Origin of the sequence: Pseudomonas sp. KCJK9111, assembly GCF_046231935.1 — a bacterium.
Classification (GTDB): domain Bacteria; phylum Pseudomonadota; class Gammaproteobacteria; order Pseudomonadales; family Pseudomonadaceae; genus Aquipseudomonas; species Aquipseudomonas parafulva_B.
The window spans coordinates 1-47693 of the sequence record NZ_JBJJMO010000034.1; the positions used below are offsets into that span (position 1 = coordinate 1).

Annotated in this window: 39 protein-coding genes and 2 tRNA genes; 9 read left to right on the forward strand and 32 right to left on the reverse strand. The window is 62.8% G+C overall.

The window, feature by feature from the left end:
* Nucleotides 1-54: 54 nt before the first annotated feature.
* From pnp to rlmE, 15 genes are all read right to left on the reverse strand, one after another.
* A complete protein-coding gene (gene pnp, locus ACK59L_RS12985; RefSeq protein WP_023533183.1) occupies nt 55-2160 on the reverse strand; it encodes a polyribonucleotide nucleotidyltransferase in 2106 nt (701 codons plus the stop codon).
* Between the two features lie 248 nt (nt 2161-2408).
* Nucleotides 2409-2678, reverse strand: a complete 270-nt coding sequence (rpsO, locus tag ACK59L_RS12990; RefSeq protein WP_023533188.1) for a 30S ribosomal protein S15 — start codon at nt 2676-2678, stop codon at nt 2409-2411.
* 150 nt (nt 2679-2828) lie between these two features.
* Nucleotides 2829-3746 carry a tRNA pseudouridine(55) synthase TruB gene (truB, locus tag ACK59L_RS12995; protein WP_058604757.1) on the reverse strand — a complete coding sequence of 306 codons (918 nt, stop codon included), beginning with the start codon at nt 3744-3746 and terminating at the stop codon, nt 2829-2831.
* A 3-nt stretch (nt 3747-3749) separates the two neighbouring features.
* A complete protein-coding gene (gene rbfA, locus ACK59L_RS13000) occupies nt 3750-4148 on the reverse strand; it encodes a 30S ribosome-binding factor RbfA (RefSeq protein WP_012274243.1) in 399 nt (132 codons plus the stop codon).
* Between the two features lie 114 nt (nt 4149-4262).
* Nucleotides 4263-6791, reverse strand: a complete 2529-nt coding sequence (infB, locus tag ACK59L_RS13005) for a translation initiation factor IF-2 (RefSeq protein WP_409274029.1) — start codon at nt 6789-6791, stop codon at nt 4263-4265.
* A gap of 27 nt (nt 6792-6818) precedes the next feature.
* Entirely contained in the window at nt 6819-8300 is a 1482-nt protein-coding gene (nusA, locus tag ACK59L_RS13010; protein WP_023533184.1) for a transcription termination factor NusA, read from the reverse strand.
* Nucleotides 8301-8359: 59 nt separating this feature from the next.
* A complete protein-coding gene (gene rimP / locus ACK59L_RS13015) occupies nt 8360-8818 on the reverse strand; it encodes a ribosome maturation factor RimP (protein ID WP_009685348.1) in 459 nt (152 codons plus the stop codon).
* A 129-nt stretch (nt 8819-8947) separates the two neighbouring features.
* Nucleotides 8948-9024, reverse strand: a tRNA-Met gene (locus ACK59L_RS13020).
* Between the two features lie 100 nt (nt 9025-9124).
* A tRNA-Leu gene (locus tag ACK59L_RS13025) sits at nt 9125-9210 on the reverse strand.
* Between the two features lie 19 nt (nt 9211-9229).
* A complete protein-coding gene (gene secG / locus ACK59L_RS13030; protein ID WP_058604759.1) occupies nt 9230-9628 on the reverse strand; it encodes a preprotein translocase subunit SecG in 399 nt (132 codons plus the stop codon).
* A gap of 4 nt (nt 9629-9632) precedes the next feature.
* The gene (tpiA, locus tag ACK59L_RS13035) at nt 9633-10388 is read right to left on the reverse strand and encodes a triose-phosphate isomerase (RefSeq protein WP_409274032.1); all 756 of its coding nucleotides are present in this window, start codon (nt 10386-10388) and stop codon (nt 9633-9635) included.
* Nucleotides 10389-10453: 65 nt separating this feature from the next.
* Nucleotides 10454-11794, reverse strand: a complete 1341-nt coding sequence (gene glmM, locus ACK59L_RS13040; RefSeq protein WP_058604761.1) for a phosphoglucosamine mutase — start codon at nt 11792-11794, stop codon at nt 10454-10456.
* A 16-nt stretch (nt 11795-11810) separates the two neighbouring features.
* On the reverse strand, nt 11811-12662 hold the full coding sequence (gene folP, locus ACK59L_RS13045; RefSeq protein ID WP_145253499.1) for a dihydropteroate synthase: 852 nt from the start codon (nt 12660-12662) through the stop codon (nt 11811-11813).
* Between the two features lie 8 nt (nt 12663-12670).
* Complete coding sequence (gene ftsH / locus ACK59L_RS13050) at nt 12671-14575, reverse strand: ATP-dependent zinc metalloprotease FtsH (protein WP_058604763.1); 1905 nt, start codon at nt 14573-14575, stop codon at nt 12671-12673.
* A 203-nt stretch (nt 14576-14778) separates the two neighbouring features.
* Nucleotides 14779-15405, reverse strand: a complete 627-nt coding sequence (gene rlmE, locus ACK59L_RS13055; protein WP_027915415.1) for a 23S rRNA (uridine(2552)-2'-O)-methyltransferase RlmE — start codon at nt 15403-15405, stop codon at nt 14779-14781.
* 102 nt (nt 15406-15507) lie between these two features.
* On the opposite strand from rlmE, the gene yhbY reads away from it, so the two are divergent.
* On the forward strand, nt 15508-15816 hold the full coding sequence (gene yhbY, locus ACK59L_RS13060; protein ID WP_023533185.1) for a ribosome assembly RNA-binding protein YhbY: 309 nt from the start codon (nt 15508-15510) through the stop codon (nt 15814-15816).
* Nucleotides 15817-15828: 12 nt separating this feature from the next.
* Here yhbY and ACK59L_RS13065 read toward each other — a convergent pair whose 3' ends face one another.
* The 8 genes from ACK59L_RS13065 to grpE all read right to left on the reverse strand — a co-directional run bounded on the left by ACK59L_RS13065 (nt 15829) and on the right by grpE (nt 26215).
* Nucleotides 15829-16278, reverse strand: coding sequence for an MFS transporter (locus ACK59L_RS13065; RefSeq protein ID WP_196135815.1), 450 nt, complete (start codon nt 16276-16278; stop codon nt 15829-15831).
* Nucleotides 16256-16738 carry a transcription elongation factor GreA gene (gene greA, locus ACK59L_RS13070; RefSeq protein WP_173645884.1) on the reverse strand — a complete coding sequence of 161 codons (483 nt, stop codon included), beginning with the start codon at nt 16736-16738 and terminating at the stop codon, nt 16256-16258. The genes ACK59L_RS13065 and greA overlap by 23 nt, the downstream gene beginning before the upstream one ends.
* Nucleotides 16735-19956 carry a carbamoyl-phosphate synthase large subunit gene (gene carB, locus ACK59L_RS13075; RefSeq protein WP_058604764.1) on the reverse strand — a complete coding sequence of 1074 codons (3222 nt, stop codon included), beginning with the start codon at nt 19954-19956 and terminating at the stop codon, nt 16735-16737. Before carB ends, greA begins: the two co-directional genes overlap by 4 nt.
* Nucleotides 19957-20061: 105 nt before the next feature.
* The gene (gene carA / locus ACK59L_RS13080; protein ID WP_144966608.1) at nt 20062-21198 is read right to left on the reverse strand and encodes a glutamine-hydrolyzing carbamoyl-phosphate synthase small subunit; all 1137 of its coding nucleotides are present in this window, start codon (nt 21196-21198) and stop codon (nt 20062-20064) included.
* 299 nt (nt 21199-21497) lie between these two features.
* Complete coding sequence (gene dapB, locus ACK59L_RS13085) at nt 21498-22301, reverse strand: 4-hydroxy-tetrahydrodipicolinate reductase (protein WP_058604766.1); 804 nt, start codon at nt 22299-22301, stop codon at nt 21498-21500.
* Nucleotides 22302-22314: 13 nt separating this feature from the next.
* On the reverse strand, nt 22315-23439 hold the full coding sequence (gene dnaJ, locus ACK59L_RS13090) for a molecular chaperone DnaJ (RefSeq protein WP_023533145.1): 1125 nt from the start codon (nt 23437-23439) through the stop codon (nt 22315-22317).
* Nucleotides 23440-23630: 191 nt separating this feature from the next.
* Nucleotides 23631-25556 carry a molecular chaperone DnaK gene (dnaK, locus tag ACK59L_RS13095; protein ID WP_409274038.1) on the reverse strand — a complete coding sequence of 642 codons (1926 nt, stop codon included), beginning with the start codon at nt 25554-25556 and terminating at the stop codon, nt 23631-23633.
* A 101-nt stretch (nt 25557-25657) separates the two neighbouring features.
* Nucleotides 25658-26215: a nucleotide exchange factor GrpE gene (gene grpE / locus ACK59L_RS13100; protein ID WP_027915422.1), complete on the reverse strand. Its 558-nt coding sequence runs from the start codon at nt 26213-26215 to the stop codon at nt 25658-25660.
* A 193-nt stretch (nt 26216-26408) separates the two neighbouring features.
* Between grpE and recN the strand changes: the two genes are divergently transcribed.
* Nucleotides 26409-28082 (forward strand): DNA repair protein RecN, encoded by a 1674-nt coding sequence (recN, locus tag ACK59L_RS13105; RefSeq protein WP_409274041.1) that lies wholly within the window; start codon nt 26409-26411, stop codon nt 28080-28082.
* 101 nt (nt 28083-28183) lie between these two features.
* On the opposite strand, the gene fur is transcribed toward recN, so the two are convergent.
* Complete coding sequence (gene fur / locus ACK59L_RS13110; protein ID WP_023533128.1) at nt 28184-28588, reverse strand: ferric iron uptake transcriptional regulator; 405 nt, start codon at nt 28586-28588, stop codon at nt 28184-28186.
* 97 nt (nt 28589-28685) lie between these two features.
* Here fur and ACK59L_RS13115 point away from each other — a divergent pair, with 97 nt between their 5' ends.
* The gene (locus ACK59L_RS13115) at nt 28686-29213 is read left to right on the forward strand and encodes an outer membrane protein assembly factor BamE (RefSeq protein WP_023533140.1); all 528 of its coding nucleotides are present in this window, start codon (nt 28686-28688) and stop codon (nt 29211-29213) included.
* Nucleotides 29214-29334: 121 nt separating this feature from the next.
* Here ACK59L_RS13115 and ACK59L_RS13120 read toward each other — a convergent pair whose 3' ends face one another.
* On the reverse strand, nt 29335-29775 hold the full coding sequence (locus ACK59L_RS13120; RefSeq protein ID WP_023533169.1) for a type II toxin-antitoxin system RatA family toxin: 441 nt from the start codon (nt 29773-29775) through the stop codon (nt 29335-29337).
* Nucleotides 29776-29938: 163 nt separating this feature from the next.
* On the opposite strand from ACK59L_RS13120, the gene smpB reads away from it, so the two are divergent.
* Nucleotides 29939-30421, forward strand: coding sequence for an SsrA-binding protein SmpB (gene smpB, locus ACK59L_RS13125; protein WP_023533119.1), 483 nt, complete (start codon nt 29939-29941; stop codon nt 30419-30421).
* Between the two features lie 142 nt (nt 30422-30563).
* Here the strand turns inward: smpB and ACK59L_RS13130 are convergent, their stop codons facing one another.
* The gene (locus tag ACK59L_RS13130) at nt 30564-31331 is read right to left on the reverse strand and encodes an FCD domain-containing protein (protein ID WP_409274044.1); all 768 of its coding nucleotides are present in this window, start codon (nt 31329-31331) and stop codon (nt 30564-30566) included.
* Nucleotides 31332-31585: 254 nt separating this feature from the next.
* Between ACK59L_RS13130 and ACK59L_RS13135 the strand changes: the two genes are divergently transcribed.
* The 3 genes from ACK59L_RS13135 to ACK59L_RS13145 all read left to right on the forward strand — a co-directional run bounded on the left by ACK59L_RS13135 (nt 31586) and on the right by ACK59L_RS13145 (nt 37344).
* Nucleotides 31586-33256 (forward strand): lactate permease LctP family transporter, encoded by a 1671-nt coding sequence (locus ACK59L_RS13135; RefSeq protein WP_058604770.1) that lies wholly within the window; start codon nt 31586-31588, stop codon nt 33254-33256.
* Between the two features lie 63 nt (nt 33257-33319).
* On the forward strand, nt 33320-34465 hold the full coding sequence (gene lldD, locus ACK59L_RS13140; RefSeq protein WP_100850852.1) for an FMN-dependent L-lactate dehydrogenase LldD: 1146 nt from the start codon (nt 33320-33322) through the stop codon (nt 34463-34465).
* A gap of 74 nt (nt 34466-34539) precedes the next feature.
* Nucleotides 34540-37344, forward strand: a complete 2805-nt coding sequence (locus tag ACK59L_RS13145; protein ID WP_409274047.1) for an FAD-binding and (Fe-S)-binding domain-containing protein — start codon at nt 34540-34542, stop codon at nt 37342-37344.
* Between the two features lie 181 nt (nt 37345-37525).
* Here the strand turns inward: ACK59L_RS13145 and glyA are convergent, their stop codons facing one another.
* From glyA to serC, 5 genes are all read right to left on the reverse strand, one after another.
* Complete coding sequence (glyA, locus tag ACK59L_RS13150) at nt 37526-38791, reverse strand: serine hydroxymethyltransferase (RefSeq protein WP_409274049.1); 1266 nt, start codon at nt 38789-38791, stop codon at nt 37526-37528.
* Between the two features lie 23 nt (nt 38792-38814).
* Complete coding sequence (locus ACK59L_RS13155; protein ID WP_409274051.1) at nt 38815-39996, reverse strand: aspartate aminotransferase family protein; 1182 nt, start codon at nt 39994-39996, stop codon at nt 38815-38817.
* 24 nt (nt 39997-40020) lie between these two features.
* On the reverse strand, nt 40021-40863 hold the full coding sequence (locus ACK59L_RS13160; RefSeq protein WP_409274053.1) for a YggS family pyridoxal phosphate-dependent enzyme: 843 nt from the start codon (nt 40861-40863) through the stop codon (nt 40021-40023).
* The gene (locus tag ACK59L_RS13165; protein ID WP_144966622.1) at nt 40863-42110 is read right to left on the reverse strand and encodes a benzoate/H(+) symporter BenE family transporter; all 1248 of its coding nucleotides are present in this window, start codon (nt 42108-42110) and stop codon (nt 40863-40865) included. The genes ACK59L_RS13160 and ACK59L_RS13165 overlap by 1 nt, the downstream gene beginning before the upstream one ends.
* 119 nt (nt 42111-42229) lie before the next feature.
* Complete coding sequence (serC, locus tag ACK59L_RS13170; RefSeq protein WP_409274056.1) at nt 42230-43312, reverse strand: 3-phosphoserine/phosphohydroxythreonine transaminase; 1083 nt, start codon at nt 43310-43312, stop codon at nt 42230-42232.
* Nucleotides 43313-43443: 131 nt separating this feature from the next.
* Here serC and ACK59L_RS13175 point away from each other — a divergent pair, with 131 nt between their 5' ends.
* Entirely contained in the window at nt 43444-44940 is a 1497-nt protein-coding gene (locus ACK59L_RS13175) for a PLP-dependent aminotransferase family protein (RefSeq protein ID WP_409274058.1), read from the forward strand.
* A 9-nt stretch (nt 44941-44949) separates the two neighbouring features.
* Here ACK59L_RS13175 and ACK59L_RS13180 read toward each other — a convergent pair whose 3' ends face one another.
* On the reverse strand, nt 44950-46248 hold the full coding sequence (locus ACK59L_RS13180) for a serine hydroxymethyltransferase (protein ID WP_058604779.1): 1299 nt from the start codon (nt 46246-46248) through the stop codon (nt 44950-44952).
* Between the two features lie 256 nt (nt 46249-46504).
* Between ACK59L_RS13180 and ACK59L_RS13185 the strand changes: the two genes are divergently transcribed.
* Nucleotides 46505-47692 carry an MFS transporter gene (locus ACK59L_RS13185; protein WP_409274060.1) on the forward strand — a complete coding sequence of 396 codons (1188 nt, stop codon included), beginning with the start codon at nt 46505-46507 and terminating at the stop codon, nt 47690-47692.
* Nucleotide 47693 lies beyond the last annotated feature (1 nt).

Here is a 47693-nt window from a genome sequence, read left to right on the forward strand (position 1 = left end):
AATTGAGCCAAAAAAAAGAGCTCCCGAGGGAGCCCTTTATGAAGCACTAGGCTATTAGACGCCAGACGCCTTGGCTGCCGCGACGTCCTTGATGGACAGCTTGATACGGCCGCGGTTATCCACGTCCAGTACCAATACTTCGACTTCCTGACCTTCCTTGAGGATGTCGGTGACTTTCTCGACGCGCGCATCGCTCAGCATGGAGATGTGCACCAGGCCATCCTTGCCCGGCAGGATGTTGACGAAGGCGCCGAAGTCGACGATACGCTCGACCTTGCCCACGTAGATCTTGCCAATCTCGGCCTCGGCAGTGATGCCCAGGATGCGCTGCTTGGCGGCATCTGCCGCTTCCTTGGTCTCGCCGAAGATCTTGATCGAGCCGTCGTCTTCGATATCGATCGAAGCCTTGGTCTCTTCGCAGATGGCGCGAATGGTGGCGCCGCCCTTGCCGATCACGTCGCGGATCTTGTCCGAGTCGATCTTCATGGCGATCATGGTCGGCGCGTTGGCCGACAGTTCGGTACGCGACTGGGCAATGATCTGGTTCATCTGGCCGAGGATGTTCAGGCGCGCTTCCAGGGCTTGGCCCAGGGCGATTTCCATGATCTCTTCGGTGATGCCGTTGATCTTGATGTCCATCTGCAGCGCGGTGACGCCCTTGGCGGTACCGGCTACCTTGAAGTCCATGTCGCCAAGGTGGTCTTCGTCACCCAGGATGTCGGTCAGAACGGCAAACTTCTCGCCTTCCTTGACCAGGCCCATGGCGATACCGGCAACCGGTGCTTTCATCGGCACACCGGCATCCATCAGGGCCAGCGAGGCACCGCAGACCGAAGCCATGGAGCTCGAACCGTTGGACTCGGTGATTTCCGAGACGACACGGATGGTGTACGGGAATTCGCTGTCGCTTGGCAGCATCGCCTGCACGCCGCGACGCGCTAAACGACCGTGGCCGATTTCACGACGGCCAGCACCGCCCATGCGACCACACTCACCGACCGAGAACGGTGGGAAGTTGTAGTGCAGCATGAAGGGGTCTTTCTTCTCGCCTTCCAGGGTGTCCAGCAACTGTGCGTCGCGGGCAGTACCGAGGGTGGCAACGACCAGCGCCTGGGTCTCGCCACGGGTGAACAGTGCCGAGCCGTGGGTTTTGGGCAGAACACCGACTTCGATGTTCAGCGGACGCACGGTGCGGGTGTCACGGCCGTCGATGCGCGGCTTGCCGTTCACGATGTTCTCGCGCACGGTGCGGTATTCGAGCTCGCCGAAGATTTCCTTGATCTGGCCGGCGGTCGGGCCAGCTTCTTCGTTGCTCAGGCGGGCAATGGCTTCATCGCGCAGCTGGCCCAGGCGGGTGTAGCGGTCCGCTTTCTGGGTGATGGTGTAGGCCTGCGACACCTGCTCGCCAAATTCGGCGCGTACCAGGTTCATCAGTTCGGTGTTGGCGGCAGCAGGCTGCCAGTCCCACGTCGGCTTGCCGGCTTCGGCAGCCAGCTCCTTGACAGCCTGGATGACGGCCTGGAACTCGTCGTGGGCGAACAGCACGGCGCCCAGCATCTGGTCTTCGGTGAGCTCTTTGGCTTCCGATTCAACCATCAACACGGCGGTTTCGGTACCGGCGACGACCATGTCCAGGCTCGAGGCAGCCAGTTGCTCATAAGTCGGGTTCAGCAGGTAGCCGGTGCTCTCGTGGAAGGCAACGCGCGCCGCGCCAATCGGGCCTTCGAATGGGATGCCGGAGATGGCCAGAGCCGCCGAGGTACCGATCATCGCGGCAACATCGGGGTCGGTCTTCTTGCTGGTGGAAACCACGGTGCAGACGACCTGCACTTCGTTCATGAACCCTTCAGGGAACAGCGGACGGATCGGACGGTCGATCAGGCGCGAGGTCAGGGTTTCTTTCTCGGAAGGACGGCCTTCACGCTTGAAGAAACCACCAGGGATCTTGCCGGCAGCGTAGGTCTTTTCCTGGTAGTGAACCGACAGCGGGAAGAAGCCCTTGCCTGGATCAGCTTGCTTGGCACCGACCACGGTCACCAGCACGGTGACGTCGTTGTCGACGGTGACCAGCACGGCGCCGGTGGCCTGACGGGCAATGCGGCCCGTTTCGAGAGTAACGGTCGATTGACCGAACTGGAATGTCTTGATTACCGGGTTCACGGTTTCCTACCTTCTTCAGTGGCTCTTGGGGGAACTGTTTTCTTGCGAATGCTTGGGCAGTGCAGGGAATCGGCCCTGTCTACCGTCCAGATACAACTCGAGGCCGGGAGCCTGGAACCGAGCAAAAAATCGCTCGAATTACCAGGCTGCCAGCCTCGAAGTCATGCGTGGCGTGCCCCACGACAAGGCTGTAAAACAGCCCTGTCGAAACCAGCGGCACGCCATGCACACCACCAACCAGGCCGCTATTAGCGACGCAGGCCCAGGCGAGCGATCAGCGCGCTGTAACGGGTGGTGTCTTTGCCCTTCAGGTAGTCCAGCAGCTTACGACGCTGGTTGACCATGCGAATCAGACCACGACGGGAGTGGTGGTCTTTGTCGTTGGCCTTGAAGTGGCCTTGCAGCTTGTTGATGTTGGCGGTCAGCAGAGCAACCTGTACTTCCGGGCTACCGGTGTCGCCGGCGGCTTGCTGGTGTTCGGCAACGATCTTAGCTTTTTCTTCAACGCTGAGGGCCATGAGGCTTCTCCTGATTAAACGGACCCCGCGAACGGGTTCCAATAGGCCAGGGACTTATCCCTGTATCAATAGAAAGAGGTGTGACCGTGCCTACTGACAGCCACCCTCTGCTCCACGGACCTCGGCAAATGCCCAGGCCCATGGTTTCGGTCATTCCGACCGAATCAATCGACGTGGCGCGATCCGCCCGTCTTCGCTCACTTCACCGATACCGATGAAGCGTGCATTGTGATCCTGTACACGAACCATGCCGAATTGCGGCGCGTCCGGTGCGCGCACTGCCTGCCCATGCAGCCAGTAGAAGGCGCTATGCTCGGACAGGCTCACCATCGGCCAGTCCTGCAGCCCGCTGTCCGACGGCATGAGGAAGCGATCAAGCGCTTCGTTGCCGCCTTCGGCGTGGGCCTGCTCAAGCTCCTCGAGCGTGACCGTCTGCGCCAGCGCGAAGGGCCCGGCCTGCGTTCTGCGCAGCTCTGCGACATACGCACCACAGCCCAGCACTTCACCGATATCTTCCACCAGGGTACGAATATAGGTGCCTTTGCTGCAGCCGACGCTCAAGCGTGCACGGGTGCCTTCGCACTCGAGCAGTTCAAGACGGCTAATAGTAACAGAACGCGCCTCGCGCTCCACTACCTCTCCTGCACGCGCCAGCTTGTACAACGGCTGACCGTCACGCTTGAGGGCCGAGTACATGGGCGGTACCTGGCTGATCGGGCCACGAAAACCGGGTAGCGCGGCTTCCAGCTCGGCGCGACCAACGGTCACTTCGCGAGTGCGCAGCACCTCGCCCTCGGCGTCGCCGGTGTTGGTCGTCTGGCCCAGCTGCATGACCGTCTCGTAGCCCTTGTCGGAGTCGAGCAGGTACTGCGAAAACTTGGTGGCCTCGCCGAAGCACAGCGGCAAGACACCGGTGGCCAGCGGGTCGAGGCTACCGGTATGACCGGCCTTCTCGGCATTGAGCAACCAGCGCACCTTTTGCAAGGCAGCGTTGGAGGTGAAGCCCAAGGGCTTGTCCAGCAGGATGATGCCGCTGACGTTGCGGCGGATACGTTTGACCTGGGCCACCGATTACTCCTTGGTGCCAGACTCGTCGGCATCCTTGTGCAGGCGGTCTTCAGCCACTGCACGCTCGATCAATGCCGACAGATGCACGCCACGGCTGACGCTCTCGTCGAAGTGGAAGTGCAATTGCGGCACGCTGCGCAGCTGCATGGAGCGACCCAAGTGCAGGCGCAGGAAGCTGGCAGCGCTGTTCAGGGCCTTGAGCGACTGCTGCACGGCATCGGGGGTCTCTTCACCCATCACGGTGATGAACACCTTGGCATGGCCCAGGTCGCGGCTCACATCCACGGCAGTGATGGTGACCAGACCGACACGCGGATCCTTGACTTCACGACGGATCAGCTCAGCCAGTTCGCGCTGCATCTGATCGCCAATGCGTTGGGTACGGCTATATTCTTTGGCCATTCTTGTTACCTGTAACGTAAAGCGGCAAACGCCCGGTCAGAACGATGCCTGACCGGGCGCTACCTGAAGAGGTGCTGCAAAGCGCCCGCCAAGGCGCTTGCAGCCTGCTCACCCTTAGAGGGTACGAGCCACCTGGACTTTCTCGAACACTTCGATCTTGTCGCCGACCTTGACGTCGTTGTAGCTCTTCACGCCGATACCACACTCCATGCCGTTACGCACTTCGGCGGCATCGTCCTTGAAGCGACGCAGCGATTCCAGCTCGCCCTCGAAGATAACCACGTCGTCGCGCAGAACGCGGATCGGGCGGTTACGGTAGACGGTACCTTCGATGACCATACAGCCAGCGATGGCGCCGAACTTCGGCGAACGGAACACGTCACGCACTTCGGCAACGCCCAGGATGTTCTCGCGAACATCGCTGCCGAGCATGCCGGTCAGGGCTTTCTTGACGTCTTCGATGATGTCGTAGATCACGTTGTAGTAACGCATATCCAGACCTTCCTGCTCGACGATCTTGCGCGCACCGGCATCGGCACGCACGTTGAAGCCGAACAGTACTGCGTTCGAAGCCAGCGCCAGGTTGGCATCGCTTTCGGTGATACCACCTACGCCGCCACCAATGACACGAACCTGCACTTCGTCGTTGCCCAGGCCGCCGAGCGAGCCCTGCAGCGCCTCGAGAGAACCGCGCACATCGGTCTTGAGGACGATGTTGAGCGTCTTCTTCTCTTCCTGACCCATGGTCTCGAAGATGTTTTCCAGCTTGCCTGCGTGAGCACGGGCCAGCTTGACCTCGCGGTACTTGCCTTGGCGGAACATGGCAACTTCGCGGGCTTTCTTCTCGTCAGCCACTACCGACAGCTCGTCACCGGCTTCCGGCGTGCCGTCCAGGCCAAGGATTTCGACCGGGATGGACGGCCCAGCTTCCTTCACAGGCTTGCCGTTCTCGTCCAGCATGGCGCGAACGCGGCCATAGTTGGAGCCGCACAGCACCATGTCGCCCTGACGCAGCGTACCGTCCTGAACCAGGATGGTAGCGACTGGGCCGCGGCCCTTGTCCAGGCGCGATTCGACGACCACACCGCGCCCTGGGGCGGTCGGCGTAGCGGTCAACTCGAGGATCTCGGCCTGCAGCAGTACCGCTTCGAGCAGTTCGTCCACGCCGGTACCCATCTTGGCCGAAACCTTGACGAATGGCGTGTCACCACCCCAGTCCTCGGAGGTCACGCCTTCAACGGACAGCTCGTTGCGGATGCGATCGAGGTCAGCACCAGGCTTGTCGATCTTGTTGACCGCCACCACCAGCGGTACGCCAGCCGCCTTGGCATGCTGAACGGCTTCGCGGGTTTGTGGCATCACGCCGTCGTCCGCCGCCACCACCAGGATGACGATGTCGGTCGCCTTGGCACCACGGGCACGCATCTGGGTAAACGCAGCGTGGCCTGGGGTGTCGAGGAAGGTGACCATGCCGCGGTCGGTTTCCACATGGTAGGCACCGATGTGCTGGGTGATACCACCGGCTTCGCCAGCAGCAACCTTGGCACGACGGATGTAGTCGAGCAGCGAGGTCTTACCGTGGTCAACGTGACCCATGACGGTCACGACCGGCGCACGGGACTCGGTCTGGCCTTCGAACTTCAGGGATTCGGCCAGGGAGTCTTCCAGGGCGGAATCGCTGATCAGCGTGACCTTGTGGCCCAGCTCTTCGGCGATCAGCTGCGCGGTTTCCTGATCGAGCACCTGGTTGATGGTCACCGGGGTGCCCATCTTGAACATGAACTTGACCACTTCAGCGCCCTTGACGGACATCTGGTTGGCAAGCTCGGAGACGGTGATGGTCTCGCCGATGGTCACGTCACGAATGACAGGACCAGTCGGGTTCTGGAAGCCGTGCTGGTTACGCTTCTTCAGCTTGCTCTTGCCACCACGACCACGACGAGCGCCATCGCTCTCTTCGTCGGTGGTGCGCGGCGCGGCACGAGGCGTCGGAGCCTTTTCCTTTTCCTTGACCTTGACCTTGATCGACACACGCGGCGCTTCGCCACGACGACGGTCGTCATCACGGGTGCGGTTCTCGTTGCGACGGGTCTCGTCTTTCTTGCGCTCGGCAGCACGGGCGGCAGCGTCTTCCGACGTCGGCGCATTGGCCACTACCGGCGCTGCGGCAGGGGCCGAAGCCTGTTCTGCCTTGGCAGCAGGGGCCGGAGCGGCGGCAGCGGCTTCAGCAGCCTGGCGACGCGCCTGCTCTTCGTTGCGCTGACGTACTTCGGCGTCAACCTTGTCGCGGGCAGCGTTTTCAGCTGCACGGCGCTCTTCGAGCTCACGCTTCTGCTCAGCCTGGATTTCTTCAGGGCTGCGCTGCACGAATACTTTCTTCTTGCGTACTTCTACGCTGATGCTCTTGCTACCGGCGACACGCAGGGTGCTGGTGGTTTTGCGCTGCAAGGTAATCTTGCGCGGTTCTTCCGCCTTGCTCTTGTGGCTGCTCTTCAAATGAGTCAGCAACGTCTGCTTCTCATTGTCGGTCACTACCTGACCGGCGTCGGTGTGCGGCAGACCTGCCTCACGCATCTGCTGCAGCAGGCGCTCTACCGGTGCCTCGACCTCTTGGGCCAGTTCTTTCACCGTGACTTGCGTCATGCACTTCTCTCCTCAGGCCGCGCCTAATTACTCGAACCAGTGGGCTCGGGCGGCCATGATCAACTTGCCGGCACGCTCTTCGTCGATGCCGTCGATGTCGAGCAGGTCGTCGATCGACTGCTCGGCCAGGTCTTCGCGGTTAACCACGCCGCGCACCGCCAGTTCCGCCGCCAGGTCCTTGTCCATGCCCTCAAGGGAGAGCAGGTCTTCGGCCGGATGGGCGTCTGCCAGTTTTTCTTCGGTAGCGATGGCCTTGGTCAACAAACGGTCCTTGGCTCGAGCGCGGAGCTCATTGACGATATCTTCGTCAAAGCCATCGATGTTGAGCATTTCTTCCAACGGTACGTAGGCAATCTCTTCAAGGCTGGTGAAGCCTTCGTCGACCAGCACTTGGGCCAGCTCCTCGTCGACTTCCAGTTCATCGATGAAATTGCGCAGGATGTCGCCAGTTTCGGCTTGCTGCTTGGCCTGGATGTCCTTCTCGGTCATCACGTTCAGGGTCCAGCCAGTCAACTGACTGGCCAGGCGAACGTTCTGACCGCCACGGCCAATGGCTTGGGCCAGGTTGTCTTCGGCGACGGCGATGTCCATGGCATGGGCATCTTCATCAACGATGATCGCCGCGACTTCAGCCGGCGACATGGCGTTGATGACGAACTGCGCCGGGTTATCGTCCCAGAGAACGATATCCACACGCTCACCACCCAACTCTCCGGATACGGCCTGGACGCGCGACCCACGCATGCCGATGCAGGCGCCTTGCGGGTCGATGCGCTTGTCCTTGGAGCGGACGGCGATCTTGGCTCGCGAACCCGGATCACGGGAGGCGGCCATGACTTCGATGAGGCCTTCAGCGATTTCCGGCACTTCGATGCGGAAAAGCTCGATCAGCATCTGCGGCGCGGTGCGCGACAGGATCAGCTGAGGACCACGGTTTTCGGTGCGAATTTCCTTGAGCAGTGCACGCAGGCGCACACCGACACGGAAAGTTTCGCGGGCAATGATGTCTTCGCGGGCCAGCAACGCCTCGGCGTTGTTGCCCAGGTCGACGATGACGTTGTCGCGGGTGACCTTCTTGACGGTACCGGAGATGATTTCGCCCACACGCTCACGGTAGGCATCGACCACCTGCGCACGCTCGGCCTCACGGACCTTCTGCACGATGACCTGCTTGGCGGTCTGCGCGGCGATACGGCCGAACTCGATGGACTCGATCTTTTCTTCGATCACGTCGCCAATCTTGGCTTCGGGATGCGTGTCCTTGATCTTGTCCAGCCAGGTTTCGATGGCCGGATCATCGAGGTCGGCTTCATCGACCACGGTCCAACGACGGAAGGTCTCGTAGCTACCGGTGTGGCGGTTGATTTCCACACGCAGGTCGACTTCGTCTTCAAAACGTTTTTTGGTTGCGGTGGCCAGGGCCACCTCCAGCGCTTCGAAAATGACGCCGGGCGGTACACCTTTTTCGTTGGATACCGATTCAACAACCAGCAGTACTTCTTTGCTCATCGTACGCCTCGCCTTGCGCAAGCCATTGGGCCCGGATAATCCGTCGGACCCGGCACGTCTCAGTCAAAACTGGGAATAATATTGGCCTTGTCGATCGAATCGATCGGCAGTAGGAACTCCTGGTTGTCCACCTGGACCACCACATCCTGCTCCTCCACACCGCGGAGAAGGCCCTGGAAGTTACGACGACCCTCGAAGGGTGAGCGCAGCTTGATCTTCACTTGTTCGCCGGCATGCGAGGCAAACTGTTCCAGTGTGAACAGTGGGCGATCCATGCCTGGAGAAGACACCTCGAGGGTGTACTCGCTGCTGATCGGATCCTCGACATCCAGGATGGCGCTGGCTTGACGGCTGACAGCTTCGCAGTCGTCCACCAGAATGCCGCCTTCCTTGTCGATGTAGATACGCAATACCGAATGCTTGCCCTGGGAAACGAATTCGATCCCCCAGCATTGATAGCCCAGACCCTCGACAACCGGGGCCAACAAGGCCTGCAACTGTTCTAGCTTGCTCGACACCTGAACCCCCTCGTGCATGCTGTGCAAATAAAAAATGGGCGAAGCGCCCATCCCTGAAAGCGCCGTTGGACAACGACGCCTGAACTGTTCGGTTAGCAAAAAGCCCCTGAAAAGGGGCTTCGCTGAAGCTGGTTGCGGGGGCTGGATTTGAACCAACGACCTTCGGGTTATGAGCCCGACGAGCTACCAAGCTGCTCCACCCCGCGACAAAGCTGGGGCGAAAGTATAAGACCGAACCCACTTGAGGGTCAAATCCAAACCTTCACCTGCAAGAAAGCCCGCCAAGGCGGGCTCTCAAGCTTTAAATGGTACCGAGAAGGGGACTCGAACCCCTACACCCTATGGGCACAACCACCTCAAGGTTGCGTGTCTACCAATTCCACCACCTCGGCAATACTACTTTGAAACCCGTTACTTCTGCTCTTCTGCCGGAGGAGGTACATCACTCGAATTAGGAGTGGCTTCGCTCTTCTGTTCTTGGAGCACCGGTACATCATCATTGATGGCCGGTTTTGGCTGCTCTTTCACTTCTAGTACTGCTGGATCTGGAAGACCTGCTTGGCTAAGCTGGTGAGCTTGTTGCTTCGCGAAGTATCCTAACCCAAGTGCTGTCAAAAAGAAAGTGGCAGCGAGTATTGCAGTGAATTTACTTAGGAAGGTGGCAGAGCCCTGACTTCCGAAGACGGTATTGGAAGCACCCGCACCAAAAGATGCACCGGCTTCCGCCCCCTTACCCTGTTGCAACAGTACCAGCACTACCAGCGACAGCGCTGCCAACAGATGAAAAACAACGATGACTGTTTCCAGCATTTGTTCAGTTTCCTGCGGCGCGACAAATTGCACCGAATTCGTCTGCGTTCAGGGAAGCCCCACCAATGAGGCCCCCATCGATATCCGGCATGCCGAACAGTTCGGCCGCATTGGCCGCCTTCACGCTGCCGCCGTAGAGCAACTGCACCTTCGCAGCCACTTCAGCATCTTTCGCCGCAAGCTGGCTGCGGATGGCGGCATGCACATCCTGGGCCTGCTGAGGCGTGGCCGTTAGGCCGGTGCCGATGGCCCATACAGGCTCATAGGCAATTACCGCATTGGCAAACACACTAACACCGAAGGCTTCGATGATACTGTTCAGTTGACGCCCAACAACTTCGAGCGTTTTGCCTGCCTCGCGCTCTTCAAGGGTTTCCCCGATACAGAGCACTGGCTTCAAACCTTTGGCCTGAGCCGCTGCAAACTTGCGATTCAACACTTCGTCATCTTCGCCGATTACCTGGCGACGCTCCGAATGGCCAATCAACACCAACTTGCAACCTGCTTCAGCCAGCTGATCCGGAGCAACTTCCCCGGTCAGCGCGCCCTGTTCGGGCAATACTGCAGAATTCTGTGCGCCGACGATAATACCCTTGCCATCGAGTTCAGCAACCACCTGGTTGATGAACAAAGTTGGCGGGAATACCGCGACTTCCACTCCGCTCGGCAGAGCAAGATTACGCAAGCCCTCGGTCAGCTCAGCGACGCTGGCGCGGGTACCGTGCATCTTCCAGTTACCAGCAACCATAGGGCGACGCATGCTTTACCTCGTCGGTCAAAGTGGGCGCAGATCTTACCCAACCAGATTCGCGCTGGCAAGCGGCTTCAGGCACAAACTTCTGCGACGCGCTTTGCCAGTGCTTCGGCGTGCAGACGCACCTGGTGTTCATCCTCACCTTCGACCATGACGCGCAACAGCGGCTCGGTCCCGGATTTACGCAGCAATACCCGCCCACGGCCTGCCAGGGCCTCTGTGACCTGCGCGCTGGCTTGCTTGACGTCCGGATGCTCGAGCGGGTCCACGTCGCTTGCAGCGAAGCGTACATTGATCAGCACTTGCGGGCATTTGCGCAATGCCTGGCGCGCCTGGGCCAAGGTCTCGCCACGGCGCTTGAGCGCCATCAGCACCTGCAGCGCGGCGATGATCGCATCCCCGGTGGTGGTGTAGTTGCAGCACACCACATGACCGGAATTTTCCCCCCCTATCAGCCACTCGCGCTCGAGCAGCTCAGCCATGACGTAGCGGTCACCGACCTTGGCACGCACGAACGGAATATCCAGGTCTTTGAGCGCCAGCTCCAGCCCCAGGTTGCTCATGAGCGTACCCACCACGCCGCCTTGCAGCTTGCCGCGGTCATGCAGGTCGCGCGCGATGATGAACAGCAGCTCGTCACCGTCGACGATCGCGCCGGTGTGATCGACCATCAACACACGGTCGCCATCACCGTCGAAGGCGATGCCCAGGTCCGCATGCCCGACCAGCACGGCGGCCTGCAGCGATTCGATGTGGGTCGAACCACAGCCTTCGTTGATGTTCAGGCCATCTGGCTGGGCGTGCAGCACAGTGACATCGGCACCCAGCTCACGGAACACGCTGGGCGCGACCTTGTACGTGGCGCCATGGGCGCAGTCGACCACCAGCTTGAGGCCGGCGAAGCTGGTGCTGCTGGGCACACTGCTCTTGCAGAACTCGATGTAGCGGCCGGCTGCGTCGTTGATGCGCGAGACCTTGCCCAGCTTGCTCGATTCCACAACGGTCATGGGCTGGTCGAGCAGCTCCTCGATCATCAGCTCCACTTCGTCCGGCAGCTTGGTGCCCTGCCCCGAGAAGAACTTGATGCCATTGTCATCGTGCGGGTTGTGCGAGGCACTGATGACGATACCGGCTTCGGCATGGAAGGTGCGGGTCAAGTAGGCAATGGCAGGCGTGGGCATCGGGCCCAGCAGCATCACATCGGCCCCGGCGGCTGAAAGGCCAGCTTCGAGCGCAGATTCGAACATGTAGCCGGAGATCCGCGTGTCCTTGCCTACCAGCACGCGGCAATGGCCTTGCTTGCGAAACGCCATGCCGGCTGCCCAGCCGAGCTTGAGCATGAACTCCGGGGTGATCGGGTATTCGCCGACGCGGCCACGAATGCCGTCGGTACCAAAATATTTTCTGCTCATAGGGACTCCAATGTTCTTATTCGGCGTGCTGAACGGCCGCGATCATGCGAACGACGTCAACGGTTTGTGCCACGTCATGCACGCGCAGGATACTTGCACCCTTGGTCATGGCCAGCGCCGCCAGCGCCAGGCTGCCATAGAGACGCTCAGCGACAGGACGCTCGAGCGTCAGGCCGATCATGCTTTTACGGGAAACGCCCACCAGAAGCGGACGCCCCAGACGATGGAGCGCTTCGAGGTGTTTGAACAGGCTGAGGTTGTGGGCCAGGGTCTTGGCGAAACCGAAGCCTGGATCGAGCACGATGCGGTCGGCCTCTATGCCGGCGTCCGCACAGGCCATCATGCGCTGCTGAAGGTAGCGCGCCACGTCCTCGGTGACATCGTCATAATGCGGGTCGTCCTGCATGGTGCCGGGCTCGCCGCGCATGTGCATCAGGCACACCGGCAGCCCGGTGGCAGCCGCGGCATCCAGCGCACCATCGCGCTCGAGGGCGCGCACATCGTTGATCAGGCCAGCGCCCAGGCGGGCGGCTTCGCGCATGACGGCAGGCGTGGACGTATCGACCGACACCACGACATCAAGATGACGGTGGATGGCTTCGACCATCGGCGCCACGCGCTCCAGCTCTTCGGTGACCGAAACGGGCCGCGCACCCGGGCGGGTGGACTCCCCGCCTACATCGATCAGCGTGGCACCGGCGGCCACCATCGCTTCGGCGTGGCGCAAGGCCTCGTCGCGCTGACTGAAGCGGCCGCCGTCGGAAAAGGAATCGGGCGTGACATTGAGGATACCCATGACATGGGTACGCGACAAATCAAGAACCCGATTGCCGCAAGGCAATCGGGTCGGGTGCTGCACTGAGCTCATAGATGCCCTTAGTGTTGAGCCGCTGGACCACCGATTGGCGATTCCGGGCGATCACCCTGGGCAGCCGGAGTACCGGAAGCCGAATCATCATCCCAATCGCGAGGTTCGCGAGGCGTACGGCCCGCCATGATATCGTCGATCTGCTCGGCGTCGATGGTTTCGTACTTCATCAAGGCCTCGGCCATCGCATCGAGCTTGTCGCGGTTTTCGGTCAACAGCTGCTTGGCGGTCGCGTAGCACTGGTCGATGATGCTGCGCACTTCGGAGTCGATCAGCTTGGCCGTCTCACCGGAGACGCTGGTCTGCTGGCCACCTGCGCTACGACCCAGGAACACTTCGCCGTCTTCCTCGGCGTACATCAGCGGGCCCAGCTTCTCGGACAAGCCCCACTTGGTGACCATGTTTCGCGCAATCTGGCTGGCACGCATGATGTCGTTGGAAGCGCCGGTGGTGACGCCATCGAAGCCCAGGGTCATCTCCTCGGCAATACGACCGCCATACAGGGAGCAGATCTGGCTGATCAGCGCGCGCTTGGACAGGCTGTAGCGATCTTCTTCGGGCAGGAACATGGTCACACCCAGCGCACGACCCCGCGGGATGATCGACACCTTGTAGACCGGATCGTGCTCGGGTACCAGGCGACCTACGATCGCATGGCCGGCTTCGTGGTAGGCGGTGTTCTGTTTTTCCTTCTCGGACATGACCATGGTTTTGCGCTCGGCGCCCATCATGATCTTGTCCTTGGCCAGCTCGAACTCCTTCATGTCGACCAGGCGCTTGTTGGAGCGGGCGGCAAACAGAGCGGCTTCGTTGACCAGGTTGGCAAGGTCGGCACCGGAGAAGCCAGGCGTACCACGGGCAATGACGGCCGGGTTGACGTTGTCGCCAATCGGCGCCTTGCGCATGTGCACCTTGAGGATCTGCTCACGACCACGGATGTCCGGCAGGCCTACAACAACCTGACGGTCGAAGCGCCCGGGACGCAGCAGCGCGGGGTCGAGCACGTCAGGGCGGTTGGTCGCGGCAATGACGATGATGCCATCGTTCATCTCGAAGCCGTCCATCTCTACCAGCAACTGATTGAGGGTCTGCTCACGCTCGTCGTGGCCCCCGCCCATGCCAGCACCACGGTGACGGCCGACGGCGTCGATCTCGTCGATGAAGATGATGCACGGGGCGTGCTTCTTGGCCTGTTCGAACATGTCGCGCACACGGCTGGCACCGACACCGACGAACATTTCCACGAAGTCCGAACCGGAAATGGTGAAGAACGGCACCTTGGCTTCACCTGCAATGGCCTTGGCCAGCAGGGTCTTACCGGTACCGGGTGGGCCGACCATCAGCACACCGCGGGGAATGCGGCCACCCAGGCGCTGGAACTTGCCCGGGTCGCGCAGGAACTCGACCAGCTCGCCTACTTCTTCCTTGGCCTCGTCGCAGCCGGCGACGTCAGCCAGGGTGGTCTTGACCTGGTCTTCGGAGAGCAGGCGCGCCTTGCTCTTGCCAAAGCTCATGGGGCCACCCTTGCCGCCCGCCCCGCCTTGCATCTGGCGCATGAAGAACATGAACACGGCGATGATCACCAGGATCGGGAAGCTGGCGACCAGCAACTGGGTCCAGATGCTCTGTTGCTCGGGCTGCTTGCCTTCGACGGTCACGTGGTTGTCCACCAAGTCGCCGATCAGGCCATTGTCGGTGATCGCCGGGCGCACGGTCTTGAAGCTGTCGCCGTCGGAGCGCTTGCCGGTGATGATGTAACCGTCGACGGTCACTCGCTCGACCTTGCCATCCTTGACCTGCTGGATGAAGTCGGAGTAATTGAGGGTCTGCGGCTCGTTAGGGCTGGAGAAGTTGTTCATCACCGTCACCAGGACAGCTGCGATGATCAACCACAGGATCAGATTCTTTGCCATGTCGTTCAATTCGCTACCCTCTGAGGCCGGCGCACGACGCAGCCGTGCCTCGCATGATATTCATCGCCCTAACTTACTACATTGCCCACGCAACCGCAGGCACCGTCTGTAACCCTTTGTGAAATCCAGACTACACGAAGTTCGGACGATCCTGACGCCGTGGCCGATTGGAATTAACTATCGGCCGCTGCGCTTAGTACCGTTCACGCGCCTTTGAACCCCTTGCCAAGCAGGTACTGCTCGCGGGAGCGGTCCCGCGATGAAGACGGTTTGCGCATCTGTACCTTGTCGAACTTGGTGCGCACATCCTTGAGGTACACATCGAAACCTTCACCCTGGAAGATCTTGATCAAAAAATCACCGCCGGGCCGCAGCACGCGGGTTGCCAAATCCAGGGCCAGCTCGCAAAGGAACATGGCTCGCGGTATGTCGACCGCGGGCGTACCACTCATATTGGGGGCCATGTCCGAAATCACAAGGTCTACGTGTGAATCGCCGACGGCTTCGAGAATTTGCCGCAGCACCTCGTCCTGGGTGAAGTCCCCCTGAATGAAGGTGACATCGGGGATGGAGTCCATCTCCAGGATGTCCGAGGCGATCAGTCGACCCTGACCGCCAATCAGACGACTGGTCACCTGGGACCAGCCGCCCGGCGCTGCACCCAGGTCGATGACACTCATGCCAGGACGGATCAGACGGTCCTTCTCCTGGATCTCAAGCAGCTTGTAGCTTGCCCGCGAGCGGTAGCCGTCCTTCTGCGCCTGTTTGACGAAAGGGTCGTTGAAATGCTCTCGCAGCCAGTTTGCGCTGCTTTTGGAACGTTGTACCACGGGGCACCTCGATGATATGCGTGGTGATTGACTGGGCGGAGCCGGTGGCCCTCGGGTAAAATGCCGGTCAATTTTACAGAATCAGACGGAAAGGGTCAGATTATGCCGCTCAATAACGAGCAGAAGAAGCAATACAAGTCCATTGGTCATGACCTCAAGCCGGTCCTGATCGTTGCTGGTAACGGTTTGAATGAAGGCGTCGTCGCCGAATTGGAACGCGCATTGGCCGACCACGAGCTAATCAAGGTCGAAATTCGCTCCGAAGACCGCGAAGAGCGTGCCGAGACCATTGCCGCGCTGTGCAAGGCCGGCCGCGCCGAGCTGGTGCAGACCATCGGCAAGAAGGCACTGATCTACCGCAAGAACCCTCAGCCGAACAAGCAGCTGTCCAACGTCCACCGTTACAAGTAACGGTGGTGCCGCTCAGTGGCGCGCGTGACGCGCCCTGAGTGGGACAGGCTGGGCCACCAGTACGATGCCGGAGAAGCCCAGCACCAGGAAACAGAACATCTGCCAGCGCTCGCCTACGGAGATCCCGTAACGCAAGGTGTAGTAGCCGATGCAGGCCCCAAGGCCCAGCAACAGCATCTGGCCACGGAACTGGCGCCACCAGGCAGCCACGCCTTCAACTCTTGCCAATACCGCCAGCTGAGTGATCAGGCCGAGCAGTGCCACGCCGATCAACCAACGGTCGATCTGCCCGGCAATGTCCTGCACCAGCAATGGCGCAAGGCCGCTGACTTTCAAAGCAGGCACCAACCCCACGTGGAACACCCACAGGCCACCGACCCAGAATACCTGGGCCAGTTGCCAGAGGATCCCCTCAAGGGAAGGCGCCCGCAGGCGCCGGTCAGATGTGCTTGACTTCGACAATCTCGTACTCGACCGTACCGTTTGGCGTCTTGACGACAACGGTGTCACCCTCTTCCTTGCCGATGATGGCGCGAGCGATCGGCGCACTGCTGGACAGCTTGCCTTTCTTAACGTCGGCTTCATCCTCGCCAACGATCTGATAGGTGACCTGATCACCCGTCTCGGTGTTTTCCAGATCGACGGTTGTGCCGAAGATGACCTTGCCCGTATGGGCAATGGTGGTCACGTCGATCACGACCGAGTTCTGCAAACGGCCTTCGATGTCACGGATACGTGCCTCGACCATGCCCTGCTCTTCGCGGGCGGCATGGTATTCGGCGTTCTCCTTCAAGTCGCCCAGCTCACGCGCTTCACCAATGGCTTGGCTCAGGCGCGGGCGCTCGGTCTTGCTCAGAAAGAGCAGTTCTTCTTCCAGGGCGCGAGCGCCCTGAACGGTCATCGGGTATTTGGTCATGCTCATGCTTTGAGTCCTGCGTGCAGATCCTGCAGGCGGCGAACGGTTTTTTCCGGACCGAATTTCAGCGCCTCGCAGATGGCTTCACCGGCCGCAATGGTCGTGGTGCAGTAGATCTTGTGCTGCAGCGCATTGCGGCGAATCGAGTAGGAATCGGCGATCGACTGACGGCCTTCGGTGGTGTTGATGATCAGCGACACTTCGTCGTTCTTGATCATGTCGACCACGTGAGGACGGCCTTCGGTCACCTTGTTCACGCGGCGCACCTTCAGGCCCGCCGCCTCGATGACCTTGGCGGTACCTGCGGTTGCCACCACTTCGAAGCCCAGGGCGATCAGGTCGCGGGCGACTCCGGCCACTTGCGGCTTGTCGTCGTCACGCACGCTGATGAACGCGGTACCACCGGTCGGCAGCACTTCGCTGGCACCCATCTGGGCCTTGGCGAAGGCTTCACCGAAGCTGTCACCGACACCCATCACTTCACCGGTCGATTTCATCTCAGGGCCGAGGATCGGGTCAACCCCTGGGAACTTGGCGAATGGGAAGACGGCTTCCTTCACGCTATAGAAGTTCGGGATGATTTCCTGAGTGAAGCCCAGCTCCTTCAGGGTTTTGCCTGCCATGACACGAGCGGCGATCATGGCCAGCGACGTGCCGATGCACTTGGACACGAACGGTACGGTACGCGAGGCGCGCGGGTTGACTTCGATCACGTAGATCTTGTCGCCCTGCAGGGCCAGCTGCACGTTCATCAGGCCAACCACGCCCAGCTCCAGGGCCATTTTCTTGACCTGCACACGCACTTCATCCTGCACTTCCTTGCTCAGCGAGTAAGGTGGCAGCGAGCATGCCGAGTCACCGGAGTGAACGCCGGCCTGCTCGATGTGCTGCATGATGGCGCCGATGACCACATCGGTACCGTCGCAGACCGCATCCACGTCCATCTCGATGGCGCAGTTGAGGAAATGGTCCAGCAGCACCGGGCTGTCGTTGGACACCTGGACGGCTTCGCGCAGGTAGCGCTTGAGTTCGTCCAGCTCGTAGACGATTTCCATGGCACGACCACCCAGCACGTAGGATGGACGCACGACCAGCGGGTAACCGATGGTGCCGGCGGCGCTGATGGCCTCTTCTTCGCTGCGCACGGTGGCATTTGGCGGCTGCAGCAGGTTCAGGCGCTGCACCATCTGCTGGAAGCGCTCACGGTCTTCGGCACGGTCGATGGCGTCGGGGCTGGTGCCGATGATCGGCACGCCGGCTTCTTCCAGGGCGCGGGCAAGCTTGAGCGGGGTCTGGCCGCCGTAGTGCACGATCACGCCCTTGGGCTTCTCGACGCGGCAGACTTCCAGCACGTCTTCCAGGGTCAGCGGCTCGAAGTACAGGCGGTCGGAAGTGTCGTAGTCGGTGGACACGGTTTCCGGGTTGCAGTTGACCATGATGGTTTCGTAACCGTCGTCACGCAGCGCCAAGGCGGCGTGCACGCAGCAGTAGTCGAACTCGATGCCCTGGCCAATGCGGTTAGGACCACCGCCGAGGATCATGATCTTGTCGCGGCTCGACGGATTCGCCTCGCACTCTTCCTCGTAGGTGGAATAGAGGTAGGCGGTGTCGGTGGCGAACTCGGCGGCGCAGGTGTCGACGCGCTTGTACACCGGGAACACTTCCAGCTTGTGGCGGTGACGGCGCAGGGTCTTGTCGGTGATGCCCAGCAGCTTGGCCAGACGCTGGTCCGAGAAGCCCTTGCGCTTGAGGCGCAGCATGCAGTCCTTGTCGATCGCGGTGAGGGCCAGGGTCTTGACCTTCTCCTCTTCCTTGATCAGGTCTTCCATCTGCACCAGGAACCACATGTCGATACCGGTCAGGTCGAAGATCTGCTCACAGGTCATGCCCGAACGCATGGCATCGGCCACATACCAGATGCGCTCGGCGCCCGGCACGGTCAGCTCGCGCTTGAGGATGCTGGCAGCCTCGGGGCTGGCCAGGTCGACTTTGGGGTCGAGGCCGCAGGCGCCGACTTCCAGGCCGCGCAGGGCTTTCTGCAAGGATTCCTGGAAGGTACGGCCGATGGCCATGACTTCACCGACAGATTTCATCTGGGTCGTCAAGCGAGCGTCGGCCTTCGGGAATTTCTCGAAGGCAAAGCGTGGCAACTTGGTCACCACGTAGTCGATCGACGGCTCGAAGGAAGCCGGCGTGCGGCCACCGGTGATGTCGTTCTGCAGCTCGTCCAGGGTGTAGCCGATGGCCAGCTTGGCGGCGATCTTGGCGATCGGGAAGCCGGTGGCTTTCGAAGCCAATGCCGAGGAGCGCGACACACGCGGGTTCATCTCGATGACGACCATACGACCGGTGTTCGGGCAAATGCCGAACTGCACGTTGGAACCGCCGGTCTCGACGCCGATTTCACGCAGCACCGCCAGGGAGGCGTTGCGCATGATCTGGTATTCCTTGTCGGTCAGGGTCTGCGCCGGGGCGACGGTGATCGAGTCGCCGGTGTGCACGCCCATCGGGTCGAAGTTCTCGATGGAGCAGACGATGATGCAGTTGTCCTTCTTGTCGCGGACCACCTCCATCTCGTATTCCTTCCAGCCGATCAGCGATTCGTCGATCAGCAGTTCTTTGGTCGGCGACAGGTCCAGGCCACGGGTGCAGATTTCTTCGAATTCTTCGCGGTTGTAGGCGATGCCGCCGCCAGTGCCGCCCATGGTGAACGACGGACGGATGATGCAAGGGAAGCCAAGCTTCTCGAGCACCGCGTTGGCCTCTTCCATGCTGTGGGCGATACCGGAGCGCGGGCACTCCAGGCCGATGTCCTTCATGGCCTTGTCGAAGCGCGAACGGTCTTCGGCCTTGTCAATGGTGTCGGCATTGGCGCCGATCATTTCCACGCCGAACTTCTCCAGAACGCCGTGGCGCTCCAGGTCCAGGGCGCAGTTCAGGGCAGTCTGGCCACCCATGGTCGGCAGGACAGCGTCAGGGCGCTCTTTCTCGATGATCTTGGCCACGGACTGCCATTTGATCGGCTCGATGTAGGTGGCGTCGGCCATGGCCGGGTCGGTCATGATGGTGGCTGGGTTGGAGTTCACCAGGATGACGCGGAACCCCTCCTCGCGCAGGGCTTTGCAAGCCTGGGCGCCGGAGTAGTCGAATTCGCAGGCCTGGCCGATCACGATCGGGCCAGCGCCGAGAATCAGGATGCTTTTGATGTCTGTACGTTTTGGCATGGTTGTCACTCAAATCCGGGGTCAGTCGGCAAGCCGCGTTGAACAATCTGGGTCAGGCGCATCCGGGCATGGCGCATGCCAGCCCGGGGCCTTGAAGCAGGAGACTCAGCGGCGCTTGGCCATGGCATCGGTGAAACGATCGAACAGTGGCGCGACGTCGGTCGGGCCTGGGCTCGCTTCAGGGTGGCCCTGGAAGCTGAACGCGCTCTTGTCGGTGCGCTCGATACCCTGCAGGGTGCCGTCGAACAGCGACTTGTGAATCGCGCGCACGTTGCCAGGCAAGGTCGCTTCGTCCACCGCAAAGCCGTGGTTCTGGCTGGTGATCATGACCACACCGGTATCGAGGTCCTGCACCGGGTGGTTGGCACCGTGGTGGCCGTGGCCCATCTTCACGGTCTTGGCGCCGGAGGCCAGGGCCAGCAGCTGGTGACCCAGGCAGATGCCGAAGACCGGGATGTCGGTTTCCAGGATTTCCTTGATCGCCTGGATGGCGTAGTCACAGGGCTCGGGGTCGCCCGGGCCGTTAGACAGGAACACGCCGTCCGGGTTGAGGGCCAGCACTTCGCTGGCGGGCGTCTGGGCCGGCACCACGGTGACGCGGCAGCCACGGGCGACCAGCATGCGCAGGATGTTCAGCTTGACGCCGTAGTCGAACGCCACCACGTGATAAGGCAGGTCGGCAGCTTCGCGGGTGGGGTGGCTGTCGGTCTTGAGTTCCCACACGCTGGAACGCCATTCGTAGCGCTCCTTGGTGGAAACCACCTTGGCCAGGTCCATGCCCTTGAGGCCTGGGAAGCCGCGCGCAGCGGCGATTGCGGCTTCTTCGCTGATGTCGTCACCGGCCAGGATGCAGCCGTTCTGAGCGCCCTTTTCACGCAGGATTCGAGTCAGGCGACGGGTGTCGATGCCCGCAATGGCCACCACGTTGTTGGCCTTGAGGTACTCGGGCAGCGACTGGGTGTTACGCCAGTTGCTGGCCAGCAGCGGCAGATCGCGAATGACCAGGCCGGCCGACCAGACACGGTTGGATTCTGCGTCTTCTGGCGTGGTGCCGGTGTTGCCGATGTGCGGGTAGGTCAGGGTAACGATTTGCTGCGCGTAGGAAGGGTCTGTAAGGATTTCCTGGTAGCCGGTCATAGCGGTGTTGAATACCACTTCACCAACGGTCTGGCCGTCGGCACCGATTGCCTCACCGCGGAAAATACTGCCGTCGGCAAGGGCGAGTATGGCTGGCTTTGTCAAGAAGACCTCCCGAAAATCAAGCATGAAAGGGCGATCGCAGGTTGCAAAAAAGCGGAGTGACGTATGGACACGTCACCCCGCTTTTATGTGCTGAATTCAATTCGCTGCGCGCTTTTAGTGGACACACTAAAGCTGTAGCTTACAGAAAAGTGCGTTTTCGGTCTACCGCATATGTGCCTCTTAAACACATGAATGCGCCAGACCGCTACCAGAGCCACTTGCTAGAGGTGAGCCCTACCGCCCAGACACGCCTGGGTGCGTATCATCGGCGGCAGGTTGCTCTGGTCTGGGCCGAGGGCTTAGTGCAGCTCGAGCACATCCTGCATGTCGTACAGGCCAGGCTCGCGCCCGTCCAGCCACAAGGCCGCTCGCACGGCACCCTTGGCGAACGTCATGCGGCTGGAGGCCTTGTGGGTGATCTCCAGGCGCTCGCCTTCGGCAGCGAACAGCACCGTGTGATCACCGACCACGTCACCGGCGCGCACCGTGGCAAAGCCAATGGTCTTGCGATCACGTGCACCGGTCTGCCCTTCGCGGCCATACACCGCCACTTCCTGCAGGTCGCGCCCCAGCGCATTGGCCACCACCTCACCCATGCGCAGCGCGGTGCCCGAAGGCGCATCGACTTTATGGCGGTGGTGCGCCTCGATGATCTCGATATCGACGTCGTCGCCCAGCACACGCGCCGCGATGTCCAGCAGCTTGAGGCTGAGGTTGACCCCTACACTGAAGTTGGCCGCGAACACGATCGGAATGTCCTTGCCCGCTTCGGCCAGCAGGTGCTTTTCTTCCACGGTGAACCCGGTGGTGCCGATGACCATGGCCTTGCCATGCTTGCGGCAGAACGCCAGGTTCTTCAGGGTGACCGATGGGTGGGTGAAGTCGATCAGCACGTCGAAGTCATCGGCAACCTTGACCAGGTCGTCTGAAAGCAGCACGCCAATGCGCCCCAGGGCGGCCAACTCGCCTGCGTCCGCACCCACCAGCGTGCTGTCCGGGCGGTCGATGGCAGCCGTCAGGCCGGCACCTGCGGTTTGCTGTACGGCTTCGACGAGGGTCTTGCCCATTCGCCCTGCCGCGCCCATCACTGCAATACGTCGCATAGCCTTTTCCTTGTCAGAGATCGCCGAAGAAGCGCTTCACGCCATCGAACCAGCCACTGGCCTTGGGCGAATGGGAGCTGTCGCCCTCGAGCGAATCACGCAGCTCTTCGAGCAGTTCGCGCTGACGACGGCTGAGGTTGACCGGCGTTTCCACCGCCACGCGGCACAGCAGATCACCCGCACCACCACCGCGCACAGGCGCCACGCCCTTGCCACGCAGGCGGAACTGCTTGCCGGTCTGGGTGCCTTCGGGGATGCGCAGCTTGACCCGACCATCGAGGGTTGGCACTTCGAGTTCACCACCCAGCGCAGCGTCGGTGAAGCTGATCGGCACTTCGCAGTACAGGTGCTTGCCATCACGCTGGAAGATCTCGTGCTCGCGCACGTTGATCACCACATAAAGGTCGCCGGTCGGCCCACCGTGCGCGCCGGCTTCACCCTCGCCCGACAGGCGAATGCGATCACCGGTGTCGACACCTGCTGGCACCTTGACCGACAGGGTCTTGTATTCCTCGACCCGGCCTTCGCCATGGCAGGCCCCGCAAGGGTCGGTGATGATCTTGCCCTGGCCATGGCAGCGCGGGCAGGTCTGCTGCACCGAGAAGAAGCCCTGCTGCATGCGTACCTGGCCGATACCACCGCAGGTGGGGCAGGTCGACGGGGTGGAGCCTTTCTTCGCACCGCTGCCATCGCACGGCTGGCAGTTCACCAGCGTCGGCACGCGAATGCTGACCGTGGTGCCGCGCACGGCTTCTTCCAGGTTCAGCTCCAGGGTGTAGCGCAGGTCGCTGCCGCGCTGAGCGCCGCCACGTCCGCCACCCCGGCCACCGCCGAAGAAGTCGCTGAACACATCACCGAAGATGTCGGAGAAGTTGGCGCCCCCGAAACCGGCCCCGCCGCCACCCATGCTCGGGTCGACGCCGGCATGGCCATACTGGTCGAACGCCGCGCGCTTGCTGGCATCCGACAGGACCTCGTAGGCCTCGTTGGCTTCCTTGAATTTGTCTTCGGACTCTTTGTCACCCGGGTTGCGGTCGGGGTGGTACTTCATCGCCAACCGGCGATAGGCCTTCTTGAGGTCAGCATCCGTGGCGCCGCGCTCGACACCCAGGACCTCATAATAATCACGCTTGGACATAGGTCATTTGCACCTTGTTGGGCGTCCGGCATCTGCGCCGCGCCGTCAGCACCTGCTCCCCATGAGGGGCTGACAAATGCTGCAAAAATTCTCGAATTCCAGATACGTCAACGCGGGAGCAAGCCCCCGCGCGGCGACATCCTACCAGTTCACCGCCAAACGGCGGTGCACTGGCCGACAACTTGCAGGAATTACTGCTTGTTGTTGTCTTTCACTTCTTCGAACTCGGCGTCCACCACGTCATCGTGCTTGGCTTCCGGCTCGGCCTGCTGCGCGCCGCCCTGAGGCTGTTCGGCCGACTGCTCGGCGTACATTTTCTGGGCAACCGGTGCAGAGACCTTGGACAGCTCTTCGACTTTGGCGTCGATGGCAGCCTTGTCGTCGCCTTTGACGGCGGCTTCCAGGGCAACCACGGCCGCTTCGATGGCAGTCTTTTCTTCAGCGGTGACCTTGTCACCCGCGTCAGCGACCATCTTGCGGGTCGAGTGAACCAGTGCATCACCCTGGTTACGGGCAGCGGCCAGCTCTTCGAACTTGCGGTCTTCCTCGGCATTGGCCTCGGCGTCGCGCACCATGCGCTCGATTTCCTCGTCCGACAGGCCGGAGTTGGCCTTGATGACGATGGACTGCGACTTGCCAGTGGCCTTGTCTTTGGCGCTGACGTGCAGGATGCCGTTGGCGTCGATGTCGAAGGTCACTTCGATCTGCGGCACGCCACGTGGCGCTGGCGGAATGTCAGCCAGGTCGAACTTGCCCAGCGACTTGTTCTGTGCCGCCTGCTTGCGCTCGCCTTGCAGTACGTGAATGGTCACGGCGCCCTGGTTGTCGTCGGCAGTCGAGAACACCTGCGACTTCTTGGTCGGGATGGTGGTGTTCTTCTCGATCAACGAGGTCATCACGCCGCCCATGGTTTCGATACCCAGGGTCAGCGGGCTGACGTCCAGCAGCAGAACGTCCTTCACGTCACCGGCCAATACTGCGCCCTGGATGGCAGCACCCATGGCGACGGCTTCGTCCGGGTTCACGTCCTTGCGCGCTTCCTTGCCGAAGAAGTCGGCAACGGCTTTCTGGACCATCGGCATACGGGTCTGACCGCCGACCAGGATCACGTCGTCGATCTTGCTGGCGTCGATACCGGCGTCCTTGAGCGCAATGCGGCAAGGCTCGATGGTGCGGCTGACCAGGTCTTCGACCAGCGATTCCAGCTTGGCGCGGGAAATCTTCACGTTCAGGTGCTTCGGACCGGTTGCATCTGCAGTGATGTACGGCAGGTTGACGTCGGTCGACTGGGCCGAAGACAGCTCGATCTTGGCCTTTTCAGCAGCTTCCTTCAGGCGCTGCAGGGCAAGCGGATCGTTCTTCAGGTCCATGCCGGACTCTTTCTTGAACTCGTCGACGAGGTAGTCGATCAGGCGCATGTCGAAGTCTTCGCCACCCAGGAAGGTGTCGCCGTTGGTGGCCAGTACTTCGAACTGATGCTCGCCGTCGACTTCGGCAATTTCGATGACCGAAACGTCGAAGGTACCACCACCCAGGTCATAGACGATCACGGTGTGGTCGCCCTTGGCCTTGTCCATGCCGTAGGCCAGTGCAGCGGCGGTCGGCTCGTTGATGATGCGCTTGACGTCCAGACCGGCGATGCGGCCGGCGTCCTTGGTGGCCTGACGCTGGCTGTCGTTGAAGTAGGCCGGTACGGTGATGACCGCTTCGGTCACAGGCTCGCCGAGGTAGTCTTCGGCGGTCTTCTTCATTTTCTTCAGAACTTCGGCGCTGATCTGCGGTGGCGCCATGTCCTTGCCGCTGGCCTGGACCCAGGCGTCGCCGTTGCTGGCCTTGACGATCTTGTAAGGCACCAGCTTGATGTCTTTCTGCACGACGTCTTCTTCGAAGCGGCGGCCGATCAGGCGCTTGACTGCGAACAGGGTGTTGTGCGGGTTGGTGACGGCCTGACGCTTGGCCGACTGGCCTACCAGGATTTCGCCGTCGTTGGCGTATGCCACGATCGATGGGGTGGTACGCGCACCCTCGACGTTCTCGATGACCTTGACGTTACCGTTTTCCAGCACGGAGACGCACGAGTTGGTGGTCCCCAGGTCGATACCGATGATCTTGCCCATGTTAACTCTCCCGAAACTTGAATGAGGTAGCAGCGGCTACTGCGGCCAACTGCGGTAATACTTGAAGGCTTGACACCTAGATGGGGATGCCCGAAAGGATTTCAAGCCTTTTCATCGATAGAAGGTTGCGCTGCGCTCGGCGCCTTGCTGACCACCACCATGGCGGGGCGCAGCAGGCGGCCATTGAGCAGGTAGCCCTTCTGGAACACGTTCAGCACGCTGTTGGGTTCGACCTCGGCGTTTTCCTGCATGGCCATGGCCTGGTGGTGCTCAGGGTTGAACGGCTGGCCATGCGGATCGATGGCTTCGAGGTTGTAGCGCTTGAGGGTGTCCTGGAACATCTTCAGGGTCAGCTCGACGCCTTCGCGGATCTGCTTGACGTGTTCGTCCTGGGCGCTGGAGTGAGCCAGGGCCAGTTCCAGGCTGTCGATCACAGGCAGCAGGTCGGTGGAGAACTTCTCCAGGGCGAACTTGTGCGCCTTTTCCACATCCTGCTCGGCACGCCGGCGAATGTTCTGCAGTTCGGCCACGGTACGCAGTGACTGGTCCTTGGCCGCGGCCAGCTGTTCTTCGAGTTCCAGCACGCGGGCATCAGCTGCGTTGTCGGCACCGGTTTGCTCGACGTTGAGGTCTTTCTCGTTCAGCTGCTCATCAGCCATGGGATATCTCCTGCGCAATTTGGTGGACTGCGAGCCAGGCTCGCCGGTGATGTGGCGTATATGGGGCCGGAAAATACAGCTTCAAGGGGCAGCCTGGTTTTTACGCCTTGAAGCGTTTGCGCCAAAAGGGCATTGGCAGGCTGGAAAAAACTACTGTATAAATAACCAGACATGACTTTCTGGAGTCGCCCTCATGCTGGTGCACCTGTCCATTCACAACTACGCCATCGTTGAACACCTCGACCTGGAAATCGCCCGCGGCATGTCCGTGATCACGGGCGAGACAGGTGCGGGCAAGTCGATCATGCTCGATGCCCTGGGCCTGGCCCTGGGCGACCGCGCCGACAGCGGCGTGGTACGCCCCGGCACCGACAAGGCCGACATCCTCGCCACGTTCGACCTGGTCGACATCCCCGAGGCCCACACTTGGCTCGCCGAACGCGACCTGGCCAGCGATGGGCTGTGCATCCTGCGGCGTGTCATCACTGCCGAAGGCCGCAGCCGTGGCTATATCAACGGTACGCCCTGCCCCCTTGGGGACCTCAAGGCCCTGGGCGAGCTGCTGATCGACATCCACAGCCAGCACGAGCACCAGTCCCTGCTCAAGGCCGATACCCACCGGCGCCTGCTCGACGAGTACGCCGGGGCCATCGACCTGGCCCGGCAAGTGCAGATGGCGGCCAAGCGCTGGAACCAGACGCGGCTCGAACTGGAGCGCCTGTCCAATTCCGGCGACGAACAGCGTGCCCGCCACCAACTGCTCAGCTATCAGCTCGAAGAGCTGGACAACCTGGGCCTGGGCGAAAACGAGCTGGAGCACCTGGAGCAGGAGCACAAGAACCTCACCAGCGCCGAGGCCCTGTTCGGCATTTGCCGCCAGGTCATCGACCAGTGCAGTGAAAGCGACTCGGGCAATGTGCTTGGCGCGCTCACCTCCAGCCTCAACCGGCTGGGCGCTGCCAGCAACGCCCCCAAGGCCCTGTCGGAAGCGGCCAACCTGATTGCCAGCGCGCAAATTCAGGTGGAAGAAGCCGTGGGCGAACTCAACCGCTTCCTCGACAATTTCGATGCCGACCCCATGCGCCTCCAGGCCCTGGAAGAGCGCCTCGACACTATCTATACCCTGGCGCGTAAACACCGGGTGCACCCCACGGAGCTGCCACACCTGCAGCAGCAGTTGATGGAGGAGCTCGAAGGGCTCAACGCCAGCGATGAATCCCTGGAGCGCCTGGGCGAAGAAATGACTGCATTCGCTCAACACTATAAAGAGAAGGCCCGCGAACTGAGCGGGTTGCGTCAGCATGCCGCCAAGCAACTGGCAGAGGCGGTCGAGCAGGAAATCCAGCGCCTGGGCATGCCCGGTGGCCGCTTCTGCATTCAGCTCACGCCCAATGACACGGCCGACCTATCACCCAATGGGCTGGAGCAGATCGAATTGCTGGTCAGCGCCAACCCCGGCCAGCCCCTCAAAGCGCTGTCCAAAGTCGCCTCGGGCGGCGAACTGTCCCGGATCAGCCTGGCGATCCAGGTCATTACGGCACAGACGTCGCGCATCCCTACCCTGGTATTCGACGAAGTGGACGTGGGTATCGGCGGGCCTACGGCGGAAATCGTGGGCCAGCTGTTGCGTCGCCTGGGCGAACGCGGCCAGGTGCTGACCGTCACCCATCTGCCTCAGGTGGCCGCCCAAGGCCATCACCACCTGTTCGTGCACAAGGTTCGCGAGAGCGATACCACGCACACGGCCGTGGCCAGCCTTGGCAAACGCGAGCGGGTCGAAGAAGTGGCGCGCATGCTGGGTGGCATCGACCTGACCAAGGAATCGCTGGCCCATGCGCGCAAGATGGTGGTCAGCGGCAAGGCCTGAGGCACTTCGGCACAGGGCCGGGATAACGGCCACCACCACCGTTTGCTGAAAAAACAAAGGCGACCCCAGGGTCGCCTTTGCTGTTCAGAACGAAGTAATCGTTACTTCTTCTTACGCACATAAAGGACCAGGTTGTGGTCCACCAGCTCGAAACCGTGCTCTTCGACGATTTCACGCTGACGCTTCTCGATCTCGGCGTCCATGAACTCGATGACTTCACTGGTATCCACGTTGACCATATGGTCGTGGTGACCGCCATCGGCCAGTTCGAACACCGCATGACCGCCGTCGAAGTTGTGGCGAACCACCAGACCCGCTGCTTCGAACTGGGTCAGTACACGGTACACGGTGGCCAGGCCAACATCCTCGCCTGCCTCCATGAGGGCCTTGTACACATCTTCGGCGCTCATGTGACGCTGCTCGGCAGAGTCGAGCATTTGAAGGATCTTGACTCGAGGCAGGGTCACCTTGAGACCGGCTTTGCGCAATTCGCTATTTTCAACCATGGTCAGCTTTCTCGCCGATGCTGCTTCGCAGCTTCTCTTAATACGGGTATGATCGGTGTTTACGTTGTCCAGCCAAGATAGTGGAAGTCGCCCACCGATGCAAAACACCAAGCTCTTGCTAACCAGCCTCACCTTCGTGGGACTGCTCGCACTCGCCGGTTGCTCGTTTCCCGGGGTTTACAAAATCGACATCCAGCAGGGCAATGTCGTCACGCAGGACATGATAGACCAATTGCGTCCGGGAATGACCCGGCGGCAAGTGCGGTTTATCATGGGCAACCCTCTGATTCAGGATACGTTCCACACCAACCGGTGGGACTACCTCTACAGCCTGCAACCTGGTGGTGGTCAGCGCCAACAGGAACGCATGAGCATTTTCTTCAATGAAAGCGACCAGCTGGTAAGCCTGTCTGGCGACTTCATGCCGGGCGTCAGCCGCGACCAGGAAATCCTCGGTGGCAGCGGCGACACCACGGTCAGCCCAGGTGCCAACGGCGAGCAGCCGGCAGCCCAACCGGAAGAAAAACCGGCCAAGCCAGGCTCGGTCGAGGAATCCATCCAGCGCGAGATCGACACCATCGAAACCACGCCAGTGCCTACACCGGCACCGCTGGAAACGCGCTAAACGCGCTGATACGAAAAAAGCCCGGAGAGTGTCCGGGCTTTTTCATTGCTGCAAGAGACGCTTCCAATCAAGCGTCACCGCTCCCTGCCACTTGAGTGTGGCCATACCTCGATTGCAACCCTTAGGAAGCAGCGTACAATTGCTTGGCACGCTCGCAAAACGCATCCACCAAAGTATTGGCGGCCTGATTGAACAGCGGCCCCAAGGTGGCGCGCACCAATGAGCCGGCATAGTCGAACGACAAGTCCAGGCTGATCTTGCAGGCCTTCTCACCCAAGGGCTTGAACACCCATATGCCATGCAGCTGGGAGAACGGCCCCTCCTCCAGGTTCATCTCGATGGATTGCCCCGGCACCAGCACATTACGGGTAACGAAGTGCTGGCTGATACCGCCTTTGGCCACCTCGAGCTTGGCGCGCATGTGGGTTTCGCTGGCTTCGAGCACCGTCGAGTCGGAACACCACGGCAAGAAGTCCGGGTAGCTGGCCACATCGTTTACCAGGTCGTACAAGGCCTGGGCGGGGTATGGCAGCAGGGCGGAGCGTTGAATATGGGTAGTCATCCAGGCGTCACTTCCAAGGCTGGGTGGCGGTGCTTCGCAGCATTCCGATTACAGGTTCTGTACCTATGACAGTGCAGGTATTGTCCGGTATTCATTCCAGTGGCTCAAGCACGCAGAAATCCCATAGCGGACGACGCGCGTACTTGCCTATAATGCCGTCCCTATGGCTAAGCAAAAAAAACATCCGACCGGGACCATCGCGCAGAACAAGAAAGCGCGACACGATTACTTCATCGAGCACAAGTTCGAGGCCGGGCTGGTCCTGTCCGGCTGGGAAGTAAAAAGCCTGCGAGCCGGCAAGGCGCACCTCGTTGACAGCTATGTGCTGCTCAAGGACGGTGAGGCCTGGCTGTTCGGCAGCCACATCACCCCGCTGACCACCGCCAGCACCCACGTCATCGCAGACCCCATCCGCACCCGCAAGCTGCTGCTCAACAAGCGTGAGCTCGAGCGCCTTGAAGCGGCCGTTGCGCAGAAGGGTTATACCTGCGTGGCATTGGCGCTGTACTGGAGCAAGCACCTGATCAAGTGCGAAATCGCACTGGGCAAGGGCAAGAAGGAATACGACAAGCGCGATACCGTGCGCGAACGCGATTCCAACCGCGAGCTGCAGCGGGCCGTACGCAACAAGGGCAAGGAAGACTAACGTTTGCCCCCTTCCCCGCCGAGTGATGATACGGGCAGCTAGTTGCCCGATCTTTTCCTCAAAGGGATGTGTACTTGCCATGAACAGCACGTCGCCCGCAGCGGCCTGCTGTTCACGCGCACACTCGCCTGCATAAATACCCTCAGTGCCCGTTGCGCCGCTCCGCCCGCGCGACCCGCTGCGCCTCTTCGTGCGCCTCTTCAAGCACCTCCTGCACGTACAGAATGTGCCGGCTGGACACCTCCCGCGCATCCTCGGCCCGACCTTCGATAATCGCCAGGTACAACTCCCGGTGTTGGCTGATCAGCATGTCGCGCGTTTCGCTGCGTTGCTGGTACATGCCACCGATGTTGGTGACCACGTTGCGCTTGAGCAAGTCGAACAACCCGCGGATGGTATGCAGCAGCACAGCATTGTGACTGGCCTCGGCAATGGCCAAGTGAAAACGCGCATCGGCGGCGCCTTCTTCGGCCCGTGTGACCTCCCCTACCCGCGCGTAACAGTCCTGCAGCACGTCGAACGCCTCCTTCAAGCGCGCCCGGTCGGGTGCGGTGGCGCGCTGGGCAGCGTAATAGGCGCAAGACGCCTCCAGGGTGTGGCGGAACTCCAGCAGGTCGTGTTGCGCCTGGGGGCTGTGTTCGAGCAGTTGCAACAACGGGTCGCTGAACGTGGAGCCCAGCGATTGCGCCACATAGTTGCCGCCGCCCTGCTTGCTGACCAGCAAGCCCTTGGCCACCAGCTTCTGGATCGCTTCGCGCAGCGACGGGCGTGACACCCCGAACTGCTCGGCCAGCACACGTTCGGCCGGCAGTCGCTGGCCCGACGTCAACGTGCCTTCCAGAATCATCCCTTCCAACCGATCGACAATGTCGTCGGACAGGCGCCGCTGGCGGACCTGATCAAAAACCATCACACGCTCTCCACGAATCCCGGCTGATATCCGGGGCATCCATTCTCGCCGATCCACAGCCGGCCGACACCCACCAGCGCTCGTTTTTCATGCCACATCACCTGCCCACTTATCGGCATTCGACCAAAGTGCTGCCTCGGACAAATTGACACACCCCCGTGTGCGCTTTTAACCTAGCGGCGAGCCATTGTAAATTGGTCTTACCAATTATCCAGGGCAAGCGCATGACCAACAACAATTAGGGGCCACCCCATATGCAAACCTGGCAACAACTCTACAGCCCGCTGGGCAGTCTCGGCCTGTCCGCCCTGGCGGCGGTCATCCCCATCGTATTCTTCTTCCTGGCCCTGGCCGTCTTCCGTCTCAAGGGCCATGTTGCCGGCAGCATCACCTTGGGTCTGTCGATCCTGGTGGCGATCTTCGCCTTCAAGATGCCTGTCGACATGGCCCTGGCCGCTGCCGGCTACGGCTTCCTCTATGGTCTGTGGCCCATCGCCTGGATCATCGTCGCGGCTGTGTTCCTGTACAAACTCACGGTCAAGAGCGGCCAGTTCGAGGTGATCCGCAGCTCGGTGCTGTCGATCACCGACGACCAACGCTTGCAGGTGCTGCTGATCGGTTTCTGCTTCGGCGCCTTCCTGGAAGGGGCGGCCGGCTTTGGTGCGCCGGTAGCGATCACCGCCGCGCTGCTGGTGGGCCTTGGCTTCAACCCGTTGTACGCGGCAGGCCTGTGCTTGATCGCGAACACCGCACCGGTCGCTTTCGGCGCGCTGGGCATCCCGATCATCGTGGCAGGCCAGGTCACCGGCATCGACGCCTTCCACATCGGCGCCATGACCGGTCGCCAGCTGCCGTTGCTGTCGCTGTTCGTACCTTTCTGGCTGGTGTTCATGATGGACGGCCTGCGCGGCGTGAAAGAAACCTGGCCCGCAGCCCTGGTGGCCGGCCTGAGCTTCGCCGTCACCCAGTACTTCACCTCGAACTTCATCGGCCCGGAACTGCCGGACATCACCTCGGCCCTGGCCAGCCTGATCGCCCTGACCCTGTTCCTGAAAGTGTGGCAGCCCAAGCGCTCGTTCGCAGCGGCCACCGGCAGCGTTGGCGCGGCCGTGGTGCAAACCGGTGGCAGCCAGCCAAGCCCCTACAGCCTGGGTGAAATCTTCAAAGCCTGGTCGCCGTTCCTGATTCTCACGGTGCTGGTCACGATCTGGACCCTCAAGCCCTTCAAGGCCGCGTTCGCCCCGGGCGGTGCGATGTACAACTTCGTGTTCAACTTCGCCATCCCGCACCTCGACCAACTGGTGATCAAGACCGCCCCCATCGTGGCCGCGCCTACGGCCATGCCGGCCGTGTTCAAGCTCGACCCGATTTCTGCCACGGGCACCGCGATTTTCCTGTCGGCGCTGATCTCCATGGCCGTGCTCAAGATCAACCTCAAAACTGGTCTGACCACTTTCAAGGAAACCCTGTACGAGCTGCGCTGGCCCATTTTGTCCATCGGCATGGTGCTGGCCTTCGCCTTCGTGACCAACTACTCCGGCATGTCCTCGACCATGGCCCTGGTACTGGCCGGCACCGGCGCGGCGTTCCCGTTCTTCTCGCCGTTCCTGGGCTGGCTGGGGGTGTTCCTGACCGGTTCGGACACCTCCTCCAATGCCCTGTTCAGCTCGTTGCAAGCCACCACCGCACACCAGATCGGCGTGAACGACACCCTGCTGGTTGCAGCCAACACCAGTGGCGGCGTGACCGGCAAGATGATCTCGCCGCAGTCGATCGCCGTGGCGTGCGCCGCCACCGGCCTTGTGGGCAAGGAGTCCGACCTGTTCCGCTTCACCGTCAAGCACAGCCTGTTCTTCGCCACCATCGTCGGCCTGATCACCTTGGTGCAGGCCTACTGGCTGACCGGCATGCTGGTTCATCACTAAAGTGAAAGGGGCCGGGCAGCCTACATTGCCCGGCCTTACTCACCTGCCAAGCTGCGAGAGCCCATGATCATTTCTGCCTCTACCGATTACCGCGCCGCCGCCCAACGCAAGTTGCCGCCCTTCTTGTTCCACTATGCCGACGGCGGCGCCTACGCCGAGTACACGCTGCGCCACAACGTTTCGGACCTGGCCAGCATCGCCCTGCGCCAGCGCGTGCTGAAAAACATGTCCGAACTCAGCCTGCAGACCGAGCTGTTCGGTGAAACCCTGAGCATGCCCGTGGCCCTGGCCCCGGTCGGCCTGACCGGCATGTACGCCCGTCGTGGCGAAGTGCAGGCGGCCCGTGCGGCGGCCGCCCACGGCATCCCGTTCACGATGTCCACCGTTTCGGTCTGCCCCATCGAAGAAGTGGCCCCGGCCATCGACCGGCCGATGTGGTTCCAGCTGTACGTGCTCAAGGACCGCGGCTTCATGCGCAATGCCCTGGAGCGCGCCAAGGCCGCCGGCGTTCGCACCCTGGTGTTCACCGTCGACATGCCAACCCCCGGCGCCCGCTACCGTGATGCCCACTCGGGCATGAGCGGCAAGAACGGCCCGCTGCGGCGTATGCTGCAAGCCATGACCCACCCGCAGTGGGCATGGGACGTGGGCGTCATGGGCCGCCCGCACGACCTGGGCAACATCTCCACCTACCGGGGCAACCCCACGGGCCTGGCCGACTACATCGGCTGGCTGGCCAACAACTTCGACCCGTCCATTTCCTGGCGCGACCTGGAGTGGATCCGCGAGTTCTGGGACGGCCCGATGATCATCAAGGGCATCCTCGATGCCGACGATGCCCGCGATGCGGTCAAGTTCGGCGCCGACGGCATCGTCGTGTCCAACCACGGTGGCCGCCAGCTCGACGGCGTGCTGTCCAGTGCCCGCGCCTTGCCGGCGATTGCCGACGCGGTGAAGGGCGACCTGAAGATCCTGGCTGACTCCGGCATTCGCAGCGGCCTGGACGTGGTGCGCATGATCGCCCTGGGCGCGGACACCGTGCTGATCGGCCGGGCCTTCCTGTATGCCCTGGCAGTTCATGGCCAGGCGGGGGTGAAGAACCTGCTGGAGCTGTTCGAGAAAGAAATGCGCGTGGCCATGGTGCTGACCGGCACCAAGTCCATCGGCGAGATAACCCGCGACTCGCTGGTACGCGAACTGGGCGCCTGAGCGCCTGTCTGAAACACCGCCTGATTACCGGGGCACGCGCCGCACCAGACGTCGCGGCCCCGCGAGGAGACTGCATGAGCCTGCCTGCTGCGTTTCTGCGCGATGCCGAGCGCCTGATACCTGCCGAGCGTCGCTTCGACGACCCGACCTCTACCCTGGCGTTCGGCACCGATGCCAGCTTCTATCGCCTGATTCCCAAGCTGGTGGTGCGCGTGGAGTCCGAGGACGAGGTGGTCGGCCTGATCAAGCTGGCCCAGCGCGAGCGAGTGCCCATCACCTTCCGCGCTGCCGGCACCAGCTTGTCCGGCCAGGCCATCAGCGATTCGGTCCTGATCGTACTGGGCGATAACTGGAACGGGCGCGAGGTGCGCGGCCAGGGCGAGCAGATCAGGCTGCAGCCGGGTGTTATCGGCGCCCAGGCCAATGCCTGGCTGGCGCCATTCGGGCGCAAGATCGGCCCGGACCCCGCCTCGATCAATGCTTGCAAGATTGGCGGCATCGTCGCCAACAACGCCAGCGGCATGTGCTGCGGCACGGCGCAGAACACCTACCACACCCTGGCCGGCCTGCGCCTGGTGCTGGCCGACGGCACCTGCCTGGATAGCGAGGACCCGGCCAGCGTCGCGGCCTTCCAGAAAAGCCACGCCCCCTTGCTCGACGCCCTCGCCCGCCTGGGCCGGGAGACCCGCGCCAACACGGCCCTGGCCGAGCGCATCCGGCACAAGTACCGGCTCAAGAACACCACCGGCCTGTCGCTCAATGCCCTGGTGGATTTCGACCAGCCGCTCGACATCCTGCAGCACCTGCTGGTCGGCTCCGAGGGCACCCTGGGTTTCATCAGCGCGGTGACCTACGACACCGTGCCCGACCACCCACACAAGGCCAGCGCCCTGCTGGTGTTCCCCAGTGTCGAAAGCTGTTGCCGCGCCGTGCCGATCCTCAAGCGCCAGCCCGTGTCGGCGGTGGAGTTGCTGGACCGGCGCAGCCTGCGCTCGGTGCAGGACATGGCCGGCATGCCGGTGTGGGTCAAGGGCCTGTCGGCCAATGCCTGCGCGCTGTTGATCGAATCCCGCGCCGCCAGCCAGACCCTGCTGCACGAACAGGTGCACCAGGTGATGGCCTCGATTGCCGAGTTCCCCCTGGAACAGCAAGTGGATTTCAGCGAAAACCCGGTGGTGTACAACCAGCTGTGGAAGATCCGCAAGGACACCTTCCCCGCCGTGGGCGCCGTGCGCCAGACCGGCACCACGGTCATCATCGAAGACGTCACCTTCCCCGTCGAGCAACTGGCCGAGGGCGTCAACCGCCTGATCCAGCTGTTCGACCAGCACCGCTACGACGAGGCGATCATTTTCGGCCATGCGCTGGAAGGCAACCTGCACTTTGTCTTCACCCAGGGTTTCAACAGCGCCGAGGAAGTGGCTCGCTACCAGGCTTTCATGGACGACGTGGCGCAGTTGGTGGCCGTGGAGTTCGGCGGCTCGCTCAAGGCCGAGCACGGCACCGGCCGCAACATGGCGCCCTTCGTGGCGCTCGAATGGGGCCAGGATGCCTACCAGCTGATGTGGCAGCTCAAGCGCCTGCTCGACCCCAACGGCATTCTCAACCCTGATGTGGTGCTCAGCGAAGACCCGGCCATTCACCTCAAGCACCTCAAGCCGCTGCCGGCTGCCGACGCGATCGTCGACAAGTGCATCGAATGCGGTTTCTGCGAGCCGGTGTGCCCGTCCAAGGGGCTGACCCTCAGCCCGCGCCAGCGCATCGTCATGTGGCGGGATATCCAGGCCAAGGAACGCAACGGCCAGGATACCCGCGCCCTGCGCGACACCTTCCAGTACCAGGGCATGGACACCTGCGCTGCCACGGGGCTGTGTGCCCAGCGCTGCCCGGTGGGCATCAACACCGGCGAGCTGGTCAAGAAGCTGCGCGCCCAGGCGGCCGATCATGGCAAGGCCGCCGACTGGTTGGCCGAACACTTCAAGACGGCCATGGGCGGCGCGCGCCTGTCCCTGACCGCCGCCAATACAGCGCGCAAGCTACTGGGCGCGCCTCGTCTTAACCGCTTGAGCGCCGCCCTGAGCAAGACCAGCAAAGGCCGCGTGCCCCGCTGGACCCCGGCGATGCCCCAGCCTCTGCGCCCTGTGCGCGTGGGTGAGGCGAGCAACGACCCGCGCCCGCGCGTGGTCTACCTGGCTGCCTGCGTGTCCAAGGTCATGGGCCCTGCGTATGCCGATCGCGAGCAGAGCTCATTGCTGGACAAGACCCGCAGCCTGTTGGAGAAAGCGGGGTATCAGGTCGTCTTCCCGGAGAATGCCGAAAGCCTGTGCTGCGGCCAGCCCTTCGCTTCCAAAGGCTACCCCGAGCAGGCTGAACACAAGCGCCAGGAGCTGATCAATGCCTTGCTGCACGCCAGCCGTGGCGGCCTGGACCCGATCTATTGCGACACCAGCCCCTGCACGCTGCGCCTGGTCCAGGACCTGGGGGATACCCGTTTGGACCTGTACGACCCCGTGCGTTTCATCCGCACGCACCTGGTCGACCGGCTCACCTTCACCCCGCAGGATGAACCGGTGGCCGTGCATGTGACCTGCAGTACGCAGCACCTGGGCGAAAGCCAGGCCCTGATCGACCTGGCGCGGCGGTGCAGCACCCAGGTGGTGATACCGGAAGGCATTCATTGCTGCGGGTTTGCTGGCGACAAGGGCTTCACCACCCCGGAGCTCAATGCCCATGCCTTGCGCAGCCTGAAGGATGCCGTGCAGTACTGTGGTGAGGGCATTTCTACCAGCCGCACCTGTGAGATTGGCTTGTCGACCCACAGTGGCATCGATTATCACGGGTTGGTGTACCTAGTGGATCGGGTGACCCAGGCGCGGTAGCTGGAGCCCCGCGTTCGATGCTGGGAACCTGGGGCCGCTGCGCGGCCCCGGTGATCTTCATCCGATACCCAACGGCACAGCAAACTCAGCAACAAGAAAGGGCTGCCAAGCAGCCCTTTCACACAGGTTATAAAACCTGCATCAAAAACCCCGACACCTCCGGTGCCAGGTCCCGACCCTCTCAGCCATAAACCGGATAACGACGGCACAGCGCAACCACCTGCTCACGCACATGGTGCCCCACCTCTTCACTGCGCCCGGTTTCCAGGGCATCGAGCACATCGCACAACCAGCCCGCCACCTGCTCGCACGCCTCGACATCGAACCCGCGGGTGGTCACTGCCGGCGTACCGATGCGCAGCCCCGAGGTCACGAACGGCGAACGCGGATCGTTAGGCACCGAGTTCTTGTTGGCCGTGATATAGGCGCTGCTCAAGGCCGCATCGGCTTCCTTGCCGGTGTAGGGCTTGGCCGACAGGTCGATCAGCATCATGTGGTTGTCGGTCCCGTCCGACACGATCTTGTACCCGCGCGCCTGCAACACTTTGGCCATGGCCCGGGCATTGGTCACCACCTGGGTCTGGTAGCTGCGAAATGCCGGCGACAGCGCTTCCTTGAAGGCCACGGCCTTGGCCGCGATCTGGTGCATCAGTGGGCCGCCCTGGACACCTGGGAACACCGCCGAATCGAGCTTCTTGTAGAAACTCTCGTCCTGCCCCTTGGACAGAATCAGGCCGCCGCGCGGGCCGCGCAGGGTCTTGTGGGTGGTGCTGGTGACCACATGGGCGTGGGGCAGCGGGTCCGGGTATTCGCCGGCGGCAACCAGCCCGGCCACGTGGGCCATGTCCACCCAGAAGATAGCCCCGACCTTGTCGGCGATGCTGCGCATGCGTGCCCAGTCCTTGTAGCGCGAGTAGGCCGAGAAACCACCGATGAGCATCTTCGGGCGGGTTTCCAGCGCGATGCGCTCCATCTCGTCATAGTCCAGAAAGCCTGTCTTCGGGTCCAGGCCGTAGGGCACGATCTTGTAGTGGCGGCCCGAGAAGTTGGCCGGGTTGCCGTGGGTCAGATGCCCTCCCTGGGCCAGGTTCATGCCCATCACGGTGTCGCCTGGCTGGATCAGCGCCAAAAACACCGCCGCGTTGGCCTGGGCACCGGCGTGGGGCTGCACGTTGGCGTAGTCGCAGTTGAACAGCGCCTTGACCCGCTCGATGGCCAGGCTTTCGGCCACGTCCACGTATTCGCAGCCACTGTAGTAGCGCTTGCCGGGATAGCCCTCGGCGTACTTGTTGGTGAGCACCGTGCTCTGGATCTGCATCACCAACGGGCTGGCATAGTTCTCCGAGGCGATCAGCTCGATGTGGTCTTCCTGGCGATTCACTTCGTTGCGAATCGAGGCGTGCAGCTCTGGATCGAAGACGTTGAGGGTCAGCGTCGAGTCGTACATGTATTAAGCGTCCTTGTTCTGAATCAGGCTTGGGATGACAGCAAGCGGGTCACGCGTGAAGCGATGTCGTCGATCTGCGCCTCGGAGCAGATCATTGGCGGCAGCAGGCGCACGGTGGTACCTCGGGTGACGGTGATCAGCAGGTGTTGCTCGTCCCGGGCCCGGTCCACCAGTTCGGCGCAGGGGCGGTTGAGCTCGATGCCGACCATCAGGCCCAGGCCGCGCACCGACACCACTTCTGGATGCCCGGCTAGCGCCAGTTGCAGGGCCGCCAGCAAACGCTGGCCCAGCACCGCAGCCCGCTGCGGCAGGTGATCGCGCTGCATGATGTCCACCACCGTGCAGCCCACGCGGCATGCCAGCGGGTTGCCGCCGAAGGTGGAGGCATGGTGGCCAGGGGAGAACAGCTCGGCGGCCTTGCCACGGGCCAGGCACGCGCCGATGGGGAAGCCATTGCCCAAGGCTTTGGCCAGGGTGATGACGTCGGGCTCGATGCCGGCGTGCTGGAAGCCGAACCAGGTGCCGGTACGGCCCATGCCGGTCTGCACCTCGTCGATCATCATCAGCCAGTGGTGCGCGTCGCACAGCTGGCGCAGCGCTTGCAGATAGCCCACCGACGCCGGGTGCACACCGCCCTCGCCCTGCACGGGCTCGACCAGCACGGCCACCACGTTGGGCGACTGGGCCGCGACCTGGCGCACGGCCTCGATGTCATCGTAGGGCACGCGGATGAAGCCTGGCATCAGCGGCTCGAAGCCGCGGTGAACGGCCGGGTTGCCGGTGGCGGCCAGGGTTGCCAGGGTGCGCCCATGGAAGCTGTTTTCCATGACCAGCACCTGGGGTTGGGCAACGTTCCGGGCCGTGGCGTGCAAACGCGCCAGCTTTAGCGCGGCCTCGTTGGCCTCGGCGCCGGAGTTGCAGAAGAACGCCCGCTCCATGCCCGAGAGCCGGCACAAGCGCTCGCCAAGCTGTTCCTGCCACGGGATACGAAACATGTTGGTGGTGTGCAGCAGCACGTCGGCCTGTTCGGCCAGGGCGGAGGCGATCTCGGGGTTGGCGTGCCCCAGGCTGGTCACGGCCACCCCGGCGATGGCGTCGAGGTATTCGACCCCGTGCGAATCCCACAACAGGGCGCCCTGGCCCCGGCTGAACGCAACCGGTTGGCGGGCTGAGGTGTGCATGAGGTAAGCGGGAGCAGCAGACATTGCAGGTTTCCTGTACAGAGGGGGTCAGTGGCTGGTGGCCAGCGACGGGGTGGCGTCCTGGTGCGGCGCGGCATCGGCCGTGGGCCAGTAGTAGGCATCGGGCATGGCGCGGGCGCCGAAGATCGCCTGGCCGACGCGCACCACCGTGGCGCCCTCCTCGATGGCCACTTCGAAATCACCCGACATGCCCATCGACAGCTCCTGCAACGACACCCCTTCAGGCGCACTGGCGCGCAACCGGTCGCGCAACTCGCGCAGCAACACGAAGCACGGGCGTACCCGCGCGGCGTCGGCCGAAAACAGCGCCAGGGTCATCAGGCCGCGCACACGCAGCGCCGGGAACGCCGGCAGTGCTTGCACGAACGCCGCCACGTCATCAGGCACCAGCCCGTACTTGCTGGCTTCGCCCGAGGTGTTGACCTGGACGAACACATCCATCTGCCGCCCCTCAATGCGCAGGCGGCGGTCCAGCACCTCGGCGACCCGCAGGCTGTCCAGCGCCTGGAACTCGCTGGCAAAGCGCGCCACCTGCTTGGCCTTATTGGTCTGCAGGTGGCCGATCACCGACCACTGCAAGTCGTGCAGGTCGGCCATGGCTTCCCACTTGCGCTGGGCCTCCTGCACCTTGTTCTCGCCCAGCAGGCGGCAACCGGCGGCATAGGCCAGGCGCAGGTGCGCTTCGTCGAAGGTCTTGCTGACCGGCAGCAGGCGCACTTCGGCCGGGTCTCTCCCGCCCCGCTCGCAGGCCCGGGCGATGCGCTCATGCACGGCGGCCAGGTTGCGGCGAAAATCCTCGACGGTGTTGGCCTGCGGGTAGCGGCCGTGGCGCGCATGCAGGGTGGTGAGGTCTTCGGCGTACTCGCTCATCAATTCGTCGCTCCTTTGGTGGGCACTGCTGCCGGTTCTGCCTGAACGGCCTTGGCCCGGCGAGGCAGGCGACCGTTGAGCACGGCGTAGGCCACAAGGCCGATCACCAGCCCCCAGAACGCACCGCCGATACCCAGCAGGGTGATATTGGCCGCACAGGCCAGGAAGGTGATCAACGACGCCTCGCGCGCTTTTGCATCGAGCATGGCATTGGCCAGGCTGCCGCCGATGGTGCCCAGCAGGGCCAGCCCCGCCAGGGTGGTGATGAAGGTGGCCGGGAAGGCCATGAACACCGCCGCCAGGGTCACCCCGAAGATGCCCACCAGGATGTAGAAGATGCCGGCGGCCACACCCGCCACCCAGCGCTTGGATGGGTCTTCGGACGCTTCCTTGCCGGTGCAGATGGCGGCAGTGATGGCGGCGATGTTGAAGGCGTGGGAGCCGAACGGCGCCATCAGCAGCGAGCCCAGCCCGGTGATGCCGAGGATCGGGTTGGCACTGGTGCTGAACCCGTCGTTGCGCAACACCAGCATGCCGGGCATGTACTGGCCGGTCAGGGTGATCAGGAACAGCGGCAGCGCCACGCTCAGCAGTGCGTTGAGCGAGAACTCGGGGCGGGTGAACACTGGCGTGGCGAATTCCAGGGACAGCCCAGCGAAATCGACCCGCCCCTGCATCACCAGGTAGACCAGCCCCAGTACCAGGATGCCGACCACCGCATAGCGGGCGCTCAGGCGCTTGAACACGATGTACGCCCCGATCAGCAGCCCGACCAGCAGCGGGTCGACGCTCATGCTGGCGAAGGCGCCGATACCGAACTGCAACAGGATGCCGCCCAGCAGGCCCGCGGCCACCCCTGGCGGAATCAGGCGCACGGCTTTTTCGAAGTAGCCCGATACGCCCAGCAGCACGAAGGCCACCGCTGACACCATGTACGCCCCCACCGCCTCGGCGTAGGGCGTGGTGGCCAGGGCCACGATCAGGAACGCCGCCGCCGGCGTGGACCAGGCGGTGATGATCGGCTCGCGGCTGACCCAGCTGAGCAGCAGCCCGGTCACGCCCACGCCGATGGACACCGACCACACCCAGGAGGCGGTCAGCTCGGGGCTGAGCCCTGCGACCTTGGCAGCCTGGAACACCAGGATGAAGGTGCCGCCATAGTTGACGATCACCGAAATGAGCCCGGCCACCACCGGGTGCAGCAGGTCCTGCAGGCGTAGGGGCGAGGGGGTACGAGTAGATGACATAGGTCTTGGCTCCTTGCTAGACGCTGTATCCGGCTGCGGTAGGCAGTCATTTATAGCCGCAGATTGGCTGGTTTTACCCCGACGCTTCGCCTAGGCAGACCAGACCACTTTCAGTGCACTCAACCGTACCTGCGAGCGAACGCCCCCATGAATTCGCAAAGGGCGGCCACCGCTTCGACGGAGATGGCGTTGTACAGGCTGGCGCGAATACCGCCGACGCTGGCGTGGCCCTTCAGGCCATGCAGCCCGGCCGCCTCGGCCTCACGCAGGAAAGCCGCTTCAAGGGCTTGATCGGCCAGCCGGAACGGCACGTTGTTGATCGAGCGATAGGCCGGCTGCACCGGGTTGCGGTAGAAACCGTCGCTGCCGTCGAGGGTTTCGTACAGCAGGCTGGCCTTGGTCTTGTTGCGCTGGTGCAGCACCTGCAAGCCCCCGCTGCGCTTGATCCACTGCAGCGTCAGGCCGGTCAGGTACCAGGGGAAGGTGGCGGGCGTGTTGAGCATCGACTGGGCATCGCTGATACACCCATAGTTGAGGATGTCCGGGGTGAACCCATGGCAGCGGTCCAGCAGCGCCGGGTCCATGATGACCACCGTCAGCCCGGCCACGCCCATGTTCTTCTGGGCGGCGGCATACACCAGGCCATGACGCGCGATGTCGATGGGCTTGGACAGCAGGCTCGAACAGGCATCGCACACCAGCGGCGCCTCGCTGGCGGGCGGCTCGGCGAACTGCACGCCGTGTACGGTCTCGTTCTCGGTGTAGTGCAGGTAGGCAGCCTTCGGGTTCAACTGCCAGTCCTTGACCGCCGGCACCCGGTCAAAGCCGGTGCCCTGGGCACTGGCGACCACGCGTACCTCGCAATACTGGCGCGCCGCCTCGATCGCCTTGCCCGACCACAACCCGGTGTGCAGGTAGTCCACGCTGCCGTTGTCACCGGCCAGGTTCATGGGCACCTGGGCGAACTGCAACGAAGCGCCGCCCTGCACGAACAGCACCCGGTAGTGCGCCGGCACCTCCAGCAGCTCGCGCAGGTCGGCCTCGGTCTGCTCGGCAATGGCGCGGAAGATGGGCGAGCGGTGGCTCATCTCCATGATGGACATGCCCGTGCCGGCAAAATCGTGGAACTCGTCGTACGCCTGGTTGAGCACTTCCAGGGGGACTGCGGTGGGGCCTGCGCTGAAATTGTGTGACCGTGCCATGGGGGGTGGACTCCTGTGCGTGAACGCGCCGACGCGGTGAATACCAGGCCTGGCCTGGCTGGCGAAGGCCGGAGTCTACGGATAAACTGGCCTGCCCTTACCTGCCAGTTCATGGATGGAGAGCAGACCACATGGCGAAGACCTTCGCGCTGGACACCCTGAAGATTCGGCTCAACGACGCCGAGTTTCAGCTGCTGGACCTGCACCAGCGCATCCAGCGCGCCATGCGTGCGTTGATCCTGGATGGCGCGCTGGGCCCGAGCCTGAAACTGCCTTCTACCCGTGTGCTGTCCAAATCCCTGGGTTGTGCCCGCGATACCGTCGAAAACGCCTACGTGCAGCTGCACCGGGACGGTTTCATCGTGCGCCGCGGCGGCGCGGGCAGCTACGTGTGCGACACGGTGGGCGCCGAATTGCGCGGGGCCGGGCCACGCCGGCAACGCACGCAGGAGGTGCGGCGCAGCGTGGTCGCGCCCGGCGTCGAACTCAGCCAACGCGGGCGCATGATCTTCGAGACCGGTGGCGTGCGTGACCAGCAAGTGATCAAGGCCTTCGCCACCGGCCTGCCGGAAACCCGTAGCTTCCCCACCGACGTCTGGGAGCGGCTGCAACGCCAGGTGGTCAAGGACTACCGCGCCAGCGTCCTGCTGCACGGTGACCCACAAGGCGCCGAACCCCTGCGCAAGGCCATCGCCACCTACCTGAACCTCGAACGCGGGGCCACGTGCACACCCGACCAGGTGCTGGTGCTCAGCAGTACGCGCCAGGCGTTGTACCTGTGCGCGCAATTGCTGGTAGATGCCGGCAAACCCATCCTGCTGGAAAACCCCGGCTACTACGGCGCCCGCAAGGCGTTCGCAATCGCCGAGACCAAGGTGTTGCCCATCGACGTGGACGAACGGGGCATCCGCACCGACCTGCTGTTCGCCGACCGCAGCGGCGCCAACTGCGTGTACGTCACCCCCTCGCACCAGTACCCCACGGGCGCGACCCTGCCCTTGGAGCGCCGGCTGGAGCTGATCAACTGGGCTGCACAAAAAGCCAAGTGGATCATCGAGGACGACTACGACAGCGAGTTTCACTACGACGGCCAGCCCACCGCCTGCGTGCAGGGCCTGGACCGGTACCAGCGCACCCTGTACATCGGCACCTTCAGCAAGACCCTCTACCCTGGCCTGCGCATGGGCTACATCGTGCTGCCGCCCGAACTGGTCAAGCCCTTCGCCTATGCCCGCAGCATGATGGATGGCCACACCCCGCAGGTCTTGCAGTTGACCCTGGCGCGCTTCATGGAGGACGGGCACTACAACGCCCACGTACGCGCCATGCGCAAGTTGTACGCCGGGCGCCGGGCGGTGATGCACGATGCCATCGCCAAGTACCTGAGCCCGGTGGTCACCGCCCACCTGCCGCCAGGTGGCTTGCAGATCCCCTGCCTGCTCAAGCCAGGCTGGTCCGAAGAAAAGACCATTCGCCAGGCGGCCACAGCCGGCGTGCAGCTGTCGGGCCTGAGCAGCCTGTACCTGGGCGAGCCGCAGACCCATGGCTGGCTGCTGGGGTATTCCTCGCTCACGGCCTACGAGATCGAAGCGGCCATGCTGCGCCTGGCCAACGCCCTCAAGCTTTGAGCGCCGGGTTCAGTAAGGCAGTTTGAAACGCCGGGTCAGGTCGAAGATGCCCTCGCGGATCGAGCGCTCGGTGCGGCTGTCCATGGCACCGCTGCGCACGCCCCCGAGCATGGCCAGGATCATGTCCCCGATCTCGCGGAACTCATCCTCGCCCATGCCCCGGGAGGTACAGGCCGCGCTGCCCAGGCGAATGCCCGAGGTGACGCTGGACTTGACCTCGTCACCGGGCACGACGTTACGGTTGACGGTGATGCCAACCGCCTCCAGCGCGCCTTCGGCGGCGTTACCGGCAAGGCCCCAGGGCCGCAGGTCGATCACCCCCAGGTGGCAGTCCGTGCCGCCCGATACCACCAGCAAGCCGCCTTCGGCCAACCGCCCGCACAAGGCCCGGGCATTGGCCACCACCGCATGGGCGTAGGGGCCAAAGCCCGGTTGCAGCGCCTCGCCCAGGGCCACGGCCTTGGCCGCCACGGTGTGCATCAGCGCAGCGCCTTGCAGGCCGGGGAACACCGCCGCGTTGATCCTGCGCGCCAGGGTCTGGTCGTTGCACAGGATCATCCCTCCGCGCGGGCCGCGCAGGGTCGCGTGGGTGCTCAGCGTGGTGACGTGGGCATGGGGCACTGGCGAGGGATAGGCGCCGCCTGCGACCAGCCCGGCGACGTGGGCGATGTCGGCCATCAGGTACGCCCCCACCTCGTCGGCAATGGCGCGGAAACGGGCGAAATCCAGCGCGCGTGAGTACGCCGACGCCCCGGCGATGATCAGCCGTGGCCGCTCACGGCGGGCGATGTGCGCCACCTGGTCCATGTCGACCAGGTGCGTCAGCGGGTGCACACCGTAGCTGACCGCCTGGAACCAGCGCCCGGACACGTTGAATGCCGCGCCGTGGGACAGGTGCCCGCCCGACTTCAGGTCCAGACCGAGAATCTTGTCCTCCGGCTCCAGCAGCGCCAGGAACACCGCCTGGTTGGCCTGGTTGCCAGAGTGGGGTTGCACGTTGGCGTAGCTGCAATCGAACAGCAGCCGGGCCCGCTCGGTGGCCAGGTCCTCGACCACATCCACATTGGCGCAGCTGGCGTAATAGCGCCGCCCTGGATACCCCTCGGCATACTTGTTGGTCAGCACCGACCCTTGCGCTTCGAGCACGGCGCGGCTGACCACGTTCTCGGCGGCGATCAGCTCGATGGACTGCACCTGGCGCAGCCGCTCGGCATCGATGGCGGTCCACACCTCGCTGTCCACCTGCGGCAGCGCAGCGGCACTGATGCCCGGCAGCGCGTGGCCCTCTTTATAAGCGAAATGCGGCATGTGTACTCCTTGTCTGAACGCCGGCAATAACCGCACTACCCTAGCGGCCTGCGGCGCCTGCGACCGTACCGGTTGCCCGCGCTGTTGCAGACCACCTGTCCTGGCCCGGCAAGCAGGCGTCTGCCCTGGGCATGCCAGAACGCGCAGAAAATGGGCCAAAGTGGTCTGGCCTAATGCCATTAACTGGACTACCCGACAAGACCATAGCCTCATTAAGCTCTGCGCCGACTCAGCTCATGCCCCTACAGGTTTCACCATGACGATACGTATCGGCCTGTTGCCGCAAGTCGCCGCAGCACACTTTGTCAGCCACCTGCACATCATGGTGCTGGCGGCGCTCTTTCCGCTGCTGCCTGCTTTTTTGAACGTGGATTATGTAGCGCTGGGCCTGGCCCTCAGCGTGTTCAACATCGTCACCGCGCTGGTGCAGGCCCCCATGGGGTTCGCCGTTGATCGCCATGGCGCCAGGCGCCTGCTGCTGATGGCCCTGGCCTTGGGCAGTTGCAGTTTCCTGCTCATTGCCCTGCTGCCCGGCTACACCTGCCTGCTGGTGGGCATGGCACTGGCGGGGGTGGCCAATGCCGTCTACCACCCTGCCGACTACGCCCTGCTGTCGCGGCACATCAACCCTGCGCACATCGGCAAGGCGTTTTCGGTGCACACCTTTGCAGGTTTTCTGGGCGCGGCGGTGGCCCCGGTGTTGTTGCTGGGGGTGGCGGTGGCCAGCGGCCCGGCCATGGCCTTTGCGACCGCAGCGCTGGTGGGCTTTGCAGCACTGGCCCTGCTCCTGATACCCGGCTCGGCACTGGCCCAGGTCAGTGACACGCCGCCCGCCCCGGCACCCAAGCCGGCGCAGGCACAACGCGTGGCGCTGCTCTCGCCCATGATCATCAGCCTGACCCTGCTGTTCGTGCTGCTGAACCTGAGCACCGGGGCCATCGAAAAGTTTTCTGTCGCGGCCCTGATGCAAGGCCAGGGCGTGGCGCTGTACTGGGCCAACTCGGCGTTGACTGCCTTCCTGTTCGCCAGCGCCTTCGGCGTGCTGGCAGGCGGTGCACTGGCCGACCGCACCCAGCGTCACGGGGTGGTGGCGGCCAGTGCCTTTGCGGTGGCGTGCGTGCTGATGCTGCTGGTGGCCACGGCGGGCCTGAGCGAGCCGCTCTTGCTCGCCGTGCTGGGCGCGGCAGGCTTTTTGACCGGCGTGATCGCCCCGTCACGGGACATGCTGGTACGGGCCGCCGCCACCAAAGGAGCCGAAGGCAAGACCTTCGGCATCGTGTCCACGGGTTTCAACATCGGCGGTGCCATCGGGCCGGTCGGGTTCGGCTGGTTGCTGGACCAGGGCCACCCCTTTTTCACCACTGACGCTGCCCACGGAGTAACCGGGGGTAAGCTTCGGTGTCGACGCCCGCCTAACAAAAACAACAACACTAGAGTAGCATAAG

Excerpts from the sequence above, each read along its gene's own strand:
- rpsO (WP_023533188.1), bottom strand. The coding sequence starts at position 2,678 with ATGGCCCTCAGCGTTGAAGAAAAAGCTAAGATCGTTGCCGAACACCAG.
- rbfA (WP_012274243.1), bottom strand. The coding sequence starts at position 4,148 with ATGGCCAAAGAATATAGCCGTACCCAACGCATTGGCGATCAGATGCAG.
- infB (WP_409274029.1), bottom strand. The coding sequence starts at position 6,791 with ATGACGCAAGTCACGGTGAAAGAACTGGCCCAAGAGGTCGAGGCACCG.
- nusA (WP_023533184.1), bottom strand. The coding sequence starts at position 8,300 with ATGAGCAAAGAAGTACTGCTGGTTGTTGAATCGGTATCCAACGAAAAA.
- secG (WP_058604759.1), bottom strand. The coding sequence starts at position 9,628 with ATGCTGGAAACAGTCATCGTTGTTTTTCATCTGTTGGCAGCGCTGTCG.
- tpiA (WP_409274032.1), bottom strand. The coding sequence starts at position 10,388 with ATGCGTCGCCCTATGGTTGCTGGTAACTGGAAGATGCACGGTACCCGC.
- glmM (WP_058604761.1), bottom strand. The coding sequence starts at position 11,794 with ATGAGCAGAAAATATTTTGGTACCGACGGCATTCGTGGCCGCGTCGGC.
- folP (WP_145253499.1), bottom strand. The coding sequence starts at position 12,662 with ATGAGCTCAGTGCAGCACCCGACCCGATTGCCTTGCGGCAATCGGGTT.
- ftsH (WP_058604763.1), bottom strand. The coding sequence starts at position 14,575 with ATGGCAAAGAATCTGATCCTGTGGTTGATCATCGCAGCTGTCCTGGTG.
- yhbY (WP_023533185.1), top strand. The coding sequence starts at position 15,508 with ATGCCGCTCAATAACGAGCAGAAGAAGCAATACAAGTCCATTGGTCAT.
- greA (WP_173645884.1), bottom strand. The coding sequence starts at position 16,738 with ATGAGCATGACCAAATACCCGATGACCGTTCAGGGCGCTCGCGCCCTG.
- carB (WP_058604764.1), bottom strand. The coding sequence starts at position 19,956 with ATGCCAAAACGTACAGACATCAAAAGCATCCTGATTCTCGGCGCTGGC.
- dapB (WP_058604766.1), bottom strand. The coding sequence starts at position 22,301 with ATGCGACGTATTGCAGTGATGGGCGCGGCAGGGCGAATGGGCAAGACC.
- dnaJ (WP_023533145.1), bottom strand. The coding sequence starts at position 23,439 with ATGTCCAAGCGTGATTATTATGAGGTCCTGGGTGTCGAGCGCGGCGCC.
- dnaK (WP_409274038.1), bottom strand. The coding sequence starts at position 25,556 with ATGGGCAAGATCATCGGTATCGACCTGGGGACCACCAACTCGTGCGTC.
- grpE (WP_027915422.1), bottom strand. The coding sequence starts at position 26,215 with ATGGCTGATGAGCAGCTGAACGAGAAAGACCTCAACGTCGAGCAAACC.
- recN (WP_409274041.1), top strand. The coding sequence starts at position 26,409 with ATGCTGGTGCACCTGTCCATTCACAACTACGCCATCGTTGAACACCTC.
- fur (WP_023533128.1), bottom strand. The coding sequence starts at position 28,588 with ATGGTTGAAAATAGCGAATTGCGCAAAGCCGGTCTCAAGGTGACCCTG.
- ACK59L_RS13115 (WP_023533140.1), top strand. The coding sequence starts at position 28,686 with ATGCAAAACACCAAGCTCTTGCTAACCAGCCTCACCTTCGTGGGACTG.
- ACK59L_RS13120 (WP_023533169.1), bottom strand. The coding sequence starts at position 29,775 with ATGACTACCCATATTCAACGCTCCGCCCTGCTGCCATACCCCGCCCAG.
- smpB (WP_023533119.1), top strand. The coding sequence starts at position 29,939 with ATGGCTAAGCAAAAAAAACATCCGACCGGGACCATCGCGCAGAACAAG.
- ACK59L_RS13130 (WP_409274044.1), bottom strand. The coding sequence starts at position 31,331 with ATGGTTTTTGATCAGGTCCGCCAGCGGCGCCTGTCCGACGACATTGTC.
- ACK59L_RS13135 (WP_058604770.1), top strand. The coding sequence starts at position 31,586 with ATGCAAACCTGGCAACAACTCTACAGCCCGCTGGGCAGTCTCGGCCTG.
- lldD (WP_100850852.1), top strand. The coding sequence starts at position 33,320 with ATGATCATTTCTGCCTCTACCGATTACCGCGCCGCCGCCCAACGCAAG.
- ACK59L_RS13145 (WP_409274047.1), top strand. The coding sequence starts at position 34,540 with ATGAGCCTGCCTGCTGCGTTTCTGCGCGATGCCGAGCGCCTGATACCT.
- glyA (WP_409274049.1), bottom strand. The coding sequence starts at position 38,791 with ATGTACGACTCGACGCTGACCCTCAACGTCTTCGATCCAGAGCTGCAC.
- ACK59L_RS13155 (WP_409274051.1), bottom strand. The coding sequence starts at position 39,996 with ATGTCTGCTGCTCCCGCTTACCTCATGCACACCTCAGCCCGCCAACCG.
- ACK59L_RS13160 (WP_409274053.1), bottom strand. The coding sequence starts at position 40,863 with ATGAGCGAGTACGCCGAAGACCTCACCACCCTGCATGCGCGCCACGGC.
- ACK59L_RS13165 (WP_144966622.1), bottom strand. The coding sequence starts at position 42,110 with ATGTCATCTACTCGTACCCCCTCGCCCCTACGCCTGCAGGACCTGCTG.
- serC (WP_409274056.1), bottom strand. The coding sequence starts at position 43,312 with ATGGCACGGTCACACAATTTCAGCGCAGGCCCCACCGCAGTCCCCCTG.
- ACK59L_RS13175 (WP_409274058.1), top strand. The coding sequence starts at position 43,444 with ATGGCGAAGACCTTCGCGCTGGACACCCTGAAGATTCGGCTCAACGAC.
- ACK59L_RS13180 (WP_058604779.1), bottom strand. The coding sequence starts at position 46,248 with ATGCCGCATTTCGCTTATAAAGAGGGCCACGCGCTGCCGGGCATCAGT.
- ACK59L_RS13185 (WP_409274060.1), top strand. The coding sequence starts at position 46,505 with ATGACGATACGTATCGGCCTGTTGCCGCAAGTCGCCGCAGCACACTTT.